This is a genomic window from Marinobacterium aestuariivivens (assembly GCF_042661465.1).
GTDB lineage: Bacteria > Pseudomonadota > Gammaproteobacteria > Pseudomonadales > Balneatricaceae > Marinobacterium_A > Marinobacterium_A aestuariivivens.
The window spans coordinates 5770005-5827675 of sequence record NZ_JBHSWE010000001.1; the positions used below are offsets into that span (position 1 = coordinate 5770005).

Consider the following 57671-nt stretch of genomic DNA (forward strand, 5'->3'; position numbering starts at 1 on the left):
GCCGACCAGATCGGTTTTTTCGATATTCAGCGCATCAAGGACCGAGACGACGTGCTCCACCCATCGATCCAGACCGTAGCCATTGCCCGCCGGCCGCTCGGTATATCCGAAACCGAGCATGTCCGGCGCAATGACGCGGCGTTCTTGCGCCAGTTCCGGAATTGTCAGGCGCCAGTTGGCCCAGGCCGTGACACCGGGTCCGGAACCGTGGATCAGCATTACAGGGGCGCCGGTACCGACATCGTGCACATTGGTGCGTACCCCGTTCACGTCGATCAGGCGACCGATTTCGGGGTTGGTATTGGTTGCATCGTTCATACTGGGTTGGAAATCTTCTATATCAGCTGATTGGTAACACCCGGATGGGGTGACGCGTTACGCGTTACGCGTGACATACGCTGCCACCCCGTCAGGCATCATGCTCTGGACGCGTCGCCTAGTTACGTCAAGGCCGTCAGGAAGCGCTCGTTGAGCTGGCGGTCGTGGTAGAAGATCGCCTTGCCCAGCTGATCGACCGTCCAGGTGACCGGTTCGTGGTCCGGATAGTGATAATCACCGCCACAGAACACCTCGGAGCGGTTGCCGGACGGGTCGAAGAAGTAGATGGTCTTGCCGTGGGTCAGGCCGTGGCGGGTCGGGCCGATATCGATGGAGGTGTCGGTCATCGAGATCAGGTCGCCGGCGCGCAGCACGTCTTCCCAGGTCTCCAGATAGAAGGACGCATGGTGGAACTTGTCCTTTTCCGGGTGCTTGATAAAGGCGATATCGTGAGCCTTCATCGACACGGTGAGGAACTGGGCGACGCGGTTGCCCTCGGGGTCGACCACCTGTTCGGCCAGGTCGAAGCCCAGCACCCGGGTGAAGAGTTCATAGGTGGCGTCGATATCGTCGCCATAGAGCAGGCAGTGGTCGAAGCGCTGCGCCCGCATGCCTTTCAGGTCCATCGGCCAGGCTTCGGGATTGACATTGCCGACACCCCATTTGCCGGTACGCTCCTTCTCGGCGAACAGCTCGAACGCATGCCCGGTCGGCGCCACGAAACGGATGCGGCGACCGCAGCCGCTGAGCTCGCCGGCCGGTATCTGCTCGACCTCGCAGCCGAAGGCGACCAGGTCGCCATGCAACTGTTCCAGTACCTCCTCATTGAGCACCTTGAAGCCCATGAAATCCATGCCGGGCTTGTCCGCCTCGCGCAGCACCACCGAGAACTTGTCGACCTCGGTCCAGCCCTTCAGATAAACGCGGCCCTGATCGTCCCGGTCCATCTCGACCAGGCCGATCAGGTCGCGGTAGTGTTTCAGGGCTTCTTCGACATCGAGTACCCGGATCTGGACATGGCCGGGACGCATGACACCTTTTTTCATCGCTCTATCCTCTTGTTATTTTCCACAGTCATCAGCTTTTGTTGCGATTTCGGGCCGGCAATGATCCGACTCGATCACCAGGTCGCTGCGGGCATAGATCCGGCAGGCCAGCGCGAAGCCCATCGCCTCGTCCCGTTCGGTAATCTCGGCGCGGCTCATGCGCTTGCACTCGTACTCTCCGCTGACCACGCGGATGCGGCAGAATCCGCAGCCGCCGCAGCGACAGCCGACATGGATCGAGCCGTTGCCCGCCCGTTCCATGCCCGCCAGCACCGAAAGCCGGTCGCTGCACTCGAACTGTTCGCCGCGATTGGCGACCCACACGAGGTATTGCGCCATCTCACTTCTCCTCAGATCCGCTTGAACAGTGCCGAACGGGTCTCTCCTCGGCGCCGTCGGCCGCGGTCAGAAAGCGCTCCATGTGGATGTCGCGCTCGAACAGCCGGCCCTGCATCAGGGTGGTGATGGCCGCATCGATCATCGGCGGCGGCCCGCAGAGATAGGCCTTGTGACCGATGAAGCGGTTGTCGAAATGCGCCTTGGCTGCCTCGTGCACGAAGCCGGTGAAGCCGTTCCAGTCGTCGCCGTCCTCGGGCGCGTTCAGCGCGGGGACGTAATGGAAGTTGCTGTGTTCCTTCTCCAGCGCCTCGAACAGTTCCCGGTTATAGAGTTCGGCAACGTTGCGCGCGCCCTGGAACAGGTAGATCTGGCGCGAATCGCCCTCCTCCAGCATATCCAGAATCATCGACTGCGGACTCGAGAGGCCGGAACCGCCGGCGATGAAGATGGCGTCCTGATCGTCGGACTTGCGCACGAAGAACTGGCCGTAGGGTCCCGAGACATCCAGCGTCGTGCCGACCTCCAGCTGCTCGTGCAGCCAGCTGGTGCCGGCACCGCCGGGTACCAGACGCACATGAAGCTCCAGACGGCGGTTGTCGCTCGACGGGTTGGCGATCGAGAAGGCGCGGGTACCCTCGACGCCCGGAATCTGCAGGTTGATGTACTGCCCGGCCTGGAACGCCATCGGCCGGTCGAGTTCGAACGAAATGCCCTTGATGGTCGGTGAAAGATCCTGGATTTCGGTTACGGTGCCGACGAAATCCTCGACCGAAAAGCCCTGGAAATCGGGGTCGACATCGATATCGGCTTCGATCACCAGATCCGATTCCGGCGTGGCGCAGCAGACCAGGATCTTGCCCTCGTCCCGCTCCATGTCCATCAGCGCGAAGGGCGAGGCGTTGCCGAGATCCGCGTCACCTTCGAGTACCTGCACCTTGCAGGTGGCGCAGGTGCCGTGGCCGCAGGCAAACGGCAGCCAGACGCCCTGGCGCAGCGCGGCATCGAGAATGGTCTGACCCTCTTCGACCTCGATGACATCGCCGGTCGGTTCAACCCTGACTTCATAGCTCATGACAACCTCCTCAGACGCCGGCGCCCTGGAAGCCTTTCAGCTCGGGCGTGGTAAAACGCAGCAGTGACTTGTGGCCGATGCCCTGGTCCTTCAGTGCCACGTCCATCTGCGGCATGAACGGCTTGCCGTCCAGCAGCCAGGTGGCACGGGACCAGTCGATCGATGACCACTCCGGGTGCTGCGAGAAAGCCTCCGGCATCACCTCTTCCAGCAATGCGCGGAACGGCATTTCCGGCGGCAGCGGATAGGCGAAGGCGGCGCAGAACATCAGGTGATGATCCCAGCCGACATATACCACCTGGTTGCCGTTGAAGTTCTCGACTCGGTCCTTGACCTCGCCTTGGTAGTCGGGGGTTATGGCATGTACGGGCATTGTCAGGTCTCCTCGCACCGCCCGCAGGCGGCACGCTTTCTATTTTGTTCAGTTGATCAGGCGACGCCTTTCCAGGCTTTCCACCGCGCTTCGTCCGGCGAGCCCTTGATATCGAGGTTGTCGGCGCCGACGTTCATGCGGTAGTAGTCGCGCAACACCTCCTCGACACCGGGACCGCCGCAGTTGCCCTGGAAGATCTGGTGTACCGGCAGCCAGGACTGGACGAATTTTTCCGGTTCGTCGTCGAAGACGTCCTTGCAGCCGTCGGAGCAGAAGTGGTAGCGCTCGTCCCTGTAAACCGAACTGCGATAGGCGATCTGGGTCGGCTCGTCCATTTCGGTGAACAGCATCGGGATCTGGCAGGTGGTGCACAGCTGCGGCAGCCCCTTGGTGTAGAAACGCTCGCCCCTGGCTTCCATCTCCTTCGCCAGTTCCCAGCGTGGACGGTAGTACCTGTCGAAGGTTTCGGGATACTTCTCGCTCAGCCAGTCGAGCTCCTCGTCGGTCGGGATCCAGGTATGGAAGCCGGCGGCGTGGCCGTGGGTGTAGAAGGTCCACCAGGCCTGGTGCGAGACATGCTCCTTTTCCTTCTCGATGACGTCGCTGTACTTGGGCATGCGGATACCGTAGCGGGCGAGATCCTTGAACAGGGCACCGCCTGCCTCCTCGAAATAGACCTCCCAGGCCTCTTTCCAGCTCATCACCTTGTTCGGCAGCATGTAGTCCATCATCATCGCAACGATGGTCAGCAACCGGGTGCCGCGCCAGAACCACTTGTCGATCCACTTCTGCACAATCGGCACGTTGTCCTCGTGCTGCTCGAGCAGGAACTTGATCACCTCGAGCCCCAGGGTCATGTGGCGCGCCTCGTCGGACTGGGCCGAGAAGCCAAAGGTCACGGTGGCCATGTCGCCGTTATAGGCGGCGCCGGACATGAACGGCACGAACAGCAGGTTGGTCAGCACGTATTCGAAGCTGAAGCCGATCGCCACCATGAACTCGAACGGACCGGCGGCGCGGGCGTCGTTGAAGAACGACTTCGGCACCGACAGATACCAGACGCGGTCGTGCATGTGCGACCAGTCCTGCAGTCCGTCGAAGAACTTGTTGTAGTGGCTCATGGCGTGGATCTGGGTCTGCACATGACGCAGTTCGTCGATCGACTGCATCTGGCAGGCCACCCGGGCGCCGACACCACCGAACTGACGGCCGGTGTGGGCGAAGCCCTGGAACGCCTGGTACTCCAGCGGCGAAACGGCGGTCAGGAAGATCTTCAGCGCGTTGACGTAGCGCGGATCCGATATGTTCAGCTGACCGTTGTTCTGGGCGAAGGCGTCGAAGATCGCGTACAGCTTCTTCTCTTTCTCGGCCTGGTATTTCCAGTAGGCGTCCATGGTCAGACGGAAGGGGTCCTCCCATTTCGACCAGTCGGTGATCTTGATTCCCTCGAATTCTTCGAACGGAAACGCCTTCTTGCGATCCTCGTAGGAAAACTCCCAGTCCAGGTCGCGCGTCAGCAGGCGGTATTTGTCTTTGAGATTGAGTTTCTTGGCAGCCATCGGATTTACCTTTTTTCTTATACGTTCCAGGTCAGGCTCAGCTGATCGTCGTCTTCGTCGACGTTGCCGCCCAGGGTGATCAGATTCAGGTGCAGCTCCTGTACATCCCAGCTCTGCCCGAGCTTCTCCTCCACCGTTTCACGGCGGACCACAAGCCTGCCTTCCGCCTCGATGCGGATCATCGCCGGCTGGTGAATGACGGTGACTTCGGGGTTGTCTTCCTCGATCGCTTCGACGATGTAGCGGGACTGGTCGTTGTCCTGCAGGGCGATATAGACTTTCGACATGGTTCCACTCCTCAGTTGATTCCGGCCTTGGCGACCCTTTTGTCCAGCTGCGCGACCGCGTTCGTCAGCGCCTCGTCGTCGAGCAGGGCTCCGGCCAGCGGCGCCAGCGCCTCGGCGGCCTTGCCGCGCCACTTCTCGACCCACTGCGCCAGCAGCGCACGGTTGTCATCCGACTCGGCGGCCGCGGTCTTGACCACCGCATCGACCCAGCGGGTCGCATCCTTGTACCAGTCCTGCATGAACTCGGTGAGCATGGCGACATCCTGGCCGCCATTGTCGGCCAGCCACTGGTCGTACTGGTTGTAGACGAGGTCGTAGAGCAGGCCGTCGATCACCAGGTCCTGGGCCAGGAACACTTCGAACCAGTCCTCGGTCACCAGCATCTCCTCGCACAGCGCCCGCAGCCCCTGCCAGATATCGGCTTCGAGCCACCCGCGCTTGGCCTGCTCAAGCGCTTGACCGCTGTTTCCATCCAGGATCAGGCCAATGCGGGACAGGTACTGCGCGATGCCCAGACGGTCCATGCCGTCGAACAGCAGCGCCTGGGTGATGGCGGTGCCGTAGCCGTAGGCGGCGCCGTACATGTTGTTGAGGTTGGCCGTGTGCTCCAGGTGGCGCAGCGGCACCAGGAAGCGGACCAGCTGATCGCGCAGCTCGGGGCTCAGGTGTTCCGCCAGGCGGCGCTTCTCGAAGAAGGCGTAGTTGCTTTCGGCCACTTCCTGCATCTTGGCGCGCTGCTGCACGTAGGTGCCGTAGTAAAACTGGCGCGGATCCTTGAAGGCGTACCAGTCTTCCATGCGGATGGCGGTACGGCGGGTATCGTTCAGCTCCAGTTCCGGCTGCCATAGCGGGCGGTAATGGAAGTTGGTTTCGGACTGAACGTCGTAGGTCGCTTCCTGATAACGGGTCGCCGGCTTGTCACCAAAGCGGCGCTGAACGTTGGCATAGGTATTGCGCACCGGTTCCAGCGTGGCGGTCTTGATCTCAATGGTCATGGAACTCTTCCCAGACTGCAGTTGTTGTTATTCGCAACCGCGATGGTGGTTGTGCGCCATCAGCGTTTCATCGCCGTAACGCCACTTTTCCATCTCGGCATCGATCTCACGGATCTGTTCGTCGCTCATGTGCACGACCGCATTGGCCTCGCAAAAGGCCTGAAAAGCGGTCTTGGGCATCACCAGTTCGACGAACAGGGAGGGGTCGTCAATGGCAAAATCGAACTCGACAAAGCGTGCACCTTCAGGGCTGCGCACCCGCACATACTTCACCAGGCGGTCGAAGCTGTTGCGCACGGCCGGGGCCTTGTCGGAATGAAGTGAGATTGTCGTCATATGATTCTCGTCCATCGCTCGCTGCTCTCGTATTTCGATAGAGCAACCGCTGTGCCAAAGCACGCCAGGGCGCCTGAAAAGATCCGACATAGAGTATTTAATTAATTGTTTTAAAAGGATATTTACACATAAAAACGGAACGACACCCGATTCGAACGGACTCACTTTGGCCCTCATCAGCCCGGGCTGAAAATAATCAAATGATGACCAAACTCATCGAAATTTGATGATTTGATAAAAATCAGGAAAAGCGTGCGACTGGACCCCGATTAATCTTTGGTTGTACCCTCTAAACAGCCTCTTTCCTTTGGCGGGACGATCCGATAAGAATAAAAAAGTCCCATGAAATTGAATTTTTCTTGCGCTCAGCCACAGCCGGTATAAAAACGACAATGGCCAAAAAAGAATCACTCGCATTTCCCGGCAGCGGCGACCTGCTGTCACAGATACACTTCGATAGCGACAAGGGAAAAATCTGGCTTCACGAACAGCGCATGCTGCTGGTTCATGCCAGCGGCATGGGACTGCTGCGCAAGGAGCTGATCGAAACCCTGGGCGTCCGCCGGGCCCAGGGATTCCTGATGCGTTTCGGTTACCATGCCGGCTGGAAGGACGCCGAGCTCGTCGCCAAGGTGCGACCGGATCTGTCAAAGAAAGAGGCTTTTTTCACCGGTCCCCAGCTTCACGGTATCAAGGGGATGGTCAATGTCCGACCGGTGGAGCTCGATTTCGATATGGATAGCGGCAAGTTCCATGGCGTTTTCGACTGGATCGATTCCTATGAGGCCGAGGAGCACATCCAGGAATTCGGTCCGGCGGAGGCTCCCGTTTGCTGGACGCTGATCGGATATGCCAGCGGCTACACGACCTTTTACATGGGCCGCACCATCATCTTCAAGGAGCTGGAGTGTGCCGGTCGAGGCGATGCCCACTGCCGAATCCTGGGCAAGCCCGCCGAGGAGTGGGAGGACCATGCCGAAATCGAACGCCTGCTGCTGCCGGACCCGATCGCCGAGGAACTGTTCGCCCTGCGCCACGAGCTCAGCGAACTGCGCGACAATTTCCGCGACAGCGGCACGAACGACGACCTGCTGATCAATTCGGTCGGCCAGTCCGGTGCCTTCAGGAACGTCTGCAACCTGATCCGGCGCGCGGCGAGCAGCCGCGTCAGCGTGCTGCTGCAGGGGAAACCGGCGTTGGCAAGGAGATCGTCGCCCGCGGGCTGCACGATAGTTCGGACCGCTCCGACAAGCCGTTCGTCGCCGTCAATTGCGCCTGCATACCGCCAGACCTGATCGAGGCGGAGCTGTTCGGCGTCGAAAAAGGCGCTTTTACCGGCGCCACCCAGTCGCGTGAAGGCAAGTTCGAGCGCGCCAACGGCGGCACGATCTTCCTCGACGAGGTGGTCGAACTCTCGCCCCGGGCCCAGGCTGCGCTGCTGCGGGTATTGCAGGAGGGCGAGTTCGAACGGGTCGGCGACAATCGCATGCGCAGCATCGATGTGCGCGTGGTCGCCGCCACCAACGAAGACCTCGAGGACGCGGTACGCAATGGCAGGTTCCGCGCCGACCTGTTTTACCGGCTCAATGTCTATCCGGTCCATATTCCGCCACTTCGCGAGCGGATCGAGGACATTCCATTGCTGATCACGCATTTTCTCGAGAAGTACCACACGCTTTACAACAAGCGCACCCTCGGCGTCTCGGACCGGGCAATGCAGACACTGACGCACTACAAGTGGCCGGGCAATATCCGCGAACTGGAGAACATGATCGAACGCGGCGTGATCCTGGCCGACAACAACCACACCATCGATCTTGAGTCCTTCTTCCCCTCGCTGGCCGAGCCCTCCCATCCGCTGCACAGCCTTTCCCGTAGCGGCAGCATTCACGAAGCCGAACCGGCGGCCGGGAGCGCGCCGCTGCAGCAGCTCTGCGAGCAGCTGCTGAGCCAGCCCTTCAGTCTCGAGGATATGGAAAATCAGCTGCTGCAACAGGCCATGGAGAAGGCCGAGGGCAACGTGTCGAAGGCGGCGAGGCTGTTGGGCATGACCCGCCCCCAGCTGGCCTACCGGCTGAAAAAACTCGAGGCCGGCTAGGAGCCTTTCGGACTTAACACTGATCTTCTGCGGAAAAGCCGATTTTGGCCATTTTTTGAACGCTTTCTTGTTAAATAGAACCACTATTCGCCGCAAAATCGCTCAAAAACTGCCTCAAAACGGACTTTCCCTCGCTACGACCGGTTAAGTCAGACAGGCTCCTAGGAGCCTGTCTGACTTAACACTGATCTACTGCGGCCAAGCCCGACAGACTCCTAGTCGCCCAGCTTCGCCAGGAGATCCCTCGCCGCGTCGAGATCCGCGTCGGTGCCTTCGCCATAGGCGCTGCAGATTTCGGTCAGGGCCCGGATCGTATCCTGCGTACGTCCCGCCGCCAGCCAGAGCCGGCTGCGGCTGAGAACCGCCCGCAATTCGAACGACCGGGCCCCCTGATGGCGGGCGGTCGCCACCGCCCGCTCGAAACAGGCCTGGGCGACGGCGGCATCGTCGCCCCCGGTATCGCCGGTCTCCATCAGCATCAGCTCGCCTTCCAGTCGCTGCAGTTCCGAGCGGTACATCTGCTCCCCGGTTTGCGCCATCGACTCTCTGGCCTGCGCCAGTACCTCCAGGCCCCGGTCCGGCCGACCCGCCCTGCCCCAGACCTCGGCCAGCAGCGCCAGAAAATGGGAGCACCAGAGCTCCGCCCCGGTCGCCCTCAATGCCGCGATGCCCTGCTCTATCTGCGCCAGACCGTCCCCGGGACGCCCCTGTAGCGAAAGCCCGGCCCCCAGCAGAATGCGGGCCCAGCTGCCCCAGAAGGAATAGCCGTATTCGCTGGCAAGGGCGAGCGCCGCTTCGGCCCGCTCGCAGGCCCTGTGTCCGTCACCCCGATGTACGTCGACTTCGGCGACCAGTACCAGGGCCTCGGTCAGCACATAGGGGTAATCCAGCTGGCGTGCCAGTCGCAGCGTTTCCTCACAGCGCTCGAGGGCCAGCGCCGGATAACCGAGGTGCGACAGTACCCAGCCCAGGTACCCGAGGGCGAAGACGCCGGGATCGAGACCATAGCGGAAAAAGTGCGCCTGGTGATCGGCCGGGTCGTAGTGGGCGATCACCTGCTCGAAATGGGTGCGGGCGGCCAGCGGTTCGCCGAGATTGAAGCTGCTCGACCCCAGCGCCCGGTGGGCCTCCATCAGCAGCGCCGGGTCCTGCGCCCGCTGCGCCAGCGTCAGCAGGCATTCGGCAAAGTCCCTGCCGGTCTGCATCTGCCCGCGCACATGATTGAAATTGCGCAGTCCCAGCAGCACCGGGAACAGCTGCTGCTCGGTGCCGGCACCGCGCTTAAGATCCAGTGCCCGGGTGTAGCAGTCCCCGACCTCCGGTGCCGCATACCCCCTGATCGCGATGATGGCCGGCCCCAGATCGAGGCGGATGCCGAACTCCAGGCGGTTTCGCTCCTCGCTGTCCGGCAGGTTCTGCAGCAGCTTCAGCGCCGAATCGAAGTGCCGGATCGCCTCTTCAACCGACGACTGCCGCATCGCCTGCCGGCCGGCGCGGTGCAGGTACTCGACGGCCTTGCTCAGGTTGCCGCTGCGGCTGTAATGATGGGCCAGTTCCTTGCAGTGCTCCTCCAGGTGACCTGCGAACAGCGTTTCGATCGCCCGTGCCGTGCGTTCGTGCAGCGCGCCTCGACGCTCTCTAAGCAGCGAGTTGTAGGCCACCTCCTGGGTCAGGGCGTGCTTGAAGGTGTATTCTACCTCGGGGAAGGCCGGACGCTCGTAGAGAAAATCGCCGGCCTGCAGACGGGCCAGCAGGCGACGCATCTCGTCCTCCGGCAGCTCCACCACCTGCCGCACCAGGCTCCAGGGAAACTCCTTGCCGATGACCGCCAGGGTCTGCAGCAGCTCCTTTTCCGCCGCCCCCAGACGGTCCATGCGCGCACAGAGAACGCCCTGCACCGTGGTCGGGATCTGCAGGCTTTCGAGCGTCCGCTCGAGCCGGTACCGACCCACCCCGCCGCTGAGCACACGCTCTTCGACCAGCGTCTGCACCACCTCCTCGAGGAAAAACGGGTTGCCCTGGGTCTGGGCCCGGATCAGGGGCTTGAGCGGCACCAGGCTCGGATCCTTGCCAAGCAGGGCTTCGAGCATCGCCTCGGCCTCGCGCAGCTCCAGCGGCTGCAGTCGCAACTCGGTAAAATTGTCCAGTCGCTGCCAGCCGTGCCGGTACTCCGGACGATAGTTGAGCAGCAGCAGAATGCGCGCATCCGGCAGCCCTTCGACGACGAAGTCCAGGAATGCCCCGGTTTCACTGTCGAGCCACTGCAGATCCTCGAAAATAAGCACCAGCGGACGCTCGCGGCTCTCCCGCACCAGCAGCCGCCGGATCGCCTCCAGCGTGCGCTGGCGCCTGACCTGGGCATCCATCTGCACCAGCGAAGAGTCCGGATCGACCATGCCCAACAGGTAGAAAAGGTATGGCAGGCAATCCTCCAGCGCAGGATCGAGCGCCCTCAGCCGGTTGCTGATCTTCTCTCGCTTCAGCGCCTCGTCCTCCTGGGCGCCGAGCTGCAGATACTGCTTCAGCAGTTCGATCAGCGGCAGGTACGCAAACGCCTTGCCGTGGGACACCGAGAAGGTTTCCAGCACACGGAACTGCCCCTGCACCCGCTGCCTGAACTCCAGAAACAGCCGGGACTTGCCGACCCCTGGCTCGCCCATCACGCCGACCACCTGCCCCTGCCCGGCTTCCGCCTTCTGCAGTGCAATCGCCAGTTGCCCGAGCTCCGGCGCGCGTCCGACAAAGCGTGCCAGACCGCGTCGTGCCGCCACCTGAAGCCGCGTACGCAGCGGACCGCTGCCCAGCACCTCATAGGCGTTCACCGGCAGCGACAGCCCCTTGACCGCTGTCGCACCCAGTTCCCGGAACTCGAAGTAGCCCTGCACCAGCCGGTAAGTCGCCTCGCTGACGACGATGGCGCCGGGGCTGGCGATCGACTCCATGCGCGAGGCCAGGTGAATCGATTGCCCGACCGGGTCGTAATCGATATGCAGATCCTCGGTGCGAACCGAGCGCACCACGACTTCGCCGGTATTGACACCGACCCTGATCTGCAGCGCTATGCCCTGTTGCTTGCGGATACTGTCGGCGTAGCGGCGCATGGCCTGCTGCATCCGAAGCGCGGCATATAGTGCCCGCTGCGGGTGGTCCTCGTGACCGATGGGCGCGCCGAACAGCGCCAGAATGCCGTCACCGAGGGATTTGGCAACATAGCCCTCGTAGTGGTGCACCGCTTCCATCATCAGCGCCAGCACCGGATCGATCAGCCGCCGGGCGTCTTCCGGGTCGAGATCGGCCACCAGGGCGGTGGAGCCGGCCATGTCGGCGAACAGCGCCGTGACGATCTTGCGCTCGCCGCCCGAGCGCAGCGACTGCTCGGCGCGAATCCGTTCGGCCAGATGACGCGGTGTATACTGGACCGGCATCACCGCTGCGCTGCCTGACAGGGGTGCGCGAGCCCCCGTCAGCGAAGTACCGCAATTGTCGCAGAAACGGGCGATCGAACGCAGCTGCTGACCACAGTTCGGACAACAGCGGGCTAGAGCCGCGCCGCACCGGGCACAGCTGTCTGCCTTTTCCTCGTTGTCAAAACCACAGTTGTCGCAGCGCATGGCGTTAACGATCGCGCTCGTTACGGACACTAACAGCATAGTCGGGTGGGATGAGCCTGCGAATTCCTCCGGTGAATCGCATTCCGGTGAATCGCATTCCGGTGAATCGCTTTCCCGGTAAAGCGCGATGTACCTGAAAAAAGCCCGGCGGTTAGCCGGGCAAAGTATTCAGGGATCGATTGAGGGTAAAGCCGGCGCCTCAGGTGCCGGTGGCGCGCATATTCTGCACGCTGAAGGTGTCGACCGGGCTCTGGGACGGGTCGACGATGCCCTTGAACTGGCCGGTGGTACAGTGCTGGGCCTGGGTGTCGATCATGCTGAAGGCATCGTCGATCGAGACGCCGCTGCCCTTGTTGACCGGCAGGTGATGGTCCGGATGGGACTGGCCGATGGTCCAGCTCTTCCACATCTCGCCCTTGCGGTCGTAGGTGATGTTGCGCGGGATCACGAAGGTCTGGGCGTCGATGAAGTGCAGACGCTTGCTGATCGGATGGTTCGGGTCGACCGGCTCCGACTCCACCTCGTAGACCTTGCGCAGCTGCCAGGTGACATTGGGGAAGCAGCCGCCCTTGCCGCCGAAGGACACCACCTGATAGCCCTCGCTGTCCTGGTGGGTATCGGCATCGAGGGTCATGTCGTTGTGGTTGTACATCGGCAGCAACATATTACGGGTGCCCTTGAAGGTCCACTTCATGTCGCTGATGCGGCCGTTGTAGCCCTCGAAGTCCTCGATCATGATATCCGAGCCGAGGAAGGCATCGGTGGTCTGGCCGGACGAGAGCCGGCGCACCCGGCGCTGGAAGCCGAGATAGAGGTAGGCGTTGTCGAGCTTGGTGTCGTCCTCGAAACGGTGGATCAGCAGCTGGGTGTTCTTGACGTCGAACGGCTCCAGCACCTGGACGTAGATGCCGCGGAACAGCTCCGAGGGTTCGGCGTGATCGCCGGGAAGGGTTCCTGGGAGGTGCGGTGGGTGAAATTGAGGAAATGGAAGTTCATCTTCAGCGTGCGCTCGACCTTGGCCGTGTCCATGTCGCGGAACTTCCAGTAGAAGGGCGCGATGGCCGCCGAATCGCCCCAGTTGTAACCGTACTTGTAGTTCCAGGCGAGCTTTTCGCCGGCCCGCGGATCGTCCAGCGACGGTTCCTGCGGGAAGGGACGGCCGGCGATGGTCGGAGAGATCTCGCCGTGTTTCTCGCCGAGATGGACATCGCCGGAGTACTGGCGGGTCGCCTCGATATAGCTCGGATGCAGATCGAAGGAGGTGGTTTCGCCGACCTTGATCCCGGTGTCCCCGTTCCTGATAAACTGGTACATGGCGGGGTCGAGTGCCTCCCTGAACTGCTCGACGTTGCTCTGGTCGATGGTCATCCCCGGCATCAGGCCGGGCACCGTCGGCACCCCGTCCCGATACGGATAGAAGGACTTCTGGACCACCTCGAGGGATACCGGTTCGGCCTGGCCCTGAGCCGCAGCCGCAGCCGCAGCCGCCAGGAGTGCGAGTGAAAGCAGCGATTTTTTCAACATGATGTTTTCCTTGTTGTGTGTGTCGAAACGGATCAGAAGCTGTAGCGCACGCTCAGCTGAATCTCGTCCTCGTTGTTGGCCACGCCGATCGGCCCGTTGATGAAGCGGGCCAGCGGCTCTAACTGGCCGGAGGGCGCACCGAAGGCCGAGGCGACGCTCCAGGGGAAGGTTTCGTCGCCGCCACGCTTGACGTTGAGGCCGAGGTTGAACTGCCAGTGGTTGTCATGAATCCAGGAGACGCTGGGCGCGAAAACGGTGGCGTCGGCGGCGAAGTCGTGGGCCACGATGACCTGCGGGCTCAGGCGGTTGTTGACGTAAAAGCCCTTGAACAGCGCGGTGGCGATCCAGTTGTCCTCGTCGTTGGGCATGTCGGACTCGTGGTCGAGGATGTGCTCGCCGAACAGCTGGGTCGAGAGCATGAAGGCGCTGCTGGTGCCCAGCTGCGGGATCATCAGGTTCTTGTCGAAGCCGACGACATAGCGCAGCACGTCGGTCTCCTTGTGGCCGTCGGTGTCGCGCGGCAGCTCCTCGCCCTCGGTGTAGGCCACCTCCAGGCGCCAGACCGCGTCCATTCCCATCGAGTAGTAGTCGACCGAGCCGCCGTAGAGGTTGACCCGCGGGAAGCGGATGTCGAAGACGCCATCCGCCGCCGGAATCGGCGCGCCCGGCGCGATCGGCCTGAAGTGCAGCGACGGCAGCTGCTGACGGTAGTTCAGCGCGTTCAGCGAGAAGGTGGCGTCGCCGTAAACCCCTTCCCACTTCAGGCCGATCTGGGTGTTGCCGAGTGACCAGGAGGGTTCCTCGACATCGTGGATGATCGGCACCGGCGCGCCGTAAGGGCCGCCGGGAATCAGCTGCAGGTTGGCCGACGACGAGAAGAAGCAGCCGGCATCGAGGATGCGGTACGGCTGGCCGCAGGTACCGAGATTGCTGGGCCGGAACTTGTCGAAGTTCCACACCAGCGAGAGGTTGGAGTCGTCGAACACCCTGGTCGGCCCCATGCGCCATTCGGAGGTCAGCATCCATTGCGGAATGCGGATATCCTCGAGCTCGTCGTAGATGTTGTGGCGCGAATAGTCGACCGGGTTGATGACGTCGAGCACCCGGAACAGGTCGGTCTTGCCCCAGACCACCTGCTGCTTGCCCAGACGCATCGACAGGATGTCGCCGTTGGCGAGCTCCTTGTCGGCGCTCAGATAGAGCTCGCGCACCACGTCCAGCCGGTCGTTGAAGTCGGGGAAGCGGGCGTCGCTTTCCTTCTGGTCCATGTAGCCGTCGAGGTTGTCGCACAGCGTCGGGTCGTTCTCGCACGGGAAGGGCTCACCCGGATTGAGAATCAAACCGCTTGAGACCGTCGAGTTGTCGTGCCAGTTCTCGCCGAGATAGCGTTCGCGGGCATCCTTGCCGAAGTCGTCGTCGTTGAGGTCGTAGACGCCGTCGTAGGTCGCCCGCAGGGTGCCGTTGAGCCGCAGCGAGCGGAAGCGCTCCGACGCGAATTCCTTCTCGAACTCGGCCTGGGCGGTATTGCGGAACTTCGACAGCCCCGCTCCGTCGCGAAAGTAGGTCGCGTTCTCGGCATAGCCGGCCCAGCGGGTTTCGGCGGCCGACAGCGGCGCCGACCCGAAGCCGGCGGCCAGTGCGGCGCCAATGGCCAGTGCGAGCGGTTTTGTTGTTATTGTCATGCTTTCGTTGCCTCTTATTATGCTTGGGATGAAACCAGGGGCAGTGCCTCGGTGACCGAATCGACGTGGATGACACCATCCTCGTCGGCATAGGCACCGCAGATGAACCGCGGCCTGAACACCAGCACCCAGCTCGGCACCAGCAGCATGGCGGCGACGGCGTTGAGCACCACCATCACCGACAGCAGCAGCGCCGCCTCGGCCTGGAAGCGCAGGTCCGACAGCAGCACCCACATGACGATGCCGGCGATCAGGGTGATGGCGGTGAAGCTGACGGCCAGGCCCGTGGTGTGGATGGCGCGGCGCACCGCAACGGCGAGGTCCTGGCCGCCACCATCTCGGCGCGGATGCGGTCCATCATGTAGATCGAGTAGTCGATGCCGATGCCAACCCCGACGGCGATGATCGGCACCGTGTTGCTGTTGATGCCCATGGCGGCGAGGCCCATGTAGCCGTAAGTCAGGGTGGTGGCGAACAGCATGGCGCCGAACATCATCACGCCGGCCATCAGCGAGCTGTAGAAGAAGGTCACGAACAGGAAGATCAGCAGGAACACCAGCGGCAGCACCCAGAGGTTGGTCTCGAAGGCCGCCTCGTTCTGCGCCGCGATCACGCCGATGGTGCCGCCGGCCAGACGGATGCTGAGTCCTTCCACCCTGCCCTCGTTGTCGGCGATCCACTGCTTGGCGCTATGGATGGCCCGGCGGATGGTCTCGCCCTGGTGGTCCTTGTAGTAGAACACCAGGTTGGCGATGCGCTCGTCGGTATCGACGAACTCCTTCAGCGCCCCCGGAATCGGGTTCGACATCATGTAGGTGAACAGCAGGCCGCCGACGTACTGAGGATCGTCCGGCATCTGGGCCCAGCGGGGATCGTTGTTGTGCAGCAGCCGGTTGACCTGGGTCACCAGATCCGGGATGCCCTTGGCGCCACCGACGGACGGATCCAGCAGCATGTGACGCTCCAGATCGGCCAGAGCCTTCAGCACATCCGGACGCTTGATGCCCCCTTCTGCGCCGTTTCGGCGACGATGTACAGTTCCTCCGAGCCCGGGAAGCTGTCGTTCACCGCCCGCGACGACAGGTTGTAGTCGTGATCCTGGTACAGGATCGGCGATCCCGGCTCAGACTCGCCGATCACCACCCTGGAGGCGAAGTAGCCGCCGCCGCCCAGCACCAGCAGCGCCAGCAACAGCGCCCGTTTCGCCGCCCGCTCGCCGCTGATCAGATCGGCGCTGAGATACCCCACCCGGCGGAACAGGTTGTGGCGGATGGTCGTATTGCCAGGCTTGGGCAGGATCGACAGCAGCAGCGGCACCGCCAGCAGCACCGTGACGATGATGCTGAGCGCCCAGATCGAGGCGTAATGGGCCAGCTTGGTGTTGAGCGGTATCGAGCCGATCGCCAGCAGCAGCAGGCCGATGGCATCGGATACCACGCCGAGGCTGCCCGGCCGGAACAGGTTCTCGAAGGTCAACCGCGCCGCCAGGTGGTGGTCGTTGCGGCTCTGCAGTTCGAGATAGTAGCGCTCCACCAACTGGATGCCGTGGGACATCGCCCGCGCCGAGATCAGGAAGGGAATCACCAAGCTCAGCGGGTCGAGGTTGTAGCCAAACAGCGAGATGATACCGATGCCCCAGATCGACGACACCAGCACGCCGGCCAGCGGCACCAGGATGCCGTAGGCCCTGCGGAAGTAGAAAATCAGCAGCGCCAGCATGATCAGCGCCGTGAACAGGAAGATCTCGAGAATCTGGTCCAGGTACTGATAGGCCCAGCCCACCAGCACCGGCTGCCCGGTGACATGAATCTTCACGCCCTCGGCCGACTCCTGCGCCCGCATCGCCTGGAGCTGCGCAAAGGTCGCGGCGTAATCGAGCTGGCCCTCGATCAGCTGCGCCTTGACCACGGCCATTCTCCGGTCCGGGCTGACCAGCGGCCCGTAGACCCTGGGGTCCGCGACGACATCCTTGCGCAGCTGGTCCAGATCCTCAGCGGCAAGGCCCCTGTGCTCGGGATTGTAATAGGGCTCCGAGTTGACGTTGCCCTCGGGCGTCAGCCAGACCTTGCGCGAGTTGCGGTGGGTCAGGCTGGAGACCAGGTTGTGGTCGACGCCGGGCAGCGCATCCACGGCCCGGGTGATGCGGTGAATACGCGCCAGCGCCTCGTTGCTGAAGATATCCCCGTCCTCGAACTCGACGCCGACGATGATCACGTTGGCGCCGCCAAAGGACTCCTTGATCTCGTTGTGCAGCTCGATATAGGGGTGGCTCTGGGGCAGCAGGTCGGCAAAATCGGAGTACATCCGCACGCCGGGAATCTGGGCCGCGAAGAACAGCGTGGCCGCCAGTATCAGCGACAGGATCAGTTTCGGATGGTTGAACAGCTTCTGGTCGAAATCGTGCAACCAGTGGGTGGCCCGGTGCGCCCGGGCGGATCTTTTATCCATGATGGCTTAGCCTGATTGTTGTTTTATTAACCCGGCAGCAATTTATCGGGAACACCAAGACTGTCCGGGGCCGGGCATGGTCACGCAGGCCGACGCTACACGGAAAATTGCTCCTGCATTTTCCGCACACACGCCCTCCCTGGCGTAGCTCCTTGTCCCGACGGCCTGTTGCGCATATCCCTGTGCGCGGCTTAGCCCATACCCGGCCCCTCTGAACGCCCGATATTTTCGTGCCGGTTGAACAGGTCCGGCAGCGATGTCAGCGCTCGAGCGCCAGCGGCAGCGGCAGCAACGTGCCGCCGCCGCCGGCCACCAGCAGGCGGCCGTCTCCGAGCGCCAGCGCCGCGCGCAGATAGCCGGGGATGACAGGAGCATCCTGGCGTTCCCAGCGGCCGGCTCGCGCCTTCAGCACTGTGCCGTTCTCGCCAACGGCATAAAGATCGGCCCCGGCCGCTGCGATGCCGTAAAGCGGTGCCTTTACCGGTGTCGATTGCGCCGACCAGCTGCTGCCGCCGTCGCCGCTGTGCAGAATCCGGCCATCGAGGCCGACGACCCAGCCCTCGCGGTCGTCGCGGAAATAGGCGGCCTGCGGGTAGAAGTCACCGGGAACCGGCGGCTGCAGCGACCAGTCGCGGCCACCGTCGTCGCTGCGGGCGAGGATGCCGAATTCGCCGCTGACGAACGCCGTGTTGCGATCGACGAACTGGATGCCGGTGAGCATGGCATCTTCGTCGAGGGAGCTTTGCTGCCAGTTCCGGCCCTGATCGGCGCTCGACAGCAGGGTGCTGAAACTGCCGACCACCCAGTAGCTGCCATCCGGCGCACAGGTGGCGGCGAGCACGTTCTCGGCCGTCGGCAGATCGATCGCCTGCCAGCTCTGTCCATGATCGCGACTGCGCCACAGCTGACGCTCGGCCGCCAGCGCCAGCAGCGACTGATCGGGACAGACATCGACATCGATCAGGCCCGGCCCCGCGTCGATCCGATGGCGCTGCCATTGCAACGCATCGACAGGACTCGTCAGCACCAGGCCGTCGTTGCCGACAGCCACGCGCACCCGGTCGTTCGCGGTCAGTGCCTGCAACTGGTCGGTACGGCGCACCGCCTCCTGGCGCTGGCGTTCGATGCCATCGAGATTGAGCGGCGCCTCGCAGCCGGTCAGCGTCAGCGCAAGGCCAAGCAGCAGCGGTTTCAAGGTGGATGGGGTTGGCCCGGCGGAGGCGCTAATGACGTCTCCCCTGGGGCCCTTGCGTATCGGTTTCTTCATTGTTGTTCTTCTGGATGAAGTGATTCAAAGGTCTTCGGGGACTGGGAACAGCAACGGCTGTGCCAATTACAACGGAAGGGTACCGAAACGGGCGCGAGGGCACGTCTTTACAGGGTTTGAGGACAGGTACCCGAAGCCGGGGCCGGGTCGGGAGGGGGACGCGGGTGGAGCGGGGCTTGATGAAATCATCAACCCCGAGAAGCGGGGTTCAGCAAATGATCAATCAGCGCCGGAACTTGGTCTCCAGCACCACCGCGGAATTGGTTCGTTCGACCCCCTCGAGATTGCCGATCTCGTCGAGCAGGGCGCTGAGTTCCTCGAGCGACTGGGCCTGGACGATGGCCAGCAGGTCGTATTCGCCGCTGACCGAGAACAGCTGGGTCACCTGGCCTATTCGTTCGAGCTCGCCGTTGGTCCTCGCGGTCAGTTTCTGATGAACCTTGATCGAGACGTGGGCCTCGACGAGGTTCTGCGAATACTCGCCGCCGAGCACCAGGGAATAGCCCCGGATCACCCCGCCGGCTTCGAGCCGGGCGATGCGGTTCTGCACCGTCGAACGGGAGAGGTTCAATGCCCGCGCCAGGTCCGTGACGCTGGTGCGGGCGTCCCTACGCAGAAGCTGAATGAGGCGCTGGTCCTGCTTGCTTAACATTTTGCCAACTCGTTTGGTTATTTCGACAAATATTCACATCAATTCGATCGAAATGAAACTGCATTTCGACAAGAAGCCATTTCATAATGTTGCCACAACGCCTTCAGGGACTTTCGAAGCAGGATCAACACAATGGACGTCAGTCTCGCATTCACTCAACCATCCAGGGCCCTCTCGCCTCCCCCGCTGCGACGGGCCGGACTCGCTGCCACAGCGGAGGTTTCGCCATGATCATTCGACCCATCGCCCACCGGGATTACGAGGTGCTGCGGCGCATCGCCGTCGAGTCCGGCCCCGGCTTCACTTCGCTGATCGACGACCGGGATTTCCTCGAACGCAAGATTCAGCGCTCGATCGACAGCTTCGCAAGATCCGTCAGCCAGCCCGGCCACGAGAGCTACCTGTTCGTGCTCGAAGACGAACAGGGCGAGGTGATCGGCACCACCGCTATCGAGGCCTCCGCCGGCCTCGACAGCCCGCTGTATCACTACCATCGCAGCCGGCAGGTGCACCACTCGCGCGAGCTCGATCTTTACAGCCACGTCGACGTGCTCAACATGTGCAACCACTACACCGGCTGCTCGGAGATCTGCAGCCTCTTTTTGCGGCCGCAGTTTCGCCGTGCGCATGCCGGCAAGCTGCTGTCGAAGGTGCGTTTCCTGTTCATGGCGCAGCACCCCGAGCGCTTCGCCGACACGGTGATCGCCGAGATGCGCGGCGTCTCCGACGATGCCGGCCGCTCGCCGTTCTGGGACTGGCTTCAGCGCCATTTCGTCGACCTGGATTTCGCCACCGTCTCGCGCCTGGTCGGTGCCGGCAACAAGAGCTTCATCGCCGAGCTGATGCCGAAGTACCCGCTCTACACCCACCTGCTGAGCGATGCCGCGCAGCAGGTGATCGGCCAGGTGCACGAGAAGACCCGTCCGGCGCTGAAACTGCTCGAGGCCGAAGGTTTCCGCCACCGCGGTTACGTCGACCTCTTCGATGCCGGCCCCACGGTCGAAGCGGATCTCGCCCAGATCCGCAGCATCGCCGCCTCCGTCGAATGCCGTATCGAGCCGGTCGCGAGCCACCAGTTGCCGCCGGTCGAGGGCACGCCGCTGATCGTCGCCAATACCCGGGTCGACACTTTCCGCGCCGGGCTCGCCGAACGGGCGCTGTACCTGCCGCAGCAGCGACGGTTGCAGCTGCCGTCGCAGCTCGTCGCAGCGCTCGAACTGGATCGCGGTGACAGCGCCCGCTTTCTCCAACTACCGGCCAGCCCCGTCCGGGCCGTGCCGGATTCCCATGCAGTGCCACGCAAACAACAACAGGAGTTCATGTATGCAAGCTGATCGCGAAACGCTGTTCAAGCGCCTCTGGGACCAGTACCGGGCGGTCACCCCGTCGGCCGACCGGATCCACCGGATACTGGCCGGGGCCGAGGACGGCGGCATCCGCAACGACCACATCGCGCTGCGCACCTTCAACCTCGAGAAGGTCAACCTCGACCGGCTCGCCGCCCACTTCACCGCGCTCGGCTACGAGGCCGCCGGCGAGTACCATTTCGAGGCGAAAAAGCTCTATGCGCGGCATTTCGAGCACGAGGACCCGGCCGCGCCGCGGGTCTTCATCTCCGAACTGCTGGTCGAGCGCTTTTCACCCGGGCTGCAGCGAATCGTCGCAGGCCTCGTCGAGCAGGTCGAGCCGCAAGCCGTCGCCGGCGCGGACTTCCCCTGCTCCGGACGTCCCTGGCAGATCGATTACGACAGCTATCGCCAACTGCTGACCGAGAGCGAATACGCCGCCTGGCTCGCGGCCTGGGGTTTTCGCGCCAACCACTTCACCGTCAGCATCAACCACCTGAGCCGTTTCGACAGCGTCGAAGCGGTGAATGCGGCGCTTAAGGATCAGGGCTTCGCGATCAACGCCTCCGGCGGCGAAGTCAAGGGCTCGCCCGAGGCGCTGCTGGAGCAGTCCTCGACCATGGCCGACCGGGCCGAGGTCCGCTTCAGCGACCGCACCGTCGAGATCCCGAGCTGTTTCTACGAATTCGCCAAGCGCTACCCGATGGCGAGTGGCGAACTCTACGGCGGCTTCGTCGCGGCCTCCGCCGACAAGATCTTCGAAAGCACCGACGCGGCGGCCTGACGCACATTCAAGTGACGCCAGCCCCCGGCGGCGGTTGCGTCCCCTTCCCGACCGGGAGGCGGCATGGATGCCGTGACAGCCTCCCGTTCGACCTCTTTCCTCTTTCGATCGAGCAGCCCCGATAACAGCCGTGAGCCACTGCACAATCGCATGCTTATTCGCTAAGCAGCCGCATCGGGAACGTCCTAAACTTTAAATGTCGCAGTAGCCCCGCGCCGGGAGCGGCGCTGTTTTCGCATCGACGCCGGCCCGTTGCGAAGCCGTCTCGGCCATTCCGGGTGCTGACTCAGCCGTCTGAAGACGCCCGATGCTCGATCGGCGCATACGCTTGCTACCCTAGAGGAAGCAAAGATGAAACGACACTTTCGATACGCTCGGGGCGCAGCTGTCATGCTTGCGCTGGGCCTCAGCGGTTGCGGTGGCGGCGGCAGCTCGTCCGTCATATCCGACCGTTCCTTCACCGCCTGGTCGGACATCGATCCGCCCCGGAGCATCGTTGTAGAAGGTATCTCGACGGAGCGCACCTACACGGCGCCAGCGCCCGGTTTCAAGGTTACCGATCTGGGCCCCGCCGAGCAGAGCACGACGACGACGGCCACGCTCACCTACAACAGCAACGGAAACCTGACCAAGATCGTTCTGACGACCCCCTATTCCTCCGTGACCTGGGACGAGGCCCGTGACGACCTGATCGTCGAGGATACCGGTGTCATCGGTCTGGCCAGCGAGGTCGAAGCAAGTCGGGGCCTGATCGCGGACGCCATCGAGCTTGGCTGGGATTTCCAGACCTTCGGTACCTGGGCAACCGGGTTCGGCACCGGCGCAGGACGGACCGGTGCCTTCAGCATAGGCGCCAGAACCCTGGGCCGGAATATTCCCACGGACGATACGGCGACTTTCGAAGGCCTGACGCGCGGCAGGTACATCGACGACGCTGGGCAGGCCTACTCGACGGAAAGCGCACTCAGTGTCGATGTCGACTTTCGTGACCGCACGCTGGACTTCAGTACCCGGGATACCGAAAAGATCAACCTGGACACGGCTTTCACCAGCGCCGCGGGCAACCTCGACTTGACGGGTACCCTGACCTACCAGCTGGGCGTGAATTCCTTTTCCGGCGCGGTCAACGCCACCGGTCTCAGCGGCACCGCAAAAGGTCGATTCTACGGTCCCAACGCCGAGGAACTCGGCGGCTATTTCGATCTGCACGGCGCCGGCGTCGAGACCTACATCGGAGGTTTTGGCGCCGGACAATAGATATTCATGCCAACAACGCTGAAACTGGTCGCAGCAGCGCTCCTGCTGTACGCCCTGGCCGGCACGCTGCAGCAAGCGTCAGCGGCGCGGGCAGACGTCGCAACGCCCGAAGCCGCTGCGCACGACGACTCGCTGCAGGCGCAGTTTCTGCTTGGCGCAATGGCGCTGCAAAACGGCGATTTCGACGCGGCGATCGCGATTTTCAGCGACCTGGCCCGCAAGACGTCCAGCCCCAGGATCCAGCTTGAACTGGCGAGGGCACTTTTTCTTGCACGCCGCTTCGAGGAATCGAAACAGCTTTTCGACCGGGTCTCGGCACGCGCAGATACCCCTGGAATGTTCGCCAGAACATCAGGCTCTATCTGGATGAGATCGATATCACCCTGGGTTTCGTCGACTTCGCCTTTTCCCTGGTCAGCGACTCCAACCCGCGTAACTTCACCGATGCCACGGAAATCACGATAGCGGGCCAAGTACTCAAAGTGGTTCCGCCCCGGGACAATCGTGAAGTTCAGGGCATACGGTACGAGATGAAAAGCGGCCTGGCCCTGACGGAGGATCGACGAACGCTGGGTTTCATCGACCTGTCCTTTACCGACTATGAACAGGGCAGTTTCGACCGCTGGTCAGCCGATGCACACCTGCTGCACGACTTCCAGGCCCAGTCGAAGTTACGAGGCATAGCGGGTCTGGAACTTTCGCTGCTCGACGGCGAAAAGCACTACGACTTTCCCTACCTCGGGCTTCTCTATCGAGCCGACCCGCTCCATCGCTTTCGCCTGTTCCATGAATTCAGGGCAGGGCGCCTTCACGTGCCCAGCGCCGGGCATCTCGATGCCAACCAATATCGGGTATCGACCGGCTTTACGCACCTTCTCCGTCGCCAGGCGCTCCTGAGGGGAGATATCAGCCTGGAAACGTCCCAGGCACGGGAAACACCCTACTCCTTCACGGGAGGCTCCGTCGGACTGGAAGTCGACTTCCCCATTGGACGCTGGGGATTGAAGCCGCTGATCGCATTCGGCAAACGCGACTACCGTGCACCGGAACCCTTTTTCGACGAGAAACGTGAAGACCTGCGTAAGCGCATCGGCTTGATCCTGAGCCACCGCCACATCAGATTCGGCAGGTTCGAACCGGAGCTGAGCATCATCTACGACCGCAACGACTCGTCGATCGACTTTTACACTTACGACAAGCTCAGCATCGCTTTCAGCCTGCAGGAGTAGGCACCTTTTTTAGGTTCTTCGCGGATTAGAGTGAAAGCACGGAGCGAAATCGTAGGATGGGTGGAGCCGCAATGGCACCGTGCTGTCGGTACGCAGCGCATTTGTTGCGGCGTAACCCATCAGCAACGACGCGGTGCTGCGCCCGAGATGGGTTACACGACGCCCTGACGGCGTCAGGAACGGGTATCCTGTGCCCAGGCGTCGTTCCACCCATCCTACAAATGACACCCTTGTCCCGCTAATCTGCGATGAGCCTTTTTTATGCTCTTCACGGGTCCTGCCGTGCCTTGGAGCGGCCGCCCCGGTAACCAGGGTAATCACGCCAGGCCGTCCAGCAACGCCCGGGCCTCCTGCAGATCGAGGGTCTCGAAGCCCTCGTCGAAACCGGCGTAGAGTGTTTCGAGCGGGGCCCTGGCCTCGTCCGCCCTGCCCTGTTCCTGCCAGAGCCGGCTCAGGGCAGTCTGGGCGCGCAGCTGCAACATGCGCGCGCCCTGGGTGCGGGCGCTCTCGACCGACTGACGGAAGCAGGCTTCGGCGCCGGCGGCACCGCCCCGCTCGAGCAGCAGGGTCCCTTCCAGGCGATGCAGCTCGGCGGCATAGTAGCCCTCTCCGGTATCCCTGACGAAGGCCTGCGCCTCGGCGATGACCGCCAGGGCGTCGTCGATCGCGCCCTCCCCGGCCAGCGTTTCGGCCAGCAGTGCCAGCAGGTAGGAGTAGCCGAGCCGGGCACCGCTGGCCCGATAGGCCGCGAGGCCTTCCTGCATCACCGCGAGGCCCTCCCGCTGCCGGCCGAGCTGGGCCAGCGCCCAGCCGCGCAGCACCTCGGCCTGCGACAGCCAGTACGGAAAGCCCTGCTCGGTCGACAAGGCGATTGCCGCCTCGGCACGCTCCAGCGTCAAGGCGGCATCGCGCCGATACTGGTACAGCTGGGTGGTGAAGCCGAGCGCGAACGACAGGCTGAAAGTATGGGCGAGCTGTTGTGCCAGCTCGAGCGTGACACGGGACTCTTCGACCGCAGCCTCGGGCCGCCCCTGGAACCACAGCGTACAGGCGAGGAACATCCGCGCCAGAACACCGGGGTCCAGACCATACCTCACGGCATGAGCGCGATGTCGCTGCGGGTCGTAGCGCTCGGCCACGGCCGCAAGATGCTGCCGGGCGGCCTCGAACTCACCGCGAAACAACAGGGTCGAACCCAGGGCGCCATGGGCTTCGAGCAGCAGGTCCTCCTCTGCGGTACGCCGGGCCTCATCGAGAAGCCGCTCGCCAAGTTCCTGCGCCCGGCGGTATTCGGCCCGAAGATTGTAAAAGCGCCGCAGCCCCAGCAGCGCCGAGAACTGCTGCGCCGTCTCGCCCAGCGTCCGGCTGAGCGCCAGGGCCCGGGTACAGCAGGCCTCGACTTCGGGCGACGCATACCCCCGGGTCGCCATCAGCACAGGCCCGATGGCGGTCTGCAGCTCGAGCTCCCGCTCATCCCGCTGCGGCGAAGCCGGCAGCGACTCGAGCAGCTCCAGGGCACGGCTCAAATGCGCTTCGGCCTCCTGGTTGGCCGAACGCTGCACCGCCTGGCGGGCGGCGCGGCCCAGGTATTCGATCGCCTTGGCGGCATTGTCGCTGTGGGAATAGTGGTACGCCAGCTCGCCGCAGTGCTCCTCGAGCCGGTCGCCGAACAGCGCCTCGATGGCACCGGCCGTACGTTCGTGCAGCGTTCGCCTGCGCTCGAGCAACAGCGAACCGTAGGCCACCTGCTGCGTCAGGCCATGCTTGAAGGTGTACTCGACCTCCGGAAAGGCCGGCCGTTCATAGATGAACTCGCCGGCCTGCAGCCGTGCCAGCCCACGCCGCAACGCCTCTTCGGGCTGGTCCACGACCCGCTGTACCAGACTCCAGGAAACTCCTTGCCGATCACGGCCAGCGTCTGCAACAGCTGCTTGCCATCGGCCGGAAGTCGGTCGATGCGGGCACTGAGGACGCCCTGCACCGAGGTCGGGATCTGCAGCCCCACCGGCATCTGCCGCAACCGGTAATGCCCGGCCTCGCCCTCCAGCACCTGCTCTTCCGCCAGGGTCTGGACGACCTCCTCGATGAAGAAGGGGTTGCCCTCGGTCTGCGTCAGCAGACGCGGTCGCAACGCGGTCAGCGAAGGGTCGTCGCCGAGCAGCGCATCGAGCAGTTCCGCCGCCTCGGCCTGACCCAGTGGATCCAGGTGCAGCTGGCTGTAGTAGCTTGTCTGCCCCCATTGATGGCGGTACTCGGGTCGGTAGTTCACCAGCAGCAGAATGGCCGAACTGGCCAGACCGGCACTGAAATAGTCGAGAAAGGCCTCGGTCTCGCGGTCGAGCCACTGCAGGTCCTCGAAGATCAGCTCCAGGGGCTGTTCGAGGCTCTCGCGCTCCAGGATCCGCTTGATCGCCTCGAAAGTACGCTGGCGCCGCAGCGTCGGATCCATCCGTGCCAGCTCGCTGTCGGGCTCGTCCAGGCCCAGCAGGTAGAACAGATAGGGCAGTCCCGCTTCGAGACTCCGGTCCAGCGTCAGTATCTTGCCGGTGATAATCTCCCGGCGCCGGCGCTCGTCGTCCTGGGGACCGAGATGCAGGTAGTTGCGCAGCAGCTCGATCAGCGGCCGGTACGGGAAGGCCTTGCCGTGGGACACCGAAAAGGTCTCCAGTACCAGGCAGGATTTCTCCGTCGCCAGCTTGAACTCGTAGAACAGCCGCGACTTGCCGACGCCGGGCTCGCCCACGACGCCGACGATCTGTCCCTCGCCCCGGCTGGCCCGCCCGAACGCCTGCTGCAGCTGCGCCATTTCGTCGTGGCGCCCGACAAAGGGTGCCAGGCCGCGACTCGCGGCGACCTGCAGCCGGGTGCGCAGCGGCCCGAGTCCCAGCACCTCGAAGGCGGCCATCGGCTCGGGCAGTCCCTTGACCGGGGTCACGCCGAGGGCACGATAGTCGATGTAGCCTTCGGTGAGCCTGTGGGTCGCCTCGCTGACGACGATGGTACCGGGCGTCGCGATGCCCTCCATGCGCGAGGCGATATGGATGGTCTGGCCGACCGGATCGTAATCGGTGCGCAGGTCCTCGGTGCGGATCGAACGCACCACCACTTCGCCGGTATGGATGCCGATACGGATCTGCAGCGGGATGCCCTGTGCCAGCCTGAGCCGATCGGCATATCGGCGCATCGCATCCTGCATGCGCAGGGCGGCATAGAGCGCGCGCTGGGCATGGTCCTCGTGGGCGATGGGCGCGCCGAACAGCGCCAGGATGCCGTCGCCAAGGGATTTGGCCACATAACCTTCGTAGTGATGTACCGCCTCCATCATCAACGCCAACACCGGATCGATGAGCTGGCGCACCTCCTCCGGATCGAGCCCGTGGATCAGCGCCGTCGAGCCGGCCATGTCGGCGAACAGCACACTGATGGTCTTGCGCTCGCCGCTGCCGGCACCACGGGCCACCAGCGCCGCCTGCTCGGCGAGGATGCGCTCGCTCAGGTGGCTGGGTGTATAGCCGATGGGCGCCAGTGGCGTCTCGGTGTCGGTGGCCGCTTGCGCCTCTCCCAGCGCAGTGCCGCAATGGCTGCAGAAACGGTCGACGGCACCGACCTCATGGCCGCAGGCGGGACAGCTGCGTGCCAGGCGCTGGCCGCACTGTGCGCAGAAGCGGGCGTCATCCGGGTTGTCGAATGAGCAGCGTGCACAGCGCATAGGGGCCTCTTTTCAGTCCGGTCGACCTGACTGAAAGCATAGCTCAGGCCGCCACGGCTTCCGACTTTTTCGACTTTGTCCCCTTTTGGGTATGCGGTTACTTCTCGTTCGGGTGGAACTCTTCGGCCGACCGTTCCCAGGCCTGCTGCAACGAGCGATAGGCATCGGAAAATCCCTGCTTCATGTGAGCCCAGGCATCGGCCGATGCTGCTCTTCAGACTGCCATACCATTGCACCAGTTCGATACGCTGATGGTGTTCTATTTGAAACGGGAGGATGCCTTGCGCATCGCCTCGGCCATCGAATCCCAGGCGCTCTCCATCCCGGCCCGCAGGTCCTGCCAGGCGGTATCGCTGGCCTGTTGCAGCTCTTCGAGTTTTTCCTGGGCATGCTGCTGGCGCTGCCTCAAGTCCTCGATCTGCTTGTAGTATTCGAGCTGACCGTCGGCTTGCGCCTGTTCGGCCCTGGCCTTCAGCTTGCGGATTTCGGCGTCCCATTCGTCGAGCTGGGCGCGCATTTTCTTTTCGTAAGCTTCTTTCATGCTCATGGCGGGATACCTCGAGATTGGGTGAATGACACGACGGGCCTCGTTGTCCGCCCAAGTTACTAAACTGTAGCAAAGCCCGAAGCATCCGCACCCGAACACCAGCCTTCGAGGGCCCGTTTTTTCTCCGGCATTTTCATTCGCATTTCAGTTAGCGCGTCTAAAGTTGATTCCGGAATCAAGACGCGCGCCCTCACTCGAAGCGCGATGATTGATCCGAATCGCTCCAGGATTTACTCGACTCCGATAGCCGCATTAACGCTGCTGTCGGAAAATATCGACAAAAAGGATAAACGCCATGAACAAACCGACCACCGCTGCCGCCCTCGCCCTGGCCCTCGGCGCCTCGCTTTCGATTGCCGCCGCCCACGCCGACGAAATGAAGGACGGCGACAAGATGCAGGACATGGAAAAATGCTACGGCGTGGCCCTCAAGGGCAAGAACGACTGCAAGGCCGGAGCCGGTACCACCTGCGCCGGCACCTCGACCCACGACTACCAGGGTAACGCCTGGTCGCTGGTCCCGGCCGGGACCTGCACGGAAACCGAGTCGCCGACCTCGCCGACCGGCTACGGCCAGCTCGAAGCCTTCGAAGAAAAGCAGTCCTGAGTTGAGAAGCCCCGGGATGAAAACCCAGTCAGTCGCCGAGTCTCCATCCCGGGGCGCTTCGCCCCGGAACCCGGTTTCGACCCTCCCGGCCGCGGCCGGCATCAGCCTGAAACCCGAGTATTTTCGCGATATTCTCGAAACCCGGCCCGCCATCGGCTTTCTCGAGATACATGCCGAGAACTACCTGGTCGACGGCGGTCCCTATCACCATTACCTGACGCGGATCCGCGAACAATACCCACTGTCGATTCACGGCGTCGGGCTGTCGATCGGCGGCGAGGAGCCGCTGAATATCGACCACCTCGACCAGGTGGCGAAACTGATCGAGCGCTACCAGCCGGCGATTTTTTCCGAACACCTGGCCTGGTCCGGCCATGGCGGGCGCTTTTTAAACGACCTGCTGCCGCTGCCCTATAACCGACAAAGCTTGCAGCGGGTATGCGACCACATCGACCTGGTTCAATCCCGCCTGAAAAGGCGCATCCTGCTGGAAAACCCGGCGACCTATATCGAATTCGCCGCCTCCCCGATTCCGGAGACCGAATTCATAGACGAGATCCTCAGGCGCACCGGCTGCGGCCTGTTACTGGATGTCAATAACGTCCATGTCTCCTGCACCAACCACGACCGCGACGCCATCGCCTGGCTCGAGAGCCTGCGACCCGAGACCCTCGGCCAGATCCATCTGGCCGGCTTCGCCGAAGAGCGCGACAGCGCTGGTGCCCCGCTGCTGATCGACAGCCACGATGCGCCGGTCGACGAGGCGGTCTGGAGCCTCTATGACCGGGTGCTGGCGCGTTGCGGCCCGCTGCCGACACTGATCGAACGGGACGGCAACCTCCCGCCGCTCCCGGTGTTGCTGGACGAAGCCGAGGCCGCGCAGCGCAGGCTGCTCAGCGCCCCGTCACGGGAGCGGCGGCCATGACCGGCCAGCGCGATTTCTGCAAGGCCCTGCTCGATCCGGACCAGGGCACGCCGGACGGACTGCGCAGCTGGAACGGTTCGGACCCCGCCATGCGCTTCGCCGTCTACCGCAACAACGTGATCGCCTCGCTGATCGAGGCGCTGGCGGATAGCTTCCCGGTCGTGAAAGCCCTGGTCGGCGATCGCTTCTTCGACGCCATGGCACAAGGCTTCGTCAGACAGAACCTGCCGGCGTCGCCGGTGCTGGCCCGCTACGGCGATGCCTTTCCGGCCTTCGTCGCGGACTTCGAGCCGGCCGGCTCCCTGCCCTACCTCGCCGATGTCGCCCGGCTCGAATGGTTCTATGTGCAGGCTTTCCATGCCGCCGATGCGCAGCCGGTAGCGACCGAAGCGATCGGTCGCCTGCTAGCCGACAGCGACGCTCTGCCGGGGCTGCGGCTGGGCCTCCACCCGTCCGCTGCCCTGCTGTGCTCGGACCATGCCGTGGTGTCGATCTGGGCCGCGCACCAGGGGACCGGTGATCTGCGGCGGATCGACCCGGGCCGGCCCGAACAGGCGCTGCTGCTGCGTTCCGGCCTCGAAGTCCAGGTGCTGCCCTGGATCGTGCCGGCGCGCACTTTACCGAACGCCTGTTGCGCGGCGAAAGCCTTGGCGAGGCGCTGGAACGGACCGCAGCCGAAAGCCCGGCATTCGATCCGGCCGGCATCCTCGGCCTGCTTATCCGGCACGGCGCCATTACCGCGCTTCATCCCTCTACGTAACCATCCGCAGGAAAACCGATCATGAAAGGCGAACGTCTCGCATCCCATCCCACCGCAACCGGCTGGCCACGCCAGTTCATCGCCCTGTTCGACCGCATCCCGCTGTCGCTGGTGGCGCTGCTGGGGCGCTTCTCGATTGCCGCCATCTTCTGGAAATCGGGCCAGACCAAGATCGAGGGGCTGGCGATCGATATCGTCAGCGGTGAATTTCAGCTCGGCATGCCCCGTCTCAACGCCTCGGCGGTGTTCCTGTTCCGCGAAGAGTACCGGCTGCCGCTGATCCCGCCGGAACTGGCCGCCACTTTGGCCGCCACGGCCGAACACCTGTTCCCGGCCCTGCTGCTGCTGGGCTTTGCGACGCGCTTTTCGGCGCTGGCGCTGCTGATCATGACCGCCGTGATCCAGCTGCTCGTCTACCCCGACGCCTATCCGACCCATGGTGTCTGGGCCACGGTGCTGCTGTTGCTGATGGCGAAAGGCCCCGGCCGGCTGTCGCTCGATCACTGGCTGGCAAGACGTTTGGGTAGGTTGGAGTGATGCCCCGAAGGGGCGAATTCCGACGGGGCACCGCCAGACAGGGTCCCCGGAATCCGAAAACCCGGAATTCGCCTTCGGCTCATTCCAGGCTACGTTCTGCCGTGCCATTCGCAGCGGGGCGCCGCTCCTACGAAGCGCAATAATGACGGCTAGACTGAAAGCCAACACCGACCGTCGGAAGGATGCTTTCATGGCCACCAGGATTCTCGAACCCGCCGCCTCCGCCTACTCCTACCCGCTGCTGATCAAGCGCCTGCTGCAGTCCCCGGAACGATTCGAACCCGGCAACGAGATCGTCTATCGCGACCGGGTCCGGTACGACTACCGCACCCTGCAGCAACGAGTCTGCCGCCTCGCCAACCTGCTGAAGACCGCCGGCGTCGACGAGGGCGATACCGTCGCCGTGCTGGACTGGGACAGCCACCGCTATCTCGAATGCTACTTCGCCGTGCCGATGATCGGCGCCGTGCTGCACCACGTCAACGTCCGCCTCGCGCCGGAGCAGATCGCCTACTCCCTCGACCATGCCGAGGACCGGCTGGTGCTGGTGCACGAGGATTTCGTGCCGCTGATCGAGGCGTTGCGACCAAGGCTGCACAAGGTCCGGGGCTATATCCTGCTGCGCGACGATCCAAGCGACAGCCGATGCGACCTGCCGCTGGTCGGCGACTACGAGCAGCTGATGAGCGCGGCCGATCCGGCTTTCGACTTTCCGGACTTCGACGAGAACTCGATTGCAACCACCTTTTACACCACCGGTACCACCGGCACGCCGAAGGGGTCTGCTTCAGCCATCGCCAACTGGTACTGCATACCCTCAACATGCTGGGCTTTCTCGGTGCCTACGACAGTTCGCCGCTGCTGCGTTCGGACGATGTCTACATGCCGATCACGCCGATGTTCCATGTCCATGCCTGGGGCGTGCCCTATGTGGCGACCCTGCTCGGCGTCAAGCAGGTCTATCCCGGCCGCTATGATCCAAGGATGCTGGTCGAACTGCAGCAAACCGAGAACGTAACCTTCTCCCACTGCGTGCCAACCATCCTGCAGATGCTGCTCGGCTGCGATGCTGCCGGGAGCGCGGACTTCAGTGGCTGGAAAATGGTCATCGGCGGCAGCGCCCTGCCCCGGGGCCTCGCGAGCCGTGCCCTCGAGCGGGGTATCGACGTCTACGCCGGCTACGGCCTGTCGGAAACCTGCCCGCTGCTCAGTGTCAGCCATCTGAGCCGGAAGCAGCGGGCGCAACCGGTCGAGGCGCAGCTCGATGGCCGGACCCGCACCACCATCACCAATATGGTCGATCTGCGCCTGGTCGACCTCGACGGCCAGCCGCAGCCTGCGGACGGCCTAAGTGTCGGTGAGGTAGTGGTACGCGCACCCTGGCTCACCCAGGGCTACCTGAAGGACCCGCGGCAGAGCGGCGACCTCTGGGCCGGAGGCTGGCTCCACACCGGCGATATCGGCTGCCTCTACCCGGACGGCACCCTGGAGATCCGGGACCGCATCAGGGACATGATCAAGTCCGGCGGCGAATGGGTCTCGTCGCTGGCACTGGAGGACCTGATCGGCCAGCATCCCGACGTCGCCGCCGTTGCGGTCGTCGCCCGGCCCGACCCTGACTGGGGCGAATGTCCCCATGCGCTGGTGGTGGCGCGTCCCGACGACGACCAGCTCGATGCCGAAGCGATACGAAGCCACCTGCAGCAGTATGTCGACGCGGGCAGGATCAGCAGCTGGTGGGTGCCAAGGGAGATCGAGCTGGTTGACGATATCCCCCGTACCAGCGTCGGCAAGATCGACAAAAAGGCGATCCGCCACCGCCTGGCACAATCCTAGGCTGGAATGATGCGATGCGCATTCCAAAACCCGTTGCGCTGCGCCTGCCCGGTGGCTGAGTGCGCAGATCACCACTGCCAATCAGGAGCGGCAGTGCAGTGAAACATATCTTCGTCTTCGGCCTGGATGCCTTCAATCTGGCCGAACTGAAAGCACTGCCAGGTGCCGCCGACTACCGCTTTCACCCGCTGTTTCACCATCATGAAGTCAAGGCCGGTCCGGAATTCCCGGTACGTCAGCTGTACGAAGGGGCGATCGAGCAGCTCGAGCGCTTCCCCGGCCCGATCGATGCGATCGTCGGTTACTGGGATTTCCCGGTCAGCACGCTGCTGCCACTGCTGTGCCGGCACTTCGACCTGCCGACGCCAGGCCTGGAGACCGTGCTCAAGTGCGAGCATAAATACTGGAGCCGCCTCGAACAGCAGCGGGTGATCGCGGATCATATACCGCCCTTCTGTGTGGTGAATCCTTTTTCCGAACGCTACCGCGAACAGATCGGCATCGATTACCCGTTCTGGATCAAACCGGTGCGGGCCGCTGCGTCCCACCTGGGATTCAGGGTACGCAACGACCACGAACTGGATCACGCCATCGACGTCATCCGCGCGAAGATTTTCCGCTTTGCCAAACCGTTCAACTACCTGCTGCAGTTCGCCGAACTGCCGCCGGAAATTGCCGGCATCGACGGTTTCCACTGTATCGTCGAGGGCATCATATCCCGGGGACGCCAATGCACCCTGGAGGGCTATGCCTATGACGGCGAGGTTTGCATCTACGGCGCCATCGATTCGATTCGCGAAGGCCGGCACCGCTCCAGTTTCAGCCGATATCAATATCCCTCGACGATTCCCGCCCGGGTGCAGCGACGGATGTTCGACGATACCGGCCGTTTTCTGCGTGCGATCGGCTTCGACCACGGCCCCTTCAATATCGAGTTCTACTGGGACAGCCGCCACGACCAGATCCGGCTACTGGAGATCAACAACCGCATCTCGAAGTCCCATTGCCCGCTGTTCCGCAATGTCGACGGCCTCTCCCACCACCAGGTGATGGTCGACCTCGGCCTCGGCAAAAGGCCCGACTTTCCGTACCGACGAGGGCGCTACCGGTACGCCGCCAAGTTCATGTGGCGGCAATACGAAGATGCTATGGTTAAGAAGGTTCCGAGCGACAAGGAGCTGGCGGCACTCTGCAGGCGGTTCCCCGGTGCCCAGATACAGCTGCATATTCATGAGGGCATGAAGCTGTCGGAGCTGAAGGACCAGGACAGTTACAGCTACGAGATCGCCGTAATCTTCCTCGGTGACAACAACCAGCAGAAGCTGCTCCAGCAGTACGCCCGGCTGAAACAGGCAATCCCACTGGAACTGGTACCGATCGCGAGTCGACAGTGAGCCTGAGATGAATATCGTCGAACAGTTTCCGCACCGGATCCGCCATATCGAACACTGCTGGATTCCGATGGCCGATGGCGTCCGGCTGGCGGCCCGTATCTGGATGCCCGAAGATGCCGGCGACCAGCCGGTGCCCGCCATCCTCGAATACATACCCTATCGCAAACGCGACGGTGTGCGCCTGCGTGACGAGACCCTGCACCCTTACTTCGCCGGACACGGTTATGCCTGTATCCGCGTCGATATCCGCGGCAGCGGCGATTCCGAAGGCGTGCTAACCGATGAATACCTGCAACAGGAACTGGACGACGGCGTCACCATCATCCGCTGGCTGGGCGAGCAGCCCTGGTGCGACGGCAATGTCGGCATGATCGGCATCTCCTGGGAGGTTTCAACGGTCTGCAGATCGCCGCGCTGCAACCGGCCGGGCTCAAGGCGATCGTCAGCGTCTGTTCCACCGATGACCGCTACGCCGACGACGTGCACTACATGGGCGGCTGCCTGCTCGGCGACAACCTGTCCTGGGCCTCGACCATGTTCGCCTACAACTCGCTGCCGCCGGACCCGGAGTATGTCGGCGACAAGTGGCGCGAACTCTGGTTTCAGCGTCTGCGGGGCAGCGGCCTCTGGCTCGATACCTGGCTGCAGCACCAACATCGCGATGCCTACTGGCGACACGGCTCCATCTGCGAGGACTTCTCCCGTGTGCAGATCCCGGTGATGGCGGTCAGCGGCTGGGCAGACGGTTACAGCAATGCCGTCTTCCGGCTGCTGCAAAAACTGCCAGGTCCGCGCCTCGGGCTGATCGGCCCCTGGAGCCACAAATACCCCCACCTCGGCGTACCCGGGCCGGCCATCGGTTTCCTGCAGGAGTGCCTGCGGTGGTGGGATCAGTGGCTCAAAGGCACCGAGACCGGCATCATGCAGGAACCGATGCTGCGCGTCTGGATGCTCGACAGCATGCCGCCGTCGACCTTCTACCACCAGCGCTACGGGCGCTGGATCAGCGAGTCCGGCTGGCCTTCGAGCAACATCGAGACAAAGTGCTACAAGCTGGCCGAATACCGACTGGTCGACGAGGCCGTCGACGTACCCGAAGTCGCACTGTCGCTGCAATCGCCACTCAGCAACGGCCTTTTCGCCGGCAAATGGTGCTCCTACAGCGCCACGCCGGATCTGCCCCACGACCAGCGCGAAGAAGACGGCGGCGCGCTTTTGTTCACCACGGCGCCATTCGATGAAGCCATCGAAATTCTTGGCGCACCGGTCATCGAGCTGGAGCTGTCGGCCAGCCGACCGGTGGCCATGCTTGCAGTCCGGCTGTCCGACATGCGGCCCGACAACAAGGTTACGCGGATCACCTACGGTCTGCTGAATCTGTGTCACCGTGACAGCCATGCAGAACCGACACCGCTTGAGCCCGGCAAGCGCTACAAGGTCAGGATTCAGCTGAACGACGTAGCCCAGCGTTTTCCCAAGGGGCACCGCATCCGCATCGCGCTCTCGTCGTCCTATTTTCCGCTGGCCTGGCCCCCGCCGGAATCCACTCAGCTGAAGATCTATACCGGCAGCAGCCGTCTGCTGCTGCCGGAGCGTCGACAACGGGAAGAATCGATCGGCTTCGCACTGCCCCAGGGAGCGGCCAGCGGTCGCAAGCGGGTGCTGAAAAAGGGGCATCACAACTGGCGGGTGATCCGGGACCTGGACAAGGACAGGTCCACCCTCGAAGTGATCAACGACAACGGCCTTTATCGAATCGTCGACACCGGCACCCTGGTCAAGCTCAAGACGGAGGAGTGGTACTCCTACCAGGGCGATGATTTTCAGTCGGCGCGAGGCGAGGCGCTCTGGATACGGGGACTTGAGCGTGGTGACTGGCAGGTGGAAACCATCACCCGCACGGTGCTGCACTGCGATGCGTCTTATTTCTATCTCGACGCCGAACTGGATGCCTACGAGGGTGACCGGCGGGTCTACTCCCAGAACTGGAACCGGCGCATCAGGCGCGACCTGGTCTGAACCCCATGACCAGGTCGTTCAACGACATTCCGTCCGACCGGCTGCCGGCGTCTCACACCTCGATACCGGCAAGCCATTCCTTCCAGCGCATCGTCAAGTTGGCACCGACCGACAGCAACGGCTCCGGCGGCAGCCGACGGGGCTGGGCGCAGGCCTGGAACGCGTCCAGCAGCGGCGAGCGGCCCTTGACCGCCAGTTCCGCCGCCAGCATACCCGAAAGGGTACCCTTGACGGTACCCAGACCGTTCTGACAGGCGGCGGAATAGACACGTTCCTCCAGCTCGCCGAACGCCGGCACCGAGTTCCACGACAGGCAGAGCCGCCCCCCCAGCGGTGTTCCATCGGCACCCCTTTGAGCATCGGGAAACGGGCGGCGAAGGCCCGGTCGTGCAGCCTGGCGGCCTGACGGATCCGCTTTTCACCGATTTCCATCGACTGGTTCAGCGTGAAGTGGTTGCGCACCGTCAGGCGGTGGCCACTGCCATCGTAGTTCGAGACGCGGCGCACCGTGGTTCCCATCGGGTCCGCCGGCAGTACGCCCCAATCCGGCGCACCGCCCAGCCGGGACACCTCGTCCGGGGCCAGGGCCCGGGTCATCGAGGCATAGGTGAACACATGAAGCAACTGGCGCGGAAAGTACCCGAACGACTGAATATGCCCATTCACCGCGAGAATCAGATTGCGTGCCCTCACCTTGCCTTTGGGGGTATGCACCACATGCGTACCACCGAGGTCCATCGACAGCACGGGGCTGTTCTCGTGGATGGCGACACGAGGGCTCAGCTCGGCGGCCGACAGGCGCAGGAACGCAGCCGGCTGGATCATCACCGCTTTGGGCGTGAACAGGCCCTTGCGATAGAACTCGGTGCCGGTCCAGTCCTTCATCTCGGCCGCGCTCATGAAGCGATAGTCTTCACCCAGCGCCTGCAGATGCTGGCTGTAGCTGTCGAGGTGCTGCTCGCCCTTGGCGGAGGCCGCCGCGGATACCTTGCCACAGGGGTCGAACACCGCCTTGGGCATAGCGGAAATTTCGGCCGTCTTGCGCGCGAATTCGATGCCCAACCGGTTCATCCGTATCTGCGCCAGATCCGCTTCCTTGGCTCCCGCATAGGTTTCCGAGTTAAGGTCGTGGGGCAGGTCAATCATGAAACCGCTGTTGCGCCCGCCCGGCCCCTCGGCCAAACGCCGCGCCTCCAACAGCACAATCCGGTCGTCGCCGACGAGTTCGCTCAGCCGCCGCGCGGCGGCGAGACCGGCAAAGCCTCCGCCCACAACCAGCCAGTCCGCATCGATGTCGTTATCGAGCTGCGGATACACCGGCGCCGGCGACAGGATTTCATTCCAGGCGGCGGGCCCGGTATCCCGGGGCAGACGCCTGACATTTATTGTTCTGTTCATAATCCCCCTCCGGTGAGGAGACAGATAAAAGCGGTAACATCGTTGGATAGAGTGCCGCAGGTACGAAACCCGACAACCGCTCTGCCAGCCGCCGGCAATCGATCTGTAATGCGATCGATCTGGCGGGTTTCCTGAAAACCGCTCCTGCATTTTCAGGCGGGCCGCGTTCGTATTTCCACGGGGTGGCCTTCCACGGGGTGGCCTTCCACGGGGTGGCCTTCCACCATCCCTGGCGGTTGCGCGATGCCCATATAAAGTGCGAAACGTTTCGGCCGGTTTTGAAGCATCGCTCTCCCCTCCGGTCTGTACCTTCGAGTTCCCCGTAGTTGGGTAAAGTGCCGAAGACACGAAACCCAACTATGGGAACGGCTTGGAGGTCCTGATCAGTCGATGGAACCGTCCACGGCATCGTCGCCAAGATCGATCCAGATCGTCTTCAGCTCGGTGTACTGGTCGTGCGCATGGATGGAGTTGTCACGACCGCCGAAACCGGATTGCTTGTAGCCTCCGAACGGGGTGGTGATATCGCCTTCGCCAAAGCAGTTGACGGTGACAGTACCGGCACGCACCGCCTGGGCCGCGCGCAGCGCCTTCTTTCCGTTGGCGGTGAAGACCGACGCCGCCAGGCCGTACTCGCTGTCGTTGGCCACCGCGACCGCTTCGTCATAGCTGCCGACGGTGATCACCGACAGCACCGGGCCGAAGATCTCCTCCTGTGCCAGCGTATCGCTGCTGCGCACGCCGTCGAAGATTGTCGGCTGCACGAAAATACCGTCCAGGGTTTCGCCGCCCAGTACGACCTTGTGGCCGGCGTCCTTACCCTGCTGCAGGTAACCGGAGACCTTGGCGAAGTGACCCTTGTCGATCAGGGCGCCGAGGTGGTTGGCCGGATCCAGCGGATCGCCGGTACGCCACCCGCGGGCGTTAGCCTGGATACGCTCGAGCAGCGCGTCCTTGATCTTCTCGTGCACGATCAGACGCGAGCCGGCCGAGCAGTTCTCGCCCATGTTCCAGAACGCCGCCTGTACCACCTGGGCTGCAACGCGGTCGAGGTTCTCGGCGTCATCCAGCACGATGCAGGGATTCTTGCCGCCGCATTCGAGCACCACCTTTTTCAGGTTGGAGTCGGCGGCGTAATGCAGGAAGCGACGACCGGTGGCGGTGGAGCCGGTGAAGGTCACCATATCGACGTCCCTGTGCCGTCCGAGCGGCTCGCCGACTTCGGCACCGGTACCGGTGAGGATGTTCAGCACGCCACGCGGCAGACCCGCGTCCATGGCCAGCTCGGCGATGCGCAGGGCGGTCAGCGAGGTCTGCTCGGCGGGCTTGACGACCATCGAACAGCCGGCGGCCAGTGCAGGACCGATCTTCCAGCCCAGCATCAGCAGCGGGAAGTTCCAGGGCAGCACCGCTGCGACCACGCCGATCGGCTCGCGCACGACCATGGCCACGGCATCCGGGCCGACCGGTGCGGTCTGGTCATAGATCTTGTCGCTCGCCTCGGCGTGCCACTTGATCACATGAATCAGTTCCGGAATGTCGATGGTCTCGCAGTCGAGGATCGGCTTGCCGGAATCCAGGCTTTCGAGCACCGCAAGTTCCCGGCTGTTGCGCTGAATCAGCCTGCACAGCTTGATCAGCACCTCTTTTCGCGCAGCCGGGTGCAGGCAGCGCCAGCGGCCGTCATCGAACGCCTCGCGGGCCTTCTGCACAGCGAAGTCGACATCCCCGGCGCCGCAGGCCGCGATCTCGGCGATCGTCTCGCCGGTGGCCGGATTGACGGTCGGCAGCGTCTTGCCGGACTGCGCCGGACGGAAGCTGCCATCGACGAAGCTCATGCTTGGCGGATTCAGGTCGGCAGCGATGGCGCGGTATTCTTCGTGGGTCAACAGGTCGCTCATGTTCTACTCCCCTTCTCGGTCGTGGCGGTCTGCTTGCTGCCGATGCTGGCCTTGATGGATTCGACGAAACGGCTCGAGTTCTCGTCCTCGATGCGGGCGATGGTGGTTCTCAGGGTGCGCACCACCTGCTCCAGTTCGCGCTTCTCGTCCTTGTTCAGGCCACGCAGGGGCTTGCGGGTCTCGCCGGCGAAACGGCCGGACAGGGTGACGCCGTACTTGACGCTCTGGATGAACTTGCCACCCTGCTCCAGCACCCGCATCAGTGGCATCATTGCCGACATGATACGACGCCCCTTGTCGAAGTTGCCTTCGAGGACGCAGGCGTTGTAAAGCGCGATGTGTTCCCTGGCGAGGAAGTTGGAACCGGCGCAGACCCAGCTTCTGGCACCCCAGGCGAAGTATTCCAACGCCTGGTCGTCCATGCCGCAGGACAGCTGGATGTGCGGGTAGTCACGCGCCAGCAGGTGCAGCCGGTTGATGTCGCCGGAGCTTTCCTTGATGGCGCAGAAGTTGTTAGAGCGGCCGACGCGGTCGAGGAACTCCTCGCCCATCATTACGCCCATGCGGCCCGGGTAGTTGTACAGCATGATCGGCAGATCGGCCGCGCGATCGACAGCCAGCGCATGCAGCGCGAGTTCGCGCTCGGTCGGCAGCGAATACGGCGGGGTGGCAACGAGCAATGCGTCGACAGAGCGCTTCGCAGCCTCTTCCGCCAGCACGCAGGATTCATCGGGATCGATGGCACCGGTGCCGAAGATGACCGGGGTTTTGCCGGCGCAGCGCTCCTGGGCGATATCCAGCAGGCGCAGCCGCTCTTCACGGCTTTCAACATAGTATTCACCGGTCGTGCCGCCGACGATGACGCCGTGAACACCGGCCTCGACGAGGTGGTCGACGCAGGCCGCGTAGGCTTCGTAATCGATGCTGTAATCTTCCCGAAATGGGGTGATCACGGGCGTGTATATCCCTTCAAAAAGCATTATTTTCACCTGCTCAAACACAGTTCTATTTTCAGACAGGGTGTCAGTGACTGGATCGACAACAGATTAACGAGAACAAAGATGCAGGCACAATCAACATTTATTTCAACGTAAGCATAACACTGCGTTATAGGAGTACCATCGGAGACCAAAAACAAAAAACCCGCACAAGGCGGGCTTAAAAGGATAAACATTAAGAGCGAACGATCGGCCTCTTACAGCGAAAACTGCAACACGCCCGAGCAATTAATATAGGGCAATCAGCAACAATAGAAGAGCAACCTTTTTTACCCTTTAATGATAACGACAGGTTGCCAATCGGAAAGCTACCCGGCAGTATCGACCGCTGTCCGCTCACCCTGCACGCAGTCCAGCATCCAGTTACGGAAGCGGCAGAAGGCTTCATTGGTGACCTTGCTCTCGGCATAGGTCAGATAATGCTGTTTTTCCCTGAGTTCCACGGCTTCAACCACCGGCGTTACCAGCTTGCCCTCCGCCACCAGCGGCCCCACCAGATGGTGCCATCCGAGAGACACCCCTGGTCATTCAGTACCATCTGCACCAGCATGTTGTAGTCGTTGGCATTGAACAGATGCGGTCTCTCCACCGGCACGGTAGTCGCCGCCGCATCGAAGAACGAAAACCAGACATCCCAGTCCAGGTGCTCGGCCACCTGGGCCCGACCGTAGGGACTCAGATTCAGAAGCACGGCACTACGCAACCCCTCGAGGGACACGATCTCCGGATGGGCTTCCAGGTAGGCAGGTGTACAGACCGGATAGATCAGGTCATGAAACAGCGGAATAGAATGATAACCCTCCCGTGGATCGGTGACCTTATTGATGAATACATCGGGATAGACCCCAGGCTCCATCTGAAGAAAATTCTCGGTGGTCACCACATTGAGGTCGATATCGGGATTGCCGGCAAAAAAGGACGGCAGGCGCCGTGACAGCCAAAGCGCCGAGAATGCCGGGGAGCAGCAGATGGTCAGCACCTGCTTATTGCTGCCGTGCCCCTGGATGCGCTCCGCCGCCTGGGCGATATTGACGAACGAGAGATAGGCCGCATCGTAAAAGATTGCGCCGGCCTCGGTTAGCTCCACTGCTCTGCCGGCCCGCCTGAACAGCTCCACACCCAGATGCGCCTCCAGCTCCCGGATCTGTCGACTGATCGCCGCCTGGGTGACGCAGAGCGCTTCGGCCGCGCGGGTAAAGTTCTGATACTTGGCCGCCGCCACAAAGGATTTGACAGCCCTCAATGAAGGCATCTTGACCAGTACCTTGTCCGGCTCTACATGTCTAACCATAACGTTATGTATTCAAAATCCCTGATAAAAAGTCGTTTTGCCCGACGAAGGCTCACTCCTAGACTAACCGGGTATTTCTAGCGACGCATATCCCGGCACGACCTGAAGCCACAGAAGCTTGCCATAAAGCGCGGGCAGGTGCCTACGACAATGACAAAACTGCGCTGCACCTAGGGCAAACCCGGCCAAACCAATAACACAGAAGCAGCCCCGCATAGCTGCCATGGGAGTGAGATTGATGTCGAGCAAAAACAGAACCCTGGAGCTGATCAGCGCGCGTGCGCCGCGCCATGCACTGAGCCGCGAGCTGTACCGCGACGCCGAGGTCTACCAGCAGGATCTCGAGCAGATCTGGCACCGGGAGTGGGTTTTTGTCGGCCACACCTTCGAGATCCCGAAGGCCGGGCAGTACCTCACCGTGCAGATCGGCGACTACCCGGTCGTGATCGTACGCGACGACAGCGGCAACGTACGGGCCTTCCACAACGCCTGCCGCCACCGCGGCTCCCGCCTGTGTGCCGAAAAGCAGGGCAAGGTCGCCAAGCTGGTGTGCCCCTACCACCGCTGGACCTTCGGCCTCGACGGCAAGCTGCTGTTCGCCGCCAACATGGGCGAGAAGTTCAACAACGACGACCACGGTCTGCTGCCGGTTCACTGCGAGACCGTGCACAGCTACGTCTACGTCTGCGTCGCCGAACAGGCACCGGACTTCGAGGCGTTCCGCCAGGCCGTTTCCCCTTCATCGCGCCGCACAACCTGGAGAACTGCAAGGTCGCCTACGAGTCCAACCTGGTCGAGAAAGGCAACTGGAAGCTGGTATTCGAGAACAACCGCGAGTGCTACCACTGCGACGGCAACCACCCGGAACTGCTGAATTCCTTCGTCGAGAACCTTTCGGTGGCCGGCGTCGGTGGCGACGATGATCCGGAACTGGTCGCATTCTGGGACCGCTGCGAAGCCGCCGGCCTGCCCAGCCGCCTGGTGATGGACCCGAACGGCCAGTACCGCATGACGCGCATTCCGCTGTTCAGGAACGCCGTCAGCTACACCATGAACGGCAAGCCGGCGGTCAAGAGACGCCTCGACAGTACCGATGAAGAGAATATCGGCGCCCTGCTGTACTTCAACTACCCGTCCACCTGGAACCACTTCCTCGGCGACCATGCACTGAGCTTCCGGGTACTGCCTCTGGGCGCCGGCGAAACCCTGGTCACCACCAAGTGGCTGGTGCCCGCCGATGCCGTCGAGGGCGAGGACTACGATCTGGAGACCCTGACCAAGGTGTGGCTGGCGACCAACGACCAGGACCGTCAGCTGGTCGAGGAAACCTTCCGCGGCGTCAGCTCGCCGTCCTACGTGCCGGGCCCATTCTCGGACCTGGCCGAGAATGGCGTCTGCCAGTTCGTCGACTGGTACTGCGAAACGATGCGCCAGAAGTTGCAGAACCAGAAATAATCCTTTTAAAAAGACTGGCTCCGCCCCGGCAACCGGCCCGGGCCGGGGCTTTTTGCGGTTATGCATTCGGGAGATAAAAGGGATGCAAAGCGTCAATCAAAACTGCCCGCAAGAATACGCCAGGGGCTTCGCGCTGGTGCTACTGGCCGCCTTCTGTTACGGCCTGCAGCCGTTTTTCGCCCATTTCGCCTACCAGGCCGGCGCCGACCCCATCGGTCTGCTGCTGATCCGGTTCAGCCTCGCAGCAGGCATGATGCTGCTATGGTTGAAGACAAAGCGCATACGCCTGCCGTCGATAAAACTGCTGGGGCCGACGTTGCTGATCGGCATCGGCTACGCGGCCTCGGCCCTGGGCTACTACAGCGCAAGCCGTACGACCTCGGTCAGTCTGGCCGTGATCCTGATGTTCTCATTCCCGGCTTTCGTCACGCTCTACTCGATACTGTTCATGGATGAAAAGGCAAGCCTCGGACGCCTGCTCAGCCTGATACTGGCTTCCGGCGGCGTAGCGGTCTCCACCGGCCTTAACCTCAAGGGGGATATAGCGGGTATCGGCTGGGCGCTGTTCGCCGCGATCAGCTACGGGGCCGCCATTCTGTACGGCACCGCCAGGGTCCCTCCCCAGAACCCGGTCGTTTCGGCCACCGTGATCCTGATCGGCGGCGCCCTGACCTTCGCCATTGCCTGGCTGCTGAAAGGGGCGCATTGGCCGCAGTCGCCGCTCGGCTGGACTTCGACCCTGGGCCTGGCGCTGTTCGCCACCATTTTGCCGATCGCGACGTTCGTCAGCGGCTCGCCGCGGATCGGTGCCTCCGACGCCTCTACACTGTCGACGCTCGAGCCCATCGTGGCAGTGACCATCGCCGTGCTGCTGATCGGCGAGGAGATGACACCGTCGCTGATCGGCGGTGGCGCCATGGTAATGGTCGCTGCCGTGATGCTGTCTCGCTGCCGTGCGAAAGCCACTGGCTGAAAAAGGAGCAGGCGGCGGACGCATCCGCCGCCTGCCTTGCCCTCGCGGTGATAATAACAACGCGCATGTCGCAATTAGAACAGGAGCACGCATTAAACCCTCTACGATAACCCTTCGTTATGATTTTTACGCAACAAATGTCGTTGGACGGTTTCTCATAGAATCAATAAATTGTTCCTAACAAAAATAAAAAATAACGCAGCTGCACGGTATTAAATAAACACCTGCCGCCGTTAAAACGTTTCATTGCCATGAACCCTGCACAATAACTGAAAACAGAGGGGCAGCATGACCGTCTCAAATGAAATCCTCAGCATCCAGAATGTCTACAAGGTTTTCGGTCCCCAACCCGATGTCGCCATGGAGATGTTGAACAAGGGTGCGAGCAAGGACGAGATATTCGAAAAGACCGGCCAGACCGTTGGCGTATTCGACGCCAGCTTCTCGGTCAAGAAAGGCGAAATCTTCGTCATCATGGGACTCTCCGGCTCCGGCAAGTCCACCATGGTCCGTCTGCTCAATCGGCTGATCGAGCCCACCTCCGGTTCCATTTCCCTCAACGGCCGCGATATCACCGGCCTCTCCGACAAGGACCTGCTCGACGTGCGCCGTCGCGAGATGAGCATGGTGTTCCAGTCCTTCGCGCTGATGCCGCACATGACAGTGATGGAAAACGCCGCCTTCGGCCTCGAAATCTCCGGCGTGCCGGAAAAAGAGCGTAACGCCCGGGCACAGGACGCCCTGTCCCAGGTGGGCCTTGGCGAGCACGGCGCCAGCTATCCGCACCAGCTGTCCGGCGGTATGCAGCAGCGGGTCGGTCTGGCGCGGGCACTGACCAACGACCCCACCATCCTGCTGATGGACGAGGCCTTCTCGGCACTGGATCCGCTGATCCGTTACGAAATGCAGGGCGAGCTGATCCGCCTGCAGAAGGAACAGGAACGCACCATCATCTTCATCTCCCACGACCTCGACGAGGCCATTCGCATCGGCGATCGCATCGCCATCATGGAAGGCGGCCGGGTGGTACAGATCGGTACGCCGCAGGAGATCCTGCGCAACCCCGCCGACGACTATGTGGAAACCTTCTTCAAGGGTGTCGACGTCTCCAAGGTACTCAAGGCCGGCGACGTCGCCGAAAAGGATCCGCGCAGCCTGATCAAGCTCAACGGCAGCATCAAACTGCTCGATCCCTCATCCGATATTGCCTATCGCTACCTGGTCGACGACCGGGAGCAGTTGCAGGGTGTCGTCAACGGCTACGACTTCGGCAGCCAGACCCCGAACATGAAGGCTCTCGAAGCGCTGCGCATCGACAGACACCGCAGTATCGCCTGGGATACGCCTTTGCATGACGTGCTCCAGACCGTCGCCGATACCGCCTATCCGATTCCGGTCATCGATCGCGACGGCTCATTCAAGGGCACCATTTCGAAAAGCCTGCTGCTGCAGACCCTGAGCCACGGCTAAAGAGCCTTCGAACAGGCCCAATCACCCGTAGAGGGCCCTGTTCGCAGCTTTTCTGAGCGACCCATGACAATAAAAAGGTATTCCCATGTCCGAATTCAGTCTGCTCGACCCCTTTCAGTTCCTCCATGTACCGCTGGGCGAATGGGTCGAAAGCATTCTCAACTACCTGGTACAGAACTTCCGCAGCTTTTTCCGTGCGATCCGCTGGCCGATCGATCAGGTGCTCGACGGCATCGAACTCCTGTTGCAGTCCGTGCCGCCGATGATCGGTATCCTTCTCGGTTCCCTGCTGGGCTGGCAGCTGGCCGGCAAGCGCATGGGGGTTTTCTGCGCCATCACCCTTTTCTCGCTCGGCCTGATCGGAGTCTGGTCCGAGTCCATGACCACACTGTCACTGGTACTGACCTCGGTATTCTTCTGCACCCTGTTCGGCATTCCGCTGGGCATCGCCTGTGCCCGCAGTGACCGTCTCGAACGCATCGTGCGACCGGTGCTCGATGCGATGCAGACCCTGCCGGCCTTCGTCTACCTGGTGCCGGTGGTAATGCTGTTCGGCATCGGCAACGTGCCCGGTGTACTGGTGACCATCATATTCGCCCTGCCGCCGCTGGTACGCCTGACCAACCTCGGCATCCGCCAGGTACCGGCCGACAAGGTCGAAGCCGGACGCGCCTTCGGCTGTACGCCACGCCAGATGCTGTTCAAGGTCCAGCTGCCGCTGGCCACCCCGACCATCATGGCCGGCCTGAACCAGACCCTGATGCTGTCACTGTCCATGGTGGTAATCGCCTCGATGATCTCGGTCGGCGGCCTGGGCCAGATGGTCCTGCGCGGCATCGGCCGTCTCGACATGGGCCTGGCCACCGTTGGCGGTGTCGGTCTGGTACTGCTGGCGATCTTCCTCGACCGTCTGACCCAGGCGATCGGCGAGCGCTCCGACGCCAGCAACCCCTGCACTGGTACGAGACCGGCCCGGTCGGAATCCTTGTCCGGCTCTATCGCAACGCCCGGGGCGGCAATGGCGCCGTCCGCACCAATCCGTAAATACAACCAACAATAAACACAACCAGGAGTACGCACCATGCGCACCCGATTCAATACGCTGAGCAAACATATCCGCAAACTGACAGCCATTGCCGCCTTCTCGGCCGTCACCCTGACCGGGGGCGTCCAGGCCGAGGAACTGCCCGGCAAGGGAGAAGAGGTCACGCCGATCTTCCCGACCATCGCCGAGGAGCGTTTTCGCGGCGAAGTCGCCATCGCCGGTCTGAAGGACCTGGGCTATGACGTCAATGAGCCGAAAGAGACCGAATACGCCACCATGATGATGGCCCTCTCCTACGGCGACGCCGACTTCAGTGTCCACTTGTGGGACAAGCTGCATGACACCTTCTATCAGAAGGCGGGCGGTGACGACGCTTTGCTCAAGGCCGGCAGCGTGATTCCAGGCGTACTGCAGGGTTATCTGATCGACAAAAAAACCGCGGAAGAGCATGGCATCACCTCGCTTGAAGACCTCAAGAAGCCGGAAATCGCCAAGCTGTTCGACAGCAATGGCGATGGCAAGGCGGACCTCACCGGCTGCAACCCGGGCTGGGGCTGCGAGCTGATGATCGACCACCACCTGAAAGCCTATGAACTTGAAGACACTGTCACCCATAACCGGGGTTCCTACTTCGCACTGATGGCCGACACCATCGCCCGCTACAGGGAAGGCAAACCGATCCTCTACTACACCTGGGTGCCGCAGTGGATCGCCGGGGTCCTGGTCGAAGACAAGGACGTGGTCTGGCTCGAAGTCCCCTTCACCAGCATGCCGGATGGCAACAATGACGTTATCACCACCTACAAGGGCAAGAATCTAGGCTTTGCCGTGGATGAAGTCATGGCAGTGATGAACAAGGACTTCGCCAAGGAGAACCCGGCGGCAGCCGTCTTCCTGTCCCAGGTGCAGATCACCGCGGGCGACGAAAGCGCCCAGAACCTGAAGATGCAGAACGGCGAGAAGTCCATCGACGACATCAAGCGCCATGCCCAGGAATGGATCGCCGCGCATCGCGATCAGTACGACAGCTGGTTGCAGCAGGCCCGCGCCGCCGCCAACTGACCTGCCAACCACAATCGCAAAACGTCACGTAGGGTGGAATGAGGGCCGAAGGCGCGAATTCCACCGGAGACATCAGGCACCGGCGAGCCTGACGGAAATGTATGCATACTGACCGGCAACCGCCGGCGGAATTCGCAAGCTCATTCCACCCTACGCCAAGCTCGCCCCCTTCACATTGGTTTTCAGGGTCAATACCATGTCTCTGTATCGCTTTGTTCAAGATCTGCGTTTTGCCGATGTTCCCGCCCATACCCGCTATCTCGTCAGTACGGCACTGCTGGATATTCTCGGCGTCGCCGCCGGCGCCTGCCGCAATCAGACCAGCGAGCGTGTAAAAGCCTATAGTCTCGAGCATTACCTGCCGGGGAAGCTGAGCAGCCGTTTGCTGTTCGACGGTCGTACCGCACACCCGCTGGGCGCCGCCTGGGCCGGCGGCTTCTGCATCGACAGCCTCGATGCCCACGAGGGCCACTTCACCTCCAAGGGCCATGCCGGGGCAACGGTGGTGCCGGCCCTGCTGGCCCTGGTCGATGCCTGCCGTGATCAGGGCCGCAATATCAGCGGCGAGGAATTCCTGACGGCACTGGCGGTCGCCTACGAAACGGGGTTGCGCGCCGGCGTTGCGCTGATGGACACCGCTCCCGAATACCACGCCTCCGGGGCTTTCTCCGGGCTCGGCGTGGTCTGCGGCGGTGCCCGGCTTCTGGGGCTCGACGAGGAGACCTTCCGCCATGCGCTCGGCATCGCCGAGTACTTCGGGCCGCGCTGCCCGATGATGCGCCTGGTCGATCATCCGTCGATGCTGCGCGACGCCCACGGCGCCGGCGCCTATGCCGGCCTCAACGCCCTGCTGATGGCCCGGGCCGGCATTACCGGCGCCCCCGCCGAAACCGTCACCCTGGAGCGGGTACGCCACTGTTGGCAGGACCTCGGCGAACGCTGGGAAATCGATGCCCAGTATTTCAAGCCCTGGCCGGTCTGCCGCTGGGCCCAGCCTACGCTGACCGCGGTCACCGCCATGATGGCCGAGCATCCCGAGATTGCCGCCGAAAATATCGAACGGATCCGCGTCGAGACCTTCCACGAGTCGATGCGTCTACAGGGGCACTTCCCGGCCAATGCCGACGAGGCGCAGTACGGCCTGGCGTTCCCGCTGGCGGCGCTGATCGCCCGCGGCCAGGTCGGACCGAACGAAGTCACCGGCGCCGCCATCCAGTCGCCGGACATTCTCGCCGTCAGCCGCCGGATCGAAATCGTCGAGGCGGATGACCTGTCGGCAAGGTTCCCGCAGGAGATCCTGTCGCGGGTCAACATACTGCTCAAGGACGGCCGCAAGCTGACAAGCCCGATCACCCAGGCCAAGGGCGACCCGGCCACTGCGATGACCCCAATCGAGTTTCGCGACAAGTTCCGGCTGCTGGCGTCCGTCAACTTCGATCAGGCCCGTATCGATGCCATCACCGCCGCAATCGACGATCTCGAACAGGCCGAAGACTGCAGCGAACTTCTCGAACAGGTTCTCAGCATCTGAGGAATGGTGTTGGGTTGCGGCCCTGCGGGCCTCTACCCAACCTACGCTCGAACCTTGATGTTACATGTTGGTTGGAGCCGAGCGCCCCCAACACCATTAATCATTGTAAAAAGGAATAATAACAATGCGATTCAACAATAAGGTCGTTGTGATCACCGGCGGCGCCGGCGGTGTCGGTCAAACCCTGGTCAGGCTGTTCGCCAGCGAAGGCGCGCGCATCATGATTGCCGACATGAACGAGGCCGGCTGCCGGCCGTGGCCGAAGAGGCCCGCCGGCTCGGTGCCGAAACCGAGTACCTGGCCGGCAACCTGCGTGAAAAGGAGTACTGCGAAGCGGTGATTGCCGGCAGCGTCGAGCGCTTCGGCGGCGTCGACATCCTGCTCAACAATGCCGGTATCATTCCCCGCGGCACCATCGAGGAGACGACCGACGAGATGTGGTTCACGGCGATGGACGTCAACCTCAACGCCGTCTTCTTCCTCTGCCGCGCCGCCATTCCCCATATGAAACAGCGCGGCGGCGGCGCCATCGTCAACACCTCCTCGGTCTGGGGCACCTATCCGGGGCCGGCCCACGTCGCCTACTGCACCAGCAAGGGCGCGGTCGCCGCCCTGACGAAGAATCTCGGTCGCGACTGCGCGCCGCTCGGTATCCGCGTCAATGCGGTCTGCCCGCACGAGATCAACACGCCGATGATCCGCAGCGGTTTCGAGCGCCGCGGCCTCGACCCGGAGAAGGCGATCGAGGAGCTGAACAGGACGGTGCCGCTGGGGCGCATTGCCGAACCCGAGGACATCGCCGACGTCATCGCCTTCCTGGCGTCCGATCAGGCCCGCTATATCGCCGGCGAATGCGTCGAAGTCACCGGCGCCAAACCCGTATCCGGTTGAAAAGCCCGCTAGAGGAAAAACGAGATGAAGTTGAACGACAAAGTGGCCGTCGTCACCGGCGGCGGTCGCGGCATTGGCCGGGGCATCACCGAAAAGTTGCTCGACGCCGGCGCCGTGGTGCTGGTCGCCCAGCGCCAGCCGCTGGACGAAGCGCTCGCCGGCCATCCCGGCGTCGCCTGGACCGGGGTCGACCTGGCCGACCGCGAAGCGCCCTATGCCATCGCCCAGGCGGTCGAAGAGCAGTTCGGCGGCGCCGATATCCTGGTCAACAACGCCGGCTTCATGTTCGAACGATCGCTGGACGAAATGACCGAGAACGACTGGGACCGGTTGATGATCGTCAACATGCGCGCCCCGGTATTCCTCGCCAAGGCATTGCTGCCGCAGATGCGCGCCGCGGCGGCGGCAGCATCGTCAATATCGGCTCGATCGAGGGGCTCGGCGCCAACCCCGGCATGCGGCCTACTGCGGCTCCAAGGCCGGCGTCCACGGCTTCACCCGCGCGCTGGCGGTGGATCTCGGCCGTGACGGCATCCGCTGCAACGCCATCGCGCCGGGCTGGATCAACTCGGACCTGAGCGATGCCTATATCGACGCCCAGCCCTACCCTGAGCAGGTCCGTCAGGAGCTGCTGCGGCTGCACCCCGTCGGCCGCACCGGGGAACCCGGCGATATCGGTGCGACGGTGGCCTTCCTCGCCTCGGACGATTCGGCCTTCATCACCGGCCAGGTGATCGTCGTCGACGGCGGCCGCACCGCCAAGCTGCCACTGCCGTTCTGATACGGAGATCGAGCGCTGCGGCACAGCGGCTTGGTGATGCCGCCGTGCTTCCGGCTGCAAACCACTCGGACGCCATGTACCGCTCATGAAGGTTCCGCCCGATCAGGCGTCGAGCTCGCGGTTCAAGAAGACGCTCAGCTTGCGCATCAGGACAGCCTTTTCGAACGGCTTGACGATAAAGTCGGCGGCGCCGACCTTGCGGCTTTGGATCACCGTTTCCTTCTGCCCGTGATGGCCGGTGATCATAACGACCGGTATCTGGGCGAACGTCTTGACCGACTTGATCCGGCGGGTGGTGTCGATGCCGTTGACATCGGGCAGGCCGACATCCATCAGCACCAGGTCCGGGCGCCTGCGGTGCATCAGCGCCAGGGCCTCGCTGCTGGAGGCCGCAAAACACAGCTCCAGATCCACGCCGGCCAGCACCCGCCGCAGCAGCCGGTGCTGGAACTCATCGTCATCGACAATCAGCACCAGCGGTTTTACAGCATCGGACATTTGCTGCAGGGTGCGAATCGACTCCATCTGCGGCTCGAGCTGCTGCTTCAGCTGATAGGCCCACTGCCGAATCGGCTCGATCGACGCCCGGGCGGCGCTCAGGTTCTGGCCGATCTGCCCCTGCTTGAGCTGATCGAGTTCCCGGGCCAGACGGTCGATGGCCGCTTCAAAGCCGCCGCGGTCCCAGTGCTCGAGCAGTTCGCCACGCTGTTCCGAGGCCAGCCGGCGGGAGAATCCCTCGAGCGCCGTTTCGATTTCATCGCCGGCCCGGTCGAACGACTGGCTGGCAAGATCTAGCTGTTCCTGACCTATCGCCAGATTCTGCTCCAGCATCGCCTCGAGCCCCTGGATGCGACGTGCCTGAGCGGCAAACTCGGCTGCCGTCGGCCCTTCCGCCTCTCCGATGCCCATCTGCTGCAGCGCATGATGGACTTCCATCGGCAGACGGTTCGAATCGTAGCCGAGCGGCCAGAACAGTACATAATTGGCATAGTAGCCCTTCTTGCATAGCACATAGACCTGCTCGAGCTCGCCCTTGCTGCAAAGGATGATGGTACGGTGAGGCATACCGTGTACCTCGGTGCTGAGCCGGTAAAGGCCGAGGTAGTAGGCCTGCGCCTGCGCCAGGGTCGTGAACGCCAGCACCAGGACCGCGGGGCGGTGGGTCTCGAAGTCCTCGACCGCCTTGCCCGGATCGGTGGAAACCGCGACATTGTCGAACTCCCGCCGCAGCATGTCGTGGATGATCCCGGCGTCGTCGACGTCCTCGGCGGCGACCAGAATGTTCTTCGACTCCATCAGGCACGGCCCCCCGTCAGGCCGGTGCTGCGCTTGTCCCAGTCGGCCACCCAGGCGTTTAGAGACTCGGCCGGCAGCGGCCTGGAAATGAAATACCCCTGAACGATATCGCAACTGTGCCGGCGACTCAGGAACTGCCAATCCGCGAGGTTTTCCACGCCTTCGGCAACCGATTTCATGCCGAGCCGGTGGGCCATGTCGAGGCTGGCTTCGAGGATGGCCCGCCGGGCGCTGTCGCGGACGGCATTATGGACGAAGCCGGCGTCCACCTTGAGCTCATTGAAGGGAATGTCACGCAACTGGCTGAGGGACGAATGCCCGGTGCCGAAATCGTCGATCGACAGGGTGACGTTCTTCAGCCGCAGCCGGGTCAGGATGTCGAGCGCCGTCAGCGGATTGTGCATCAGTTGCGACTCGGTGACCTCGAGTACCAACCAGGAGAGGTCGACGCCGGCGTTCTTCGCCGCCGCGGCGACGAACTCCGGAAAATCCAGCCGCACCAGGCTGCTCATCGACAGATTCACCGCGACACTCAGACGCAATCCCCGGTCGTGCCATTGCCGGCACTGGCGCAGGGCGCCGCACAGCACCTGCCGCGTCAGGCCTTCGATGAGGCCGTGCTGCTCGGCCACGGCAATGAACTGATCGGGATAGACCAAGCCGTCCCGCGGATGCTGCCAGCGCACGAGCGCTTCGACGCCAACCACCTCGCCGCTGCGCACCGACACCTTGGGTTGATAGTGATTTACCAGCTCGTCATTGGCGATCGCCGCCTCGACCTCGTCCGCACCGTACTGGATCCTGGTGGCCCTGGCACGGTCATCGGCGCCCTGCTGCTCCGCTTCCAGTATCTGGCGCAACTGCGCCGGCGTGACGGGCTTGCGCAGCGCATCATGCACCTTCAGCCGGTGTGCCGTGGCGAGGCACTGCACTGTGTGCAGAATGCGCTCGTCCTCTCCGCTCATCAGCACCAGGCCGCCGCGGAAACCGATGCCGGCCAGGTAGCGGATCATTTCGACGCCGTCCATCTCCGGCATCTGGATATCACAGAACACCAGGGCCATCGCGTCCGGATCCGACGACAGCACCTCATGCGCATCGGCCGCGCACTGACAGGCCTCAATCTGCGAACAGCCGAGATTCAACAGCTGACGGCCAAGCAGTTTCAGCACGAAAGGATCATCGTCGATGATCAGGATTTTCATCAGTCCTCCTCGATTGCCGTCATCCCTGAACCCTTCGTCTTCGCGCCACCTTGCCGGGCCTCCTTCCCAACGCCGCAAACAGCAGGGGACCTGTCGAGAAAACCTTATGAATTATAGGCCTTAATCCTCCATACCGCGCCGCACAAAGATACCATTTCGAACCGTATCACCTCATTACCTGTGGCGCCAAGACAGCAGTCCCTGTCGCAACCGGATATCAATCTGTTCCCGGACCGAAACCTGCCAACCGGTGGACAGCCGTACCATGAACAAGACGCCGGATCCGGCACTTCCGCTCTCTCCGACTTTTCGCCTGTGTCACTGTGACGACCGGCCAAAGGTGCTAAGCTGCACCACTGTTTTCGTACGTTGACGGCAGTGGCGCAGTTCATCGATGACCCGGCTTCCCGTATCTTTCGAGTTCAGTTTGTTATTCGGCCGCGGCACTGCAACGTTAGCCGCCCTCATTGCGCAGGTCGTGTTGTTTGAACGCCTCGGCGGAGACGCGGCCACCGCCGCCGAAAACCTGCGAATGACGCCGGCGGCCGCGACCGCCCTGCTGCTGTCCGCCCTCGCCCTCTGGTGGTTGAGTCTCGATCAGATTCGCCTCCAGCGGCCAGTCACCATACTGCTGTCGGCAGTCGTGACGCTGATCGGCGCGAGCGCCCTGACCGACTATCTGCTGGCGCCCGAAGACATCGTCGATGCGCCAGAAATCCCCGACTGGCTGACGGCGCGAATGGTCTCGCCCTTCACCGCCATGGCCATGGCCTGCCAGGGCCTCGCACTCGCCGGTCTCGGCTGTAACCTGTTGCGACGGCTGGTCCATCCGATGGCGGCGGTCGTCATGATACTGAGCCTGCTGTCGCTGCTGGACCGGCTGCCGACGGCGGCCAGCCTGCTGTCGGCGGGCATGTTCCACAGCATGCCGCCCGAGGCCGCCACCGGCCTGCTGCTGCTGGCGCTCGGCACGCTGTCGCTGAGCGCCCGTGCGAGCCGGGACGGGACGTCGAACCCGCACCAGCATGCGATCGAATTGAAGACGCTCGGCGCCTCGGTCTGTATCTTTATCTTTCTGATTGCCGGCGGCGCCTACACCTACCAGAACGGCCAGCGCTATCTGGACAAAAGCGACGAAATCGAAAACCTCCAGCAGTTCCTGTCCGAGCTCGACCTGCTGGAGCAAAGCGCACGCAATGCCGCGCCTCAATTAATAAAGGAGCTGTTGAGCGGCGAAGAGGAGCCGCAGCAGATCTACTCGCACTACCTCGGCTCGGTCAACGAACATCTGTATCAGCTCGAGGTTCTGGCCGCGAACGATGGCCGGCTTTCGGTTTTCGTACTCGAACTGCAGGTCCTGATCGCCCGTCAGTCCGAAGCCTTCTACAATGCCCTCCAGGCCTATGCGGCACAGGAACCATTCTTCCCCGAACACCTGCTGAACGACCGGTCACTCGACGCGACCCTGGCCGCGATCAACGGGCACACAGCCGGGCTACAGGACCTGGCCGGCAGGATCCTGGAGGAACAGGAGCGCGGCCGGCAGCGGGCGCGTTTACTGATACTGGCATCGCTGCTTGTGACGCTTGCGGGCGCGGCTCTGCTGTTTTTCGTGCTGTTCCGGATCATCAACCGGGAAATGACGCAGCGCACTGTCGCACAACGGGCCCTCGAAAGACGGGAGCACTATATAAGGGCGATCGTCGAGAGCTCGCCGGATATTCTAACCGTCTTGAATCTTGACGGTTATATCGAGCAGGTTTTTCGCCAGAACCAAATTGCTTTTCCCGAAGCTGCTCCGGCAACGCACTGGCTCTCGCTCTGGCAGGGCGACGATGCCAAGGTGGCCAGAGGGGCTCTCGAACAGGCTCGCCGCAGAGAGACCGGCCAGTTTCGCGCGAGCCTTGCGACGTCGAAGGCCGCCACTTCGTGGTGGGACGTCATCGTAACACCGATTTCCGACACCCGCGGGCAGCCCGAGCGGCTGCTGTGCGTATGCCGGGACGTCACAGAGATCCACAATGCCCACGAGGAGATACGCTCGCTCAACAAGACGCTGGTCCGGCGCGTCGACGAGCGGACCCGGGAGCTCGTGCAACACGAAACCCTGCATCGCGAGCTGCTGGAAAATATGGCCGAGGGGGTCGTCGCCTGTGATGCCGATGGACGGATAACATTGCTCAACAGGACTCTGCGCCGATGGCACGGACTCGAAGGGCCGGCGTCCGGACAGGATCCGCAGCTGGACTTTTTTGGGCAGACGGTACCACGCCGATGGCTGCCGAAGAGATTCCGCTCGCACGCGCGCTGCGCGGCGAATCCCTGTCGAACGTCGAGCTTCGAATCCGCTCCGAGGGCCTGCCGGAACGAGCGGTCCTGGCCAGCGGCGGCCCTCTGATAGGCCCGGACGGAGGAATCGAAGGCGCGGTCGTCACCCTGCACGATATTTCCGAAAGCCAGAAAAGCGCCCGCCGCTTCGCCGACCTGTTCGAATATGCGCCGGATGCCATTCTGATCGTCAACGAGTCCGGAGCCATCCTCCAGATCAACCGCGCGGCGGAACTGATGTTCGGCTGGCGCCAGGCCGAGCTGCTCGGCCGACCTGTCGAAGCGCTGATACCCGACTCCCTGGCATCGCGACACGTATCGCTGCGACGCGAGTATGTCCGCAATCCTGCACCCCGGGCCATGGGAGCCGACAGCCGCTTACTGGGCCAGCGCAAGGATGGCACGACCTTTCCCGTCGATATCAGCCTGAGTCCGATGCAGTCGGGCGACCACCGCCTGGTCACCGCCTTTATCCGTGACGTCAGCCAGCGTGTCGAAGCCGAGCGCAGCATGCGCGAATCGACGGCGATGCTGGATGCGATCGACGACGCCGCCTTGAATTTCGATCCCGATTCGCTCACCTTCAATTATGTCAACGAAGGCGCGCTCAGGATGCTGGGGTACGAACGGGCCGAGCTGCTTGCGATGACACCGCTGGATATCTGCTGCGAGTTCGACGAGGCGGCGTTTCGCAATCGCCTCAAGCCGCTGCGCCGGCAGGAGGTTCCGAGCCTCAGTTTCACGACCGTTTTGAATTGCCGGAACCAGGATGCCGTGACCGTCGATGTGCGCCTGCAATACCTGCTGATCGACGGTACCAAAGCCCGCTTCATCGCCCTGGCGCGGGATGTCGGGGAGCGCGAACAGGTGCTTCAGGAGCTGCAACTGACCTCGCTTCGACTGGCCGAGGCCAACGAGACGGTGCGGCGCGAGCGCGCGCAGCTGGCCGACCGCGTCGCCGAGCGCACAGCGGAGCTGCAGCGCGCTTACCGTGCGCTGGAGGACGCCAAGCACGAGGCCGAGGAGGCGAATCGCGCGAAGTCGGTCTTCCTGGCGACCATGAGCCATGAAATCCGGACGCCGATGAACGGCGTCATCGGCATGCTCGAAGTGCTGGACCAGACCGCTCTGAAGTCCCATCAGCAGGATGCCGTCAACACCATCCGCGAATCGGCCTTTTCGCTGTTGCGGATCATCGACGACATCCTCGACTTTTCCAAGATCGAGGCCGGACAGATGCAGCTCGAGCAGGTCGAGGTCTCGATACCGGAGACCTTCGAAGCGGTGATGGGGGCCCTCGGGGCCGTCGCCCGGCAACGCAATGTCGATCTTTACCTGTTCGTCGACCCGGAGGTGCCGGAGGTGATCGTCGGGGACCCGACCCGGCTGCGCCAGATCCTGTTCAACCTGATCGGCAATGCGATCAAGTTCAGTGCCGGAGACTACGGACGCCGGGGCCAGGTCGAGGTCGAGGTCGCACTGACGGCGC

At 62.8% G+C, this 57671-nt stretch carries 51 protein-coding genes and 4 pseudogenes (2 of these 55 cut by a window edge); 27 read left to right on the forward strand and 28 right to left on the reverse strand.

The genetic code is table 11. From position 1 onward, the window contains the following. The 9 genes from ACFQDL_RS30385 to ACFQDL_RS30425 all read right to left on the reverse strand — a co-directional run. Window positions 1-318, reverse strand: partial view of an alpha/beta fold hydrolase gene (locus tag ACFQDL_RS30385; RefSeq protein WP_379912679.1) — the 5' end (the start) only. 522 nt of this gene lie to the left of the window's left edge; the window shows 318 of its 840 coding nt (coding positions 1-318); the start codon lies at window positions 316-318; its stop codon lies beyond the left edge, outside the window. A gap of 122 nt (window positions 319-440) precedes the next feature. Next, window positions 441-1364: a catechol 2,3-dioxygenase gene (locus ACFQDL_RS30390; RefSeq protein WP_379912681.1), complete on the reverse strand. Its 924-nt coding sequence runs from the start codon at window positions 1362-1364 to the stop codon at window positions 441-443. Window positions 1365-1379: 15 nt separating this feature from the next. Further along, window positions 1380-1703 (reverse strand): 2Fe-2S iron-sulfur cluster-binding protein, encoded by a 324-nt coding sequence (locus ACFQDL_RS30395; protein WP_379912683.1) that lies wholly within the window; start codon window positions 1701-1703, stop codon window positions 1380-1382. A 1-nt stretch (window position 1704) separates the two neighbouring features. Beyond that, a complete protein-coding gene (locus tag ACFQDL_RS30400) occupies window positions 1705-2775 on the reverse strand; it encodes an NADH:ubiquinone reductase (Na(+)-transporting) subunit F (RefSeq protein ID WP_379912685.1) in 1071 nt (356 codons plus the stop codon). 10 nt (window positions 2776-2785) lie between these two features. After that, a complete protein-coding gene (locus ACFQDL_RS30405) occupies window positions 2786-3148 on the reverse strand; it encodes a phenol hydroxylase subunit P4 (RefSeq protein WP_379912687.1) in 363 nt (120 codons plus the stop codon). A gap of 56 nt (window positions 3149-3204) precedes the next feature. Then, on the reverse strand, window positions 3205-4707 hold the full coding sequence (locus ACFQDL_RS30410) for an aromatic/alkene/methane monooxygenase hydroxylase/oxygenase subunit alpha (RefSeq protein WP_379912689.1): 1503 nt from the start codon (window positions 4705-4707) through the stop codon (window positions 3205-3207). A 17-nt stretch (window positions 4708-4724) separates the two neighbouring features. After that, on the reverse strand, window positions 4725-4994 hold the full coding sequence (locus ACFQDL_RS30415; protein WP_379912691.1) for an MmoB/DmpM family protein: 270 nt from the start codon (window positions 4992-4994) through the stop codon (window positions 4725-4727). 11 nt (window positions 4995-5005) lie between these two features. Next, window positions 5006-5989, reverse strand: coding sequence for an aromatic/alkene monooxygenase hydroxylase subunit beta (locus ACFQDL_RS30420; RefSeq protein WP_379912693.1), 984 nt, complete (start codon window positions 5987-5989; stop codon window positions 5006-5008). Between the two features lie 27 nt (window positions 5990-6016). Then, window positions 6017-6340 carry a phenol hydroxylase subunit gene (locus tag ACFQDL_RS30425; protein ID WP_379912695.1) on the reverse strand — a complete coding sequence of 108 codons (324 nt, stop codon included), beginning with the start codon at window positions 6338-6340 and terminating at the stop codon, window positions 6017-6019. 377 nt (window positions 6341-6717) lie between these two features. Here ACFQDL_RS30425 and ACFQDL_RS30430 point away from each other — a divergent pair, with 377 nt between their 5' ends. Continuing rightward, window positions 6718-7620 carry a XylR N-terminal domain-containing protein gene (locus ACFQDL_RS30430; RefSeq protein ID WP_379912697.1) on the forward strand — a complete coding sequence of 301 codons (903 nt, stop codon included), beginning with the start codon at window positions 6718-6720 and terminating at the stop codon, window positions 7618-7620. After that, window positions 7548-8423: a sigma-54 interaction domain-containing protein gene (locus ACFQDL_RS30435; RefSeq protein WP_379913459.1), complete on the forward strand. Its 876-nt coding sequence runs from the start codon at window positions 7548-7550 to the stop codon at window positions 8421-8423. Before ACFQDL_RS30430 ends, ACFQDL_RS30435 begins: the two co-directional genes overlap by 73 nt. Before the next feature lie 215 nt (window positions 8424-8638). Here ACFQDL_RS30435 and ACFQDL_RS30440 read toward each other — a convergent pair whose 3' ends face one another. The 9 genes from ACFQDL_RS30440 to ACFQDL_RS30480 all read right to left on the reverse strand — a co-directional run bounded on the left by ACFQDL_RS30440 (window position 8639) and on the right by ACFQDL_RS30480 (window position 19607). After that, complete coding sequence (locus ACFQDL_RS30440; RefSeq protein WP_379912698.1) at window positions 8639-12073, reverse strand: adenylate/guanylate cyclase domain-containing protein; 3435 nt, start codon at window positions 12071-12073, stop codon at window positions 8639-8641. 160 nt (window positions 12074-12233) lie between these two features. After that, entirely contained in the window at window positions 12234-12929 is a 696-nt protein-coding gene (locus ACFQDL_RS30445; RefSeq protein WP_379912700.1) for a DUF1329 domain-containing protein, read from the reverse strand. Beyond that, window positions 12890-13558 carry a DUF1329 domain-containing protein gene (locus tag ACFQDL_RS30450; protein ID WP_379912702.1) on the reverse strand — a complete coding sequence of 223 codons (669 nt, stop codon included), beginning with the start codon at window positions 13556-13558 and terminating at the stop codon, window positions 12890-12892. The genes ACFQDL_RS30445 and ACFQDL_RS30450 overlap by 40 nt, the downstream gene beginning before the upstream one ends. 32 nt (window positions 13559-13590) lie before the next feature. After that, complete coding sequence (locus ACFQDL_RS30455; protein WP_379912704.1) at window positions 13591-15240, reverse strand: DUF1302 family protein; 1650 nt, start codon at window positions 15238-15240, stop codon at window positions 13591-13593. A gap of 17 nt (window positions 15241-15257) precedes the next feature. Continuing rightward, complete coding sequence (locus ACFQDL_RS30460; protein WP_379912706.1) at window positions 15258-15548, reverse strand: hypothetical protein; 291 nt, start codon at window positions 15546-15548, stop codon at window positions 15258-15260. Then, on the reverse strand, window positions 15491-16228 hold the full coding sequence (locus ACFQDL_RS30465) for an MMPL family transporter (RefSeq protein WP_379912708.1): 738 nt from the start codon (window positions 16226-16228) through the stop codon (window positions 15491-15493). Before ACFQDL_RS30465 ends, ACFQDL_RS30460 begins: the two co-directional genes overlap by 58 nt. Beyond that, window positions 16222-17688, reverse strand: a complete 1467-nt coding sequence (locus ACFQDL_RS30470) for an efflux RND transporter permease subunit (protein WP_379912710.1) — start codon at window positions 17686-17688, stop codon at window positions 16222-16224. Before ACFQDL_RS30470 ends, ACFQDL_RS30465 begins: the two co-directional genes overlap by 7 nt. A gap of 259 nt (window positions 17689-17947) precedes the next feature. Continuing rightward, on the reverse strand, window positions 17948-18955 hold the full coding sequence (locus tag ACFQDL_RS30475; protein ID WP_379912712.1) for a WD40/YVTN/BNR-like repeat-containing protein: 1008 nt from the start codon (window positions 18953-18955) through the stop codon (window positions 17948-17950). 223 nt (window positions 18956-19178) lie between these two features. Continuing rightward, a complete protein-coding gene (locus tag ACFQDL_RS30480; RefSeq protein ID WP_379912714.1) occupies window positions 19179-19607 on the reverse strand; it encodes an Lrp/AsnC family transcriptional regulator in 429 nt (142 codons plus the stop codon). Between the two features lie 227 nt (window positions 19608-19834). Between ACFQDL_RS30480 and astA the strand changes: the two genes are divergently transcribed. From astA to ACFQDL_RS30505, 5 genes are all read left to right on the forward strand, one after another. Continuing rightward, window positions 19835-20941: an arginine N-succinyltransferase gene (gene astA / locus ACFQDL_RS30485; protein ID WP_379912716.1), complete on the forward strand. Its 1107-nt coding sequence runs from the start codon at window positions 19835-19837 to the stop codon at window positions 20939-20941. Continuing rightward, window positions 20931-21737, forward strand: a complete 807-nt coding sequence (locus tag ACFQDL_RS30490; protein ID WP_379912718.1) for a DUF1338 domain-containing protein — start codon at window positions 20931-20933, stop codon at window positions 21735-21737. The genes astA and ACFQDL_RS30490 overlap by 11 nt, the downstream gene beginning before the upstream one ends. A gap of 351 nt (window positions 21738-22088) precedes the next feature. After that, window positions 22089-22994 carry a transferrin-binding protein-like solute binding protein gene (locus tag ACFQDL_RS30495; RefSeq protein WP_379912720.1) on the forward strand — a complete coding sequence of 302 codons (906 nt, stop codon included), beginning with the start codon at window positions 22089-22091 and terminating at the stop codon, window positions 22992-22994. A 6-nt stretch (window positions 22995-23000) separates the two neighbouring features. Beyond that, entirely contained in the window at window positions 23001-23459 is a 459-nt protein-coding gene (locus ACFQDL_RS30500; protein WP_379912722.1) for a tetratricopeptide repeat protein, read from the forward strand. Between the two features lie 65 nt (window positions 23460-23524). After that, window positions 23525-24223 (forward strand): surface lipoprotein assembly modifier, encoded by a 699-nt coding sequence (locus ACFQDL_RS30505; protein WP_379912724.1) that lies wholly within the window; start codon window positions 23525-23527, stop codon window positions 24221-24223. A gap of 317 nt (window positions 24224-24540) precedes the next feature. On the opposite strand, the gene ACFQDL_RS30510 is transcribed toward ACFQDL_RS30505, so the two are convergent. The 3 genes from ACFQDL_RS30510 to ACFQDL_RS30520 all read right to left on the reverse strand — a co-directional run bounded on the left by ACFQDL_RS30510 (window position 24541) and on the right by ACFQDL_RS30520 (window position 28479). After that, on the reverse strand, window positions 24541-26091 hold the full coding sequence (locus ACFQDL_RS30510) for an ATP-binding protein (RefSeq protein WP_379912726.1): 1551 nt from the start codon (window positions 26089-26091) through the stop codon (window positions 24541-24543). Further along, window positions 25977-27932 carry an adenylate/guanylate cyclase domain-containing protein gene (locus tag ACFQDL_RS30515; RefSeq protein ID WP_379912728.1) on the reverse strand — a complete coding sequence of 652 codons (1956 nt, stop codon included), beginning with the start codon at window positions 27930-27932 and terminating at the stop codon, window positions 25977-25979. Before ACFQDL_RS30515 ends, ACFQDL_RS30510 begins: the two co-directional genes overlap by 115 nt. A 259-nt stretch (window positions 27933-28191) precedes the next feature. Continuing rightward, window positions 28192-28479: a sll1863 family stress response protein gene (locus ACFQDL_RS30520; RefSeq protein WP_379912730.1), complete on the reverse strand. Its 288-nt coding sequence runs from the start codon at window positions 28477-28479 to the stop codon at window positions 28192-28194. Window positions 28480-28774: 295 nt separating this feature from the next. Between ACFQDL_RS30520 and ACFQDL_RS30525 the strand changes: the two genes are divergently transcribed. From ACFQDL_RS30525 to ACFQDL_RS30560, 8 genes and pseudogenes are all read left to right on the forward strand, one after another. Beyond that, window positions 28775-29086: a BufA1 family periplasmic bufferin-type metallophore gene (locus ACFQDL_RS30525; protein ID WP_379912732.1), complete on the forward strand. Its 312-nt coding sequence runs from the start codon at window positions 28775-28777 to the stop codon at window positions 29084-29086. A gap of 16 nt (window positions 29087-29102) precedes the next feature. Beyond that, complete coding sequence (bufB, locus tag ACFQDL_RS30530) at window positions 29103-30011, forward strand: MNIO family bufferin maturase (RefSeq protein WP_379912734.1); 909 nt, start codon at window positions 29103-29105, stop codon at window positions 30009-30011. Continuing rightward, entirely contained in the window at window positions 30008-30796 is a 789-nt protein-coding gene (locus tag ACFQDL_RS30535; RefSeq protein WP_379912736.1) for an HvfC/BufC N-terminal domain-containing protein, read from the forward strand. Before bufB ends, ACFQDL_RS30535 begins: the two co-directional genes overlap by 4 nt. Then, window positions 30793-31308 carry a DoxX family protein gene (locus ACFQDL_RS30540; RefSeq protein ID WP_379912738.1) on the forward strand — a complete coding sequence of 172 codons (516 nt, stop codon included), beginning with the start codon at window positions 30793-30795 and terminating at the stop codon, window positions 31306-31308. Before ACFQDL_RS30535 ends, ACFQDL_RS30540 begins: the two co-directional genes overlap by 4 nt. A 190-nt stretch (window positions 31309-31498) precedes the next feature. Beyond that, window positions 31499-32649, forward strand: a pseudogene (locus ACFQDL_RS30545) (AMP-binding protein); the annotation flags it as partial. A 171-nt stretch (window positions 32650-32820) separates the two neighbouring features. After that, window positions 32821-33144 (forward strand): AMP-binding enzyme, encoded by a 324-nt coding sequence (locus tag ACFQDL_RS30550; protein WP_379913461.1) that lies wholly within the window; start codon window positions 32821-32823, stop codon window positions 33142-33144. A gap of 98 nt (window positions 33145-33242) precedes the next feature. After that, window positions 33243-34538 (forward strand): ATP-grasp domain-containing protein, encoded by a 1296-nt coding sequence (locus ACFQDL_RS30555; RefSeq protein ID WP_379912740.1) that lies wholly within the window; start codon window positions 33243-33245, stop codon window positions 34536-34538. A 99-nt stretch (window positions 34539-34637) separates the two neighbouring features. Next, window positions 34638-36557 (forward strand): annotated as a pseudogene (locus ACFQDL_RS30560) (CocE/NonD family hydrolase); the annotation flags it as partial. 93 nt (window positions 36558-36650) lie between these two features. Here ACFQDL_RS30560 and ACFQDL_RS30565 read toward each other — a convergent pair. From ACFQDL_RS30565 to ACFQDL_RS30585, 5 genes are all read right to left on the reverse strand, one after another. After that, window positions 36651-37955, reverse strand: a complete 1305-nt coding sequence (locus ACFQDL_RS30565) for an NAD(P)/FAD-dependent oxidoreductase (protein ID WP_379912742.1) — start codon at window positions 37953-37955, stop codon at window positions 36651-36653. A 383-nt stretch (window positions 37956-38338) separates the two neighbouring features. Then, a complete protein-coding gene (locus tag ACFQDL_RS30570) occupies window positions 38339-39856 on the reverse strand; it encodes an aldehyde dehydrogenase (protein WP_379912744.1) in 1518 nt (505 codons plus the stop codon). Next, the gene (locus ACFQDL_RS30575; RefSeq protein WP_379912746.1) at window positions 39853-40836 is read right to left on the reverse strand and encodes a dihydrodipicolinate synthase family protein; all 984 of its coding nucleotides are present in this window, start codon (window positions 40834-40836) and stop codon (window positions 39853-39855) included. The genes ACFQDL_RS30570 and ACFQDL_RS30575 overlap by 4 nt, the downstream gene beginning before the upstream one ends. 326 nt (window positions 40837-41162) lie before the next feature. Further along, a complete protein-coding gene (locus ACFQDL_RS30580) occupies window positions 41163-41336 on the reverse strand; it encodes a hypothetical protein (protein ID WP_379912748.1) in 174 nt (57 codons plus the stop codon). After that, window positions 41315-42145, reverse strand: coding sequence for a LysR family transcriptional regulator (locus ACFQDL_RS30585; protein WP_379912750.1), 831 nt, complete (start codon window positions 42143-42145; stop codon window positions 41315-41317). The genes ACFQDL_RS30580 and ACFQDL_RS30585 overlap by 22 nt, the downstream gene beginning before the upstream one ends. Window positions 42146-42383: 238 nt before the next feature. Here ACFQDL_RS30585 and ACFQDL_RS30590 point away from each other — a divergent pair, with 238 nt between their 5' ends. From ACFQDL_RS30590 to ACFQDL_RS30635, 10 genes and pseudogenes are all read left to right on the forward strand, one after another. Continuing rightward, complete coding sequence (locus ACFQDL_RS30590) at window positions 42384-43019, forward strand: aromatic ring-hydroxylating oxygenase subunit alpha (RefSeq protein WP_379912752.1); 636 nt, start codon at window positions 42384-42386, stop codon at window positions 43017-43019. Next, the gene (locus ACFQDL_RS30595) at window positions 42959-43600 is read left to right on the forward strand and encodes an RHO alpha subunit C-terminal catalytic domain-containing protein (protein WP_379913463.1); all 642 of its coding nucleotides are present in this window, start codon (window positions 42959-42961) and stop codon (window positions 43598-43600) included. Before ACFQDL_RS30590 ends, ACFQDL_RS30595 begins: the two co-directional genes overlap by 61 nt. 82 nt (window positions 43601-43682) lie before the next feature. Continuing rightward, window positions 43683-44573 carry a DMT family transporter gene (locus tag ACFQDL_RS30600; RefSeq protein WP_379912754.1) on the forward strand — a complete coding sequence of 297 codons (891 nt, stop codon included), beginning with the start codon at window positions 43683-43685 and terminating at the stop codon, window positions 44571-44573. A 288-nt stretch (window positions 44574-44861) separates the two neighbouring features. Further along, window positions 44862-46043 (forward strand): glycine betaine/L-proline ABC transporter ATP-binding protein ProV, encoded by a 1182-nt coding sequence (gene proV, locus ACFQDL_RS30605; protein ID WP_379912756.1) that lies wholly within the window; start codon window positions 44862-44864, stop codon window positions 46041-46043. Between the two features lie 85 nt (window positions 46044-46128). Further along, complete coding sequence (gene proW / locus ACFQDL_RS30610; protein WP_379912758.1) at window positions 46129-47103, forward strand: glycine betaine/L-proline ABC transporter permease ProW; 975 nt, start codon at window positions 46129-46131, stop codon at window positions 47101-47103. 21 nt (window positions 47104-47124) lie between these two features. Next, on the forward strand, window positions 47125-48150 hold the full coding sequence (proX, locus tag ACFQDL_RS30615) for a glycine betaine/L-proline ABC transporter substrate-binding protein ProX (protein WP_379912760.1): 1026 nt from the start codon (window positions 47125-47127) through the stop codon (window positions 48148-48150). Between the two features lie 196 nt (window positions 48151-48346). After that, the gene (locus tag ACFQDL_RS30620; protein ID WP_379912762.1) at window positions 48347-49681 is read left to right on the forward strand and encodes an MmgE/PrpD family protein; all 1335 of its coding nucleotides are present in this window, start codon (window positions 48347-48349) and stop codon (window positions 49679-49681) included. Window positions 49682-49805: 124 nt separating this feature from the next. After that, a pseudogene (locus ACFQDL_RS30625) lies at window positions 49806-50572 on the forward strand (SDR family NAD(P)-dependent oxidoreductase). Between the two features lie 24 nt (window positions 50573-50596). Beyond that, entirely contained in the window at window positions 50597-51100 is a 504-nt protein-coding gene (locus ACFQDL_RS30630) for an SDR family NAD(P)-dependent oxidoreductase (RefSeq protein ID WP_379912764.1), read from the forward strand. After that, window positions 51066-51353 (forward strand): annotated as a pseudogene (locus tag ACFQDL_RS30635) (SDR family NAD(P)-dependent oxidoreductase); the annotation flags it as partial. The gene ACFQDL_RS30630 and the pseudogene ACFQDL_RS30635, both read left to right, overlap by 35 nt. Before the next feature lie 102 nt (window positions 51354-51455). On the opposite strand, the gene ACFQDL_RS30640 reads toward ACFQDL_RS30635, so the two are convergent. Continuing rightward, the gene (locus ACFQDL_RS30640) at window positions 51456-52649 is read right to left on the reverse strand and encodes a response regulator (protein ID WP_379912766.1); all 1194 of its coding nucleotides are present in this window, start codon (window positions 52647-52649) and stop codon (window positions 51456-51458) included. Continuing rightward, a complete protein-coding gene (locus tag ACFQDL_RS30645) occupies window positions 52649-53854 on the reverse strand; it encodes an EAL domain-containing response regulator (RefSeq protein WP_379907213.1) in 1206 nt (401 codons plus the stop codon). Before ACFQDL_RS30645 ends, ACFQDL_RS30640 begins: the two co-directional genes overlap by 1 nt. Window positions 53855-54335: 481 nt before the next feature. On the opposite strand from ACFQDL_RS30645, the gene ACFQDL_RS30650 reads away from it, so the two are divergent. Both ACFQDL_RS30650 and ACFQDL_RS30655 read left to right on the forward strand, forming a co-directional pair. After that, window positions 54336-56252: a PAS domain S-box protein gene (locus ACFQDL_RS30650; protein WP_379912768.1), complete on the forward strand. Its 1917-nt coding sequence runs from the start codon at window positions 54336-54338 to the stop codon at window positions 56250-56252. Between the two features lie 47 nt (window positions 56253-56299). Continuing rightward, a protein-coding gene (locus tag ACFQDL_RS30655) for a PAS domain S-box protein (protein WP_379913465.1) crosses the window boundary here: on the forward strand, window positions 56300-57671 show its 5' end (the start). Its footprint extends 1478 nt past the window's final position; only the first 1372 of its 2850 coding nucleotides appear in the window; it begins with the start codon at window positions 56300-56302; its stop codon lies off the right edge, out of view.

Bases quoted from the DNA above. Each gene is read 5' to 3' on its own strand.
- bufB (WP_379912734.1), top strand. From the start codon at position 29,103: ATGAAAACCCAGTCAGTCGCCGAGTCTCCATCCCGGGGCGCTTCGCCC.
- ACFQDL_RS30525 (WP_379912732.1), top strand. From the start codon at position 28,775: ATGAACAAACCGACCACCGCTGCCGCCCTCGCCCTGGCCCTCGGCGCC.
- ACFQDL_RS30480 (WP_379912714.1), bottom strand. From the start codon at position 19,607: ATGTTAAGCAAGCAGGACCAGCGCCTCATTCAGCTTCTGCGTAGGGAC.
- ACFQDL_RS30590 (WP_379912752.1), top strand. From the start codon at position 42,384: ATGTCGAGCAAAAACAGAACCCTGGAGCTGATCAGCGCGCGTGCGCCG.
- ACFQDL_RS30520 (WP_379912730.1), bottom strand. From the start codon at position 28,479: ATGAGCATGAAAGAAGCTTACGAAAAGAAAATGCGCGCCCAGCTCGAC.
- ACFQDL_RS30570 (WP_379912744.1), bottom strand. From the start codon at position 39,856: ATGAGCGACCTGTTGACCCACGAAGAATACCGCGCCATCGCTGCCGAC.
- ACFQDL_RS30630 (WP_379912764.1), top strand. From the start codon at position 50,597: ATGAAGTTGAACGACAAAGTGGCCGTCGTCACCGGCGGCGGTCGCGGC.
- ACFQDL_RS30420 (WP_379912693.1), bottom strand. From the start codon at position 5,989: ATGACCATTGAGATCAAGACCGCCACGCTGGAACCGGTGCGCAATACC.
- proV (WP_379912756.1), top strand. From the start codon at position 44,862: ATGACCGTCTCAAATGAAATCCTCAGCATCCAGAATGTCTACAAGGTT.
- ACFQDL_RS30535 (WP_379912736.1), top strand. From the start codon at position 30,008: ATGACCGGCCAGCGCGATTTCTGCAAGGCCCTGCTCGATCCGGACCAG.
- ACFQDL_RS30550 (WP_379913461.1), top strand. From the start codon at position 32,821: ATGATCAAGTCCGGCGGCGAATGGGTCTCGTCGCTGGCACTGGAGGAC.
- proW (WP_379912758.1), top strand. From the start codon at position 46,129: ATGTCCGAATTCAGTCTGCTCGACCCCTTTCAGTTCCTCCATGTACCG.
- ACFQDL_RS30415 (WP_379912691.1), bottom strand. From the start codon at position 4,994: ATGTCGAAAGTCTATATCGCCCTGCAGGACAACGACCAGTCCCGCTAC.
- ACFQDL_RS30645 (WP_379907213.1), bottom strand. From the start codon at position 53,854: ATGAAAATCCTGATCATCGACGATGATCCTTTCGTGCTGAAACTGCTT.
- ACFQDL_RS30585 (WP_379912750.1), bottom strand. From the start codon at position 42,145: ATGGTTAGACATGTAGAGCCGGACAAGGTACTGGTCAAGATGCCTTCA.
- ACFQDL_RS30600 (WP_379912754.1), top strand. From the start codon at position 43,683: ATGCAAAGCGTCAATCAAAACTGCCCGCAAGAATACGCCAGGGGCTTC.
- ACFQDL_RS30395 (WP_379912683.1), bottom strand. From the start codon at position 1,703: ATGGCGCAATACCTCGTGTGGGTCGCCAATCGCGGCGAACAGTTCGAG.
- ACFQDL_RS30390 (WP_379912681.1), bottom strand. From the start codon at position 1,364: ATGAAAAAAGGTGTCATGCGTCCCGGCCATGTCCAGATCCGGGTACTC.
- ACFQDL_RS30495 (WP_379912720.1), top strand. From the start codon at position 22,089: ATGAAACGACACTTTCGATACGCTCGGGGCGCAGCTGTCATGCTTGCG.
- ACFQDL_RS30575 (WP_379912746.1), bottom strand. From the start codon at position 40,836: ATGCTTTTTGAAGGGATATACACGCCCGTGATCACCCCATTTCGGGAA.
- ACFQDL_RS30490 (WP_379912718.1), top strand. From the start codon at position 20,931: ATGCAAGCTGATCGCGAAACGCTGTTCAAGCGCCTCTGGGACCAGTAC.
- ACFQDL_RS30620 (WP_379912762.1), top strand. From the start codon at position 48,347: ATGTCTCTGTATCGCTTTGTTCAAGATCTGCGTTTTGCCGATGTTCCC.
- ACFQDL_RS30455 (WP_379912704.1), bottom strand. From the start codon at position 15,240: ATGACAATAACAACAAAACCGCTCGCACTGGCCATTGGCGCCGCACTG.
- ACFQDL_RS30565 (WP_379912742.1), bottom strand. From the start codon at position 37,955: ATGAACAGAACAATAAATGTCAGGCGTCTGCCCCGGGATACCGGGCCC.
- ACFQDL_RS30470 (WP_379912710.1), bottom strand. From the start codon at position 17,688: ATGGATAAAAGATCCGCCCGGGCGCACCGGGCCACCCACTGGTTGCAC.
- ACFQDL_RS30475 (WP_379912712.1), bottom strand. From the start codon at position 18,955: ATGAAGAAACCGATACGCAAGGGCCCCAGGGGAGACGTCATTAGCGCC.
- ACFQDL_RS30440 (WP_379912698.1), bottom strand. From the start codon at position 12,073: ATGCTGTTAGTGTCCGTAACGAGCGCGATCGTTAACGCCATGCGCTGC.
- ACFQDL_RS30430 (WP_379912697.1), top strand. From the start codon at position 6,718: ATGGCCAAAAAAGAATCACTCGCATTTCCCGGCAGCGGCGACCTGCTG.
- astA (WP_379912716.1), top strand. From the start codon at position 19,835: ATGATCATTCGACCCATCGCCCACCGGGATTACGAGGTGCTGCGGCGC.
- ACFQDL_RS30640 (WP_379912766.1), bottom strand. From the start codon at position 52,649: ATGGAGTCGAAGAACATTCTGGTCGCCGCCGAGGACGTCGACGACGCC.
- ACFQDL_RS30540 (WP_379912738.1), top strand. From the start codon at position 30,793: ATGAAAGGCGAACGTCTCGCATCCCATCCCACCGCAACCGGCTGGCCA.
- ACFQDL_RS30515 (WP_379912728.1), bottom strand. From the start codon at position 27,932: ATGCGCTGTGCACGCTGCTCATTCGACAACCCGGATGACGCCCGCTTC.
- proX (WP_379912760.1), top strand. From the start codon at position 47,125: ATGCGCACCCGATTCAATACGCTGAGCAAACATATCCGCAAACTGACA.
- ACFQDL_RS30450 (WP_379912702.1), bottom strand. From the start codon at position 13,558: ATGTTGAAAAAATCGCTGCTTTCACTCGCACTCCTGGCGGCTGCGGCT.
- ACFQDL_RS30410 (WP_379912689.1), bottom strand. From the start codon at position 4,707: ATGGCTGCCAAGAAACTCAATCTCAAAGACAAATACCGCCTGCTGACG.
- ACFQDL_RS30500 (WP_379912722.1), top strand. From the start codon at position 23,001: ATGCCAACAACGCTGAAACTGGTCGCAGCAGCGCTCCTGCTGTACGCC.
- ACFQDL_RS30425 (WP_379912695.1), bottom strand. From the start codon at position 6,340: ATGGACGAGAATCATATGACGACAATCTCACTTCATTCCGACAAGGCC.
- ACFQDL_RS30405 (WP_379912687.1), bottom strand. From the start codon at position 3,148: ATGCCCGTACATGCCATAACCCCCGACTACCAAGGCGAGGTCAAGGAC.
- ACFQDL_RS30400 (WP_379912685.1), bottom strand. From the start codon at position 2,775: ATGAGCTATGAAGTCAGGGTTGAACCGACCGGCGATGTCATCGAGGTC.
- ACFQDL_RS30505 (WP_379912724.1), top strand. From the start codon at position 23,525: ATGAAAAGCGGCCTGGCCCTGACGGAGGATCGACGAACGCTGGGTTTC.